Annotated in this window: 50 protein-coding genes (1 of these 50 cut by a window edge); 20 read left to right on the top strand and 30 right to left on the bottom strand. The window is 69.7% G+C overall.

Annotation, left to right across the window (positions count from 1 at the left end):
• Together HUA74_RS41830 and HUA74_RS41825 are read left to right on the top strand one after the other, a co-directional pair.
• Positions 1–808 carry the final stretch of a TonB-dependent receptor domain-containing protein gene (locus HUA74_RS41830; RefSeq protein WP_174459043.1) on the top strand. It extends 2,591 nt beyond the left edge of the window, so the window shows 808 of its 3,399 coding nt (coding positions 2,592–3,399); the start codon falls outside the window, past its left edge; its stop codon occupies positions 806–808.
• Between the two features lie 26 nt (positions 809–834).
• Positions 835–2,214, top strand: coding sequence for a hypothetical protein (locus HUA74_RS41825; RefSeq protein WP_174459042.1), 1,380 nt, complete (start codon positions 835–837; stop codon positions 2,212–2,214).
• Positions 2,215–2,364: 150 nt separating this feature from the next.
• Here the strand turns inward: HUA74_RS41825 and HUA74_RS41820 are convergent, their stop codons facing one another.
• The 3 genes from HUA74_RS41820 to HUA74_RS41810 form a co-directional block, all read right to left on the bottom strand.
• A complete protein-coding gene (locus HUA74_RS41820; RefSeq protein ID WP_174459041.1) occupies positions 2,365–2,883 on the bottom strand; it encodes a hypothetical protein in 519 nt (172 codons plus the stop codon).
• Between the two features lie 157 nt (positions 2,884–3,040).
• The gene (locus HUA74_RS41815) at positions 3,041–4,150 is read right to left on the bottom strand and encodes a metallophosphoesterase (RefSeq protein ID WP_174459040.1); all 1,110 of its coding nucleotides are present in this window, start codon (positions 4,148–4,150) and stop codon (positions 3,041–3,043) included.
• On the bottom strand, positions 4,147–5,604 hold the full coding sequence (locus tag HUA74_RS41810; RefSeq protein WP_174459039.1) for a hypothetical protein: 1,458 nt from the start codon (positions 5,602–5,604) through the stop codon (positions 4,147–4,149). Before HUA74_RS41810 ends, HUA74_RS41815 begins: the two co-directional genes overlap by 4 nt.
• Positions 5,605–6,041: 437 nt before the next feature.
• Between HUA74_RS41810 and HUA74_RS41805 the strand changes: the two genes are divergently transcribed.
• On the top strand, positions 6,042–8,927 hold the full coding sequence (locus HUA74_RS41805) for a serine/threonine-protein kinase (RefSeq protein WP_174459038.1): 2,886 nt from the start codon (positions 6,042–6,044) through the stop codon (positions 8,925–8,927).
• Positions 8,928–9,690: 763 nt separating this feature from the next.
• On the opposite strand, the gene HUA74_RS41800 is transcribed toward HUA74_RS41805, so the two are convergent.
• On the bottom strand, positions 9,691–10,320 hold the full coding sequence (locus HUA74_RS41800) for an FMN-binding negative transcriptional regulator (RefSeq protein WP_174459037.1): 630 nt from the start codon (positions 10,318–10,320) through the stop codon (positions 9,691–9,693).
• Positions 10,321–10,454: 134 nt separating this feature from the next.
• Here HUA74_RS41800 and HUA74_RS41795 point away from each other — a divergent pair, with 134 nt between their 5' ends.
• Positions 10,455–11,486: a hypothetical protein gene (locus HUA74_RS41795; protein ID WP_174459036.1), complete on the top strand. Its 1,032-nt coding sequence runs from the start codon at positions 10,455–10,457 to the stop codon at positions 11,484–11,486.
• 139 nt (positions 11,487–11,625) lie between these two features.
• Here the strand turns inward: HUA74_RS41795 and gyrB are convergent, their stop codons facing one another.
• Positions 11,626–14,079 carry a DNA topoisomerase (ATP-hydrolyzing) subunit B gene (gene gyrB, locus HUA74_RS41790; RefSeq protein WP_174459035.1) on the bottom strand — a complete coding sequence of 818 codons (2,454 nt, stop codon included), beginning with the start codon at positions 14,077–14,079 and terminating at the stop codon, positions 11,626–11,628.
• Between the two features lie 157 nt (positions 14,080–14,236).
• Positions 14,237–14,695, bottom strand: a complete 459-nt coding sequence (locus HUA74_RS41785; protein WP_141642060.1) for a hypothetical protein — start codon at positions 14,693–14,695, stop codon at positions 14,237–14,239.
• A 100-nt stretch (positions 14,696–14,795) separates the two neighbouring features.
• On the opposite strand from HUA74_RS41785, the gene HUA74_RS41780 reads away from it, so the two are divergent.
• A complete protein-coding gene (locus HUA74_RS41780; RefSeq protein WP_174459034.1) occupies positions 14,796–15,548 on the top strand; it encodes a GNAT family N-acetyltransferase in 753 nt (250 codons plus the stop codon).
• 10 nt (positions 15,549–15,558) lie between these two features.
• Here HUA74_RS41780 and HUA74_RS41775 read toward each other — a convergent pair whose 3' ends face one another.
• The 5 genes from HUA74_RS41775 to HUA74_RS46520 all read right to left on the bottom strand — a co-directional run bounded on the left by HUA74_RS41775 (position 15,559) and on the right by HUA74_RS46520 (position 21,297).
• Entirely contained in the window at positions 15,559–16,377 is an 819-nt protein-coding gene (locus HUA74_RS41775; protein WP_174459033.1) for a helix-turn-helix domain-containing protein, read from the bottom strand.
• A 5-nt stretch (positions 16,378–16,382) separates the two neighbouring features.
• Positions 16,383–18,527, bottom strand: coding sequence for a cation:proton antiporter (locus HUA74_RS41770; RefSeq protein WP_174459032.1), 2,145 nt, complete (start codon positions 18,525–18,527; stop codon positions 16,383–16,385).
• Positions 18,528–18,658: 131 nt separating this feature from the next.
• Entirely contained in the window at positions 18,659–19,027 is a 369-nt protein-coding gene (locus HUA74_RS41765) for a response regulator (RefSeq protein ID WP_141642057.1), read from the bottom strand.
• Positions 19,028–19,362: 335 nt separating this feature from the next.
• Positions 19,363–19,785 carry an imm11 family protein gene (locus HUA74_RS41760; RefSeq protein WP_371817394.1) on the bottom strand — a complete coding sequence of 141 codons (423 nt, stop codon included), beginning with the start codon at positions 19,783–19,785 and terminating at the stop codon, positions 19,363–19,365.
• A gap of 165 nt (positions 19,786–19,950) precedes the next feature.
• Positions 19,951–21,297, bottom strand: a complete 1,347-nt coding sequence (locus tag HUA74_RS46520; RefSeq protein ID WP_174459030.1) for an AHH domain-containing protein — start codon at positions 21,295–21,297, stop codon at positions 19,951–19,953.
• Positions 21,298–21,632: 335 nt separating this feature from the next.
• Between HUA74_RS46520 and HUA74_RS41750 the strand changes: the two genes are divergently transcribed.
• A complete protein-coding gene (locus tag HUA74_RS41750; protein WP_174459029.1) occupies positions 21,633–22,334 on the top strand; it encodes a ferritin-like domain-containing protein in 702 nt (233 codons plus the stop codon).
• 14 nt (positions 22,335–22,348) lie between these two features.
• Complete coding sequence (locus HUA74_RS41745) at positions 22,349–23,074, top strand: ferritin-like domain-containing protein (protein ID WP_174459028.1); 726 nt, start codon at positions 22,349–22,351, stop codon at positions 23,072–23,074.
• A 51-nt stretch (positions 23,075–23,125) separates the two neighbouring features.
• On the opposite strand, the gene HUA74_RS41740 is transcribed toward HUA74_RS41745, so the two are convergent.
• From HUA74_RS41740 to HUA74_RS41725, 4 genes are all read right to left on the bottom strand, one after another.
• Complete coding sequence (locus tag HUA74_RS41740) at positions 23,126–23,737, bottom strand: TIGR02265 family protein (protein ID WP_141642054.1); 612 nt, start codon at positions 23,735–23,737, stop codon at positions 23,126–23,128.
• Positions 23,738–24,006: 269 nt separating this feature from the next.
• Positions 24,007–25,167 (bottom strand): alanine--glyoxylate aminotransferase family protein, encoded by a 1,161-nt coding sequence (locus HUA74_RS41735; RefSeq protein WP_141642053.1) that lies wholly within the window; start codon positions 25,165–25,167, stop codon positions 24,007–24,009.
• A gap of 109 nt (positions 25,168–25,276) precedes the next feature.
• Complete coding sequence (locus HUA74_RS41730; protein WP_174459027.1) at positions 25,277–26,572, bottom strand: M20/M25/M40 family metallo-hydrolase; 1,296 nt, start codon at positions 26,570–26,572, stop codon at positions 25,277–25,279.
• A gap of 113 nt (positions 26,573–26,685) precedes the next feature.
• On the bottom strand, positions 26,686–27,597 hold the full coding sequence (locus HUA74_RS41725) for a zinc metalloprotease (RefSeq protein WP_174459026.1): 912 nt from the start codon (positions 27,595–27,597) through the stop codon (positions 26,686–26,688).
• A gap of 159 nt (positions 27,598–27,756) precedes the next feature.
• Between HUA74_RS41725 and HUA74_RS41720 the strand changes: the two genes are divergently transcribed.
• Complete coding sequence (locus HUA74_RS41720) at positions 27,757–27,921, top strand: hypothetical protein (protein ID WP_174459025.1); 165 nt, start codon at positions 27,757–27,759, stop codon at positions 27,919–27,921.
• Positions 27,922–27,973: 52 nt separating this feature from the next.
• Entirely contained in the window at positions 27,974–28,927 is a 954-nt protein-coding gene (locus HUA74_RS41715) for a RimK family alpha-L-glutamate ligase (protein WP_174459024.1), read from the top strand.
• Positions 28,928–28,999: 72 nt separating this feature from the next.
• Here the strand turns inward: HUA74_RS41715 and HUA74_RS41710 are convergent, their stop codons facing one another.
• From HUA74_RS41710 to HUA74_RS41685, 6 genes are all read right to left on the bottom strand, one after another.
• A complete protein-coding gene (locus tag HUA74_RS41710) occupies positions 29,000–29,185 on the bottom strand; it encodes a hypothetical protein (protein WP_141642049.1) in 186 nt (61 codons plus the stop codon).
• Positions 29,182–31,401 carry a peptidase domain-containing ABC transporter gene (locus HUA74_RS41705; RefSeq protein ID WP_174459023.1) on the bottom strand — a complete coding sequence of 740 codons (2,220 nt, stop codon included), beginning with the start codon at positions 31,399–31,401 and terminating at the stop codon, positions 29,182–29,184. Before HUA74_RS41705 ends, HUA74_RS41710 begins: the two co-directional genes overlap by 4 nt.
• 102 nt (positions 31,402–31,503) lie before the next feature.
• Positions 31,504–32,733: an MlaD family protein gene (locus tag HUA74_RS41700; RefSeq protein WP_174459022.1), complete on the bottom strand. Its 1,230-nt coding sequence runs from the start codon at positions 32,731–32,733 to the stop codon at positions 31,504–31,506.
• Positions 32,730–33,551, bottom strand: coding sequence for an ABC transporter ATP-binding protein (locus tag HUA74_RS41695; protein WP_141642046.1), 822 nt, complete (start codon positions 33,549–33,551; stop codon positions 32,730–32,732). Before HUA74_RS41695 ends, HUA74_RS41700 begins: the two co-directional genes overlap by 4 nt.
• Before the next feature lie 6 nt (positions 33,552–33,557).
• On the bottom strand, positions 33,558–34,370 hold the full coding sequence (locus HUA74_RS41690) for an ABC transporter permease (RefSeq protein ID WP_141642045.1): 813 nt from the start codon (positions 34,368–34,370) through the stop codon (positions 33,558–33,560).
• Complete coding sequence (locus tag HUA74_RS41685) at positions 34,367–34,867, bottom strand: hypothetical protein (RefSeq protein WP_141642044.1); 501 nt, start codon at positions 34,865–34,867, stop codon at positions 34,367–34,369. Before HUA74_RS41685 ends, HUA74_RS41690 begins: the two co-directional genes overlap by 4 nt.
• Positions 34,868–35,262: 395 nt before the next feature.
• On the opposite strand from HUA74_RS41685, the gene HUA74_RS41680 reads away from it, so the two are divergent.
• Positions 35,263–35,661: a hypothetical protein gene (locus HUA74_RS41680; protein WP_174459021.1), complete on the top strand. Its 399-nt coding sequence runs from the start codon at positions 35,263–35,265 to the stop codon at positions 35,659–35,661.
• Between the two features lies 1 nt (position 35,662).
• Here HUA74_RS41680 and HUA74_RS41675 read toward each other — a convergent pair whose 3' ends face one another.
• Together HUA74_RS41675 and HUA74_RS41670 are read right to left on the bottom strand one after the other, a co-directional pair.
• Entirely contained in the window at positions 35,663–36,805 is a 1,143-nt protein-coding gene (locus HUA74_RS41675; protein ID WP_174459020.1) for a DNA replication/repair protein RecF, read from the bottom strand.
• A gap of 61 nt (positions 36,806–36,866) precedes the next feature.
• Positions 36,867–38,810: an ATP-binding protein gene (locus tag HUA74_RS41670; RefSeq protein WP_254625490.1), complete on the bottom strand. Its 1,944-nt coding sequence runs from the start codon at positions 38,808–38,810 to the stop codon at positions 36,867–36,869.
• Positions 38,811–39,014: 204 nt separating this feature from the next.
• Here HUA74_RS41670 and HUA74_RS41665 point away from each other — a divergent pair, with 204 nt between their 5' ends.
• Positions 39,015–40,127 (top strand): DNA alkylation repair protein, encoded by a 1,113-nt coding sequence (locus tag HUA74_RS41665; RefSeq protein WP_174459019.1) that lies wholly within the window; start codon positions 39,015–39,017, stop codon positions 40,125–40,127.
• 21 nt (positions 40,128–40,148) lie between these two features.
• On the opposite strand, the gene HUA74_RS41660 is transcribed toward HUA74_RS41665, so the two are convergent.
• On the bottom strand, positions 40,149–40,439 hold the full coding sequence (locus HUA74_RS41660) for a hypothetical protein (RefSeq protein ID WP_141642040.1): 291 nt from the start codon (positions 40,437–40,439) through the stop codon (positions 40,149–40,151).
• Positions 40,440–40,505: 66 nt separating this feature from the next.
• On the opposite strand from HUA74_RS41660, the gene HUA74_RS41655 reads away from it, so the two are divergent.
• Positions 40,506–41,204, top strand: coding sequence for a DUF1990 family protein (locus tag HUA74_RS41655; protein ID WP_254625488.1), 699 nt, complete (start codon positions 40,506–40,508; stop codon positions 41,202–41,204).
• The gene (locus HUA74_RS41650; RefSeq protein WP_174459018.1) at positions 41,197–42,459 is read left to right on the top strand and encodes a DUF1990 family protein; all 1,263 of its coding nucleotides are present in this window, start codon (positions 41,197–41,199) and stop codon (positions 42,457–42,459) included. Before HUA74_RS41655 ends, HUA74_RS41650 begins: the two co-directional genes overlap by 8 nt.
• Positions 42,460–42,483: 24 nt before the next feature.
• Here the strand turns inward: HUA74_RS41650 and HUA74_RS41645 are convergent, their stop codons facing one another.
• Together HUA74_RS41645 and dnaN are read right to left on the bottom strand one after the other, a co-directional pair.
• A complete protein-coding gene (locus tag HUA74_RS41645; protein ID WP_174459017.1) occupies positions 42,484–43,701 on the bottom strand; it encodes a hypothetical protein in 1,218 nt (405 codons plus the stop codon).
• A gap of 308 nt (positions 43,702–44,009) precedes the next feature.
• Positions 44,010–45,116 carry a DNA polymerase III subunit beta gene (dnaN, locus tag HUA74_RS41640; protein ID WP_141642037.1) on the bottom strand — a complete coding sequence of 369 codons (1,107 nt, stop codon included), beginning with the start codon at positions 45,114–45,116 and terminating at the stop codon, positions 44,010–44,012.
• A gap of 267 nt (positions 45,117–45,383) precedes the next feature.
• Between dnaN and HUA74_RS41635 the strand changes: the two genes are divergently transcribed.
• Entirely contained in the window at positions 45,384–45,887 is a 504-nt protein-coding gene (locus tag HUA74_RS41635; RefSeq protein WP_141642036.1) for a DUF6748 domain-containing protein, read from the top strand.
• A 7-nt stretch (positions 45,888–45,894) separates the two neighbouring features.
• On the opposite strand, the gene HUA74_RS41630 is transcribed toward HUA74_RS41635, so the two are convergent.
• The 3 genes from HUA74_RS41630 to HUA74_RS41620 are packed head-to-tail and all read right to left on the bottom strand — an operon-like array spanning position 45,895 to position 47,807.
• A complete protein-coding gene (locus HUA74_RS41630; protein ID WP_141642035.1) occupies positions 45,895–46,509 on the bottom strand; it encodes a peptidase in 615 nt (204 codons plus the stop codon).
• Positions 46,510–46,515: 6 nt separating this feature from the next.
• Positions 46,516–47,325 carry an ActD-like protein gene (locus HUA74_RS41625; RefSeq protein WP_174459016.1) on the bottom strand — a complete coding sequence of 270 codons (810 nt, stop codon included), beginning with the start codon at positions 47,323–47,325 and terminating at the stop codon, positions 46,516–46,518.
• Positions 47,322–47,807, bottom strand: coding sequence for an RNA polymerase sigma factor (locus HUA74_RS41620; RefSeq protein WP_141642033.1), 486 nt, complete (start codon positions 47,805–47,807; stop codon positions 47,322–47,324). Before HUA74_RS41620 ends, HUA74_RS41625 begins: the two co-directional genes overlap by 4 nt.
• A gap of 291 nt (positions 47,808–48,098) precedes the next feature.
• Between HUA74_RS41620 and HUA74_RS41615 the strand changes: the two genes are divergently transcribed.
• The 4 genes from HUA74_RS41615 to HUA74_RS41600 are packed head-to-tail and all read left to right on the top strand — an operon-like array spanning position 48,099 to position 53,033.
• Positions 48,099–48,758, top strand: coding sequence for a B12-binding domain-containing protein (locus HUA74_RS41615; protein WP_371817393.1), 660 nt, complete (start codon positions 48,099–48,101; stop codon positions 48,756–48,758).
• A 9-nt stretch (positions 48,759–48,767) separates the two neighbouring features.
• Positions 48,768–49,472: a hypothetical protein gene (locus tag HUA74_RS41610; protein ID WP_141642031.1), complete on the top strand. Its 705-nt coding sequence runs from the start codon at positions 48,768–48,770 to the stop codon at positions 49,470–49,472.
• A complete protein-coding gene (locus HUA74_RS41605; RefSeq protein ID WP_174459014.1) occupies positions 49,469–51,514 on the top strand; it encodes a hybrid sensor histidine kinase/response regulator in 2,046 nt (681 codons plus the stop codon). Before HUA74_RS41610 ends, HUA74_RS41605 begins: the two co-directional genes overlap by 4 nt.
• Positions 51,507–53,033, top strand: a complete 1,527-nt coding sequence (locus HUA74_RS41600; protein WP_174459013.1) for a response regulator — start codon at positions 51,507–51,509, stop codon at positions 53,031–53,033. Before HUA74_RS41605 ends, HUA74_RS41600 begins: the two co-directional genes overlap by 8 nt.
• Before the next feature lie 48 nt (positions 53,034–53,081).
• On the opposite strand, the gene HUA74_RS41595 is transcribed toward HUA74_RS41600, so the two are convergent.
• Positions 53,082–53,447, bottom strand: coding sequence for a helix-turn-helix transcriptional regulator (locus HUA74_RS41595; RefSeq protein ID WP_141642028.1), 366 nt, complete (start codon positions 53,445–53,447; stop codon positions 53,082–53,084).
• Between the two features lie 614 nt (positions 53,448–54,061).
• On the opposite strand from HUA74_RS41595, the gene HUA74_RS41590 reads away from it, so the two are divergent.
• Together HUA74_RS41590 and HUA74_RS41585 are read left to right on the top strand one after the other, a co-directional pair.
• Positions 54,062–55,702, top strand: a complete 1,641-nt coding sequence (locus tag HUA74_RS41590) for a methyl-accepting chemotaxis protein (protein ID WP_174459012.1) — start codon at positions 54,062–54,064, stop codon at positions 55,700–55,702.
• A gap of 105 nt (positions 55,703–55,807) precedes the next feature.
• Positions 55,808–56,410 (top strand): DUF2378 family protein, encoded by a 603-nt coding sequence (locus tag HUA74_RS41585; RefSeq protein WP_174459011.1) that lies wholly within the window; start codon positions 55,808–55,810, stop codon positions 56,408–56,410.
• Positions 56,411–56,533: the final 123 nt, after the last annotated feature.

Genomic DNA, 56,533 nt, shown 5'->3' with positions numbered 1-56,533 from the left:
CTACCTGGACTGGCTGCCCACGCTCAACACCATCTACGCGCTCACCCCCACGGTGAACCTGCGCGCGGGCTACAGCTACACGCTGGCGCGGCCCACCTTCCGCGAGCTGGCGCCCTTCACCTTCTACGACTTCGTGCGCCGCCGGAACGTCTCCGGCAACCCGGCCCTGGTGCAGACGCGCATCCACAACGCGGACGCCCGCGTCGAGTGGTTCACCGGGGACAACGAGGTGCTCGCCGCGAGCGTCTTCTACAAGCGCTTCCTGAATCCCATCGAGCGCGTCGTCAACTCCGCGGGCGCCGGCGACATGAACTTCGAGAACACGCCGGCGGCGAACACCTACGGCCTGGAGCTGGAGGCGCGCACCTCGCTGGGCCGCGTCACCCCGGCGCTCCAACCGTTCAAGGTGGGCGTCAACCTCACGCTCATCCAGTCGAACATCGACCTGGGCTCGCTGCAGGGCCTGCAGACCAACGCAGAGCGTCCGATGCAGGGCCAGTCGCCCTACGTCGTCAACGTCAACCTCGGCTACGAGCGGCCCCAGAGCGGCACGGAAGTGGCGCTGCTCTACAACGTCTACGGCCGCCGCATCAACGAAGTGGGCACCGACAACCTGCCCGACGTCTACGAGCAGCCGTTCCACCGCATGGACCTGGCCGTCACCCAGAAGCTCACCGAGGCCATGCAGCTCAAGCTGACCGCGTCCAACCTCCTCAACTCCCGCATCACCTTCCAGCAGGGCGACATCGCCCTGGTCCAGTACCGCCCGGGCCTCGCGTTCTCCGCGTCGCTCGGCCTCTCCCTGTAGTTTCCCTCCCGAAAGGAAGTCTCGCCATGAAGCGCTTGTTTGCCTCCCTCTTCATCCTGTCCAGCCTTGTCATTGGCACTGGCTGCGGCGACGACGACAAGAAGGACCCGATTGACCAGCCCCCCCCGCCGCCCGATGCCGAGACGGTGGAAGTGGCGCAGGACATCACCGCGGACACGACCTGGAAGACGGGCAACACCTACGTCCTCAAGAAGTACGTCTTCGTCAACAGCGGCACGCTGAACATCGAGGCGGGCGCCATCGTCAAGGGTGAGCAGGGCAGCGCGCTCATCATCACCCGTAACGCGCGCATCAACGCGGTGGGCACCGCGGAGAAGCCCATCGTCTTCACGTCCTCCAAGGCGGCCGGTCAGCGCGAGCCGGGCAACTGGGGCGGCGTGGTGCTGCTCGGTCGCGCGAAGCTGAACGTGTCCGGCGGCGAGACGACCATCGAGGGGTTCTTCTCCACCAGCGGCAATGACCAGACGAAGTACGGCGGCACGGACGACGCGCACAGCTGCGGCACGCTGAAGTACGCGCGCATCGAGTTCGCCGGCTTCGAGCTGGCGCCCAACAACGAGCTCAACGGCCTCACCGTGGGCGGCTGCGGCACGGGGACGGACATCGACTACGTGCAGGTCCACAAGGGCCTGGACGACGGCATCGAGATGTTCGGCGGCACCGCGCCGCTCAAGCACATCGTCATCACCCAGGCGGATGATGACGCGCTGGACTACGACCTGGGCTACACCGGCAAGGTCCAGTTCCTCGTCGTGCAGCAGAGCCCCCGCGTGGGCGACCGCGCCATCGAGGCCTCCAGCCACAAGACGACGGCCACGCAGGAGCCCATTTCCATCCCCGAAATCTGGAACGCCAGCTTCATCGGCTCCAACGCGGACCCGGGTGGCAACCCCTCGCAGGAGGGCCTGGTGTTCAACACCGGCGCGGGCATCAAGCTGCGCAACGCCGTCGTCGCCTACTTCAAGGACCAGGCCGTGGACGTGGACGGCACCGCCTCCGCGGCGCTCTTCACCGAGGAGTCGGCCGACCCTCGGCTGTCCATCCGCAACACCTTCTTCTTCGACAACGCCAACCTGAACGACACCATCCCCTTCGCGCCGAACCCGAAGGTGGAGGGTGGCGTGACGGTGGACGCGGACGTCAGCCGCTTCAACGAGGCGGAGCGAATCCTGGTCGCGGCCAACGGCGTGAAGACGCAGGACCCGCAGCTCACCGACGCGACGAACCTGACGGCGCCCAACTTCGCGCCGCGCACGGGCTCGCCCCTGCTGAACCCGGACAACGCGGCCGCGCCGGGCGCGGGCTTCGACACCAGCGCGCGCTTCGTCGGCGCGGTGGGCACCACCAACTGGCTGGCGGGCTGGACGGCGTTCCCGGAGAACTGAGTCACCTCGCTTGAAACCGGTCCGCTCCGTGGCTGCCCTCGGAGCGGACCGGCACCGTGGCCCGGCCGCGGGTCTCTACCGGAGGGGGGCTCCGGGGAGGCTTCGCGTCCGGGCCTCGGCTTTTTCAGGAGGCCCCTAAAGGCAAGCGCATCACGCCGTGGGCAGCACGCCGTTGCCTTCGTGCGCGACGGCCAGCGCTTCCGCCGTGGCGCCTTCCGCGAACAGGGACGCACCCGCGGACGGACGCACCTTGGGCGGACGACCCCGGCGCTTCGGCGCGTTCTCCTCGTTGCCGTGCTGCGCGGCCACCGGCTCCACCGCGACACCCTCCACCTTCGCGCCCTTGCGCACCGGACGCGGCAGGTGGATGGAGTCCAGCTTCGTGTTCAGCTCCGGGTTCTCCTCGGAGAACACCCGCGCGTATGCCAGCGCGCGCTGGCCCTTCTGGAGCAACGCGTCCTGGCTCTCGTGCAGCGACTGCCGCGCGGCCTCCAGCGCCGCCTGCGCCTTCGCCACCGCCTCCGCCTTCACCCTCACCTGCGCCGCCGCGTCCTCCAGCACCTCCCCGCTCATGTCCGGGAAGCGCACCTCCGCCAGCTCCGTGGTGAACAGCTCCAGCAGCGCACGCAGCGCCGGGGAAATAGGGTCGTTGTCGTTCGAATCGAACATGGCGGGCCTCCTGGCTCCTCGCGATGGGGGAGACATCTGCTCACGTGTTCAGTGTCAGATCAAGAGGGTACGCTGCCGGGCCGGAAAGTCGGCCCCGTCCGCGTTTTCTCCCACACACCGCCGGCTGACGCTTCGTTCAGTGCCAGCGCTTCGGGCCTCAGTCCACGCGGACCAGGGATGCCTCGCGCAGCCCTTCGTTCGCGCCGATGTCCACCGCGAGATAGTGCCGCCCCACTCCGTCGAACGTCTCCGGAATCGCGCCGCCGCCCCCGGAGATGAACGCGGGGATGCCCGCGTTGGTGAAGGAGTAATACGAGTGGATGTGTCCGTAGAGCGTGAGGTCCACGCCCTCGCGCGCGAGCTTGCCCACCAACCCCGCCGACTCGCCCCGGTTCGCGAAGCCGCCGCCCCGCAGGCCCACCGGGTCCTGCGGCGGCACGTGCATCGCCACCACGTGCGTGCCCTGTCGTGACGACGCGAGCCACCCGTCGAGCTGCTCCTCCACGATGGGGTCCAACGTGCCGTTGCTCGAGTCCACCACGGTGAAGCGCACGCCCTGGAACACGAAGCTCTGGCTGCCGCGCCCCACGAGCGTCGTGTACTCCTCCGCGTCCTTCGAGAAGGTCTCGTGGTTGCCCAGCGTCGCGTACAGCGGAATGCGCGAGCCCGCCTCCAGGCGCTCCTGGAACTCCAGCAGTTGCTCGCGCGTGCCGTTCTCCGTCAGGTCTCCCGCGAACAGGATGAAGCGCAGCGAGTCATCCTTCACCAGCCGCGCGTAGACATCTCCCACGCGAGGCAATGCCTCCTGCACGTCCGCCAGCGCCGCGAAGCGGAAGGGCGCCGTGGAGTCCCAACCCGGAGGCGCGACTCGAAGCCTGGCCACCGCGCCCGGACGCAGTCCCACGCGCCACGCCTTCACCGTGGGAAGCGCCTGCGGCACCGGCTCCACCGCCAGCACCTCGCCGTCCTCCAATTCCGCGAGCAGCTCCGCGTCCGGCATCGCGTTGCGCACCGTGAGGACCCAGTCCGACGTCGACTCCGCGTCCAGCGTCGCCCGCGCCGTGAAGACCGGGGCATTGCCCCACAGCGTCACCTCGCCCGAGCCGACACTCCGCACCGCCGCGAGCCCGTCCGCCACCTCCAGCGACAGTCCGCCACCCTCGGCGCGGCCCACCTTGGAGTCACGCACCGCGCGGTTCTCCGCGGGCCGCAGGCACCCCGTCATCAGCAGCGCCGACAGCACGCCCATGGCACCGATGCGACTCATGACTCACCTCCCAGCGCATAGATGAGGGACAGCCGCCCCACGAGCGCGCCACCCGCTTGAAACTCCGCGGCGACACCCCACGTCTCGGTCAGGAGCGCGCGCCCCCGGAGCCCGAAGTTGCCCACCACGCCTCCGCCCAGCGTGCGCAGCCCGCCCGCGAAGCCGTCCTTGCGGTGGTCATAGAAGAGCATCGCCTCGCCCTTGAACGGCCCACCGCCGCGCCCCAGCCACACGCCGTAGCCGAAGCTGAAGAGCAGCTGCGAGTGCAGGTTCCCGTCACTCACCGGGCCCGGATAGCTGTAGCCCTGGAGCGCCATGCCGATGCTCGCCTCCGCGAAGGAGCCGGCCAGGGACGGACTCACCCGCGACATGGCGTAGCGGCCTCGGAAACCCATGTCGCCACCGACGACGGTGAAGCCCTCCGTGGGGAAGCGATGGAACAGGCCGAACAGCTCCGCGTCCAGCGACGAGCCATCCGAGCCCGCCCGCCGACGCTCCGGCTCGCCGAGCAGTCGATACGCACCGCCCAGCCGCACCTGTGTGTTGCCTTCGTCCGGGGCCAGTCGAGCGATGGCCTCCAGCTTCACCTCCTCGAAGCGGGCCACCGCGCCCAGCGACACGAAGTGGTCGTAGTCGAACGAGGTGTCGCTCACGTACTGGTAGCCCATCTCGAACTCCAGCGGCGGCAACGAGGACGCGGGCACTCCCGGGTCGAACGCCGGCGACGCCACCGAGTAGAGATTGGCGAGCGCGGAGATGCCGAACACGCTGAAGCCCGCCAGCGTCACCGCGTACAGCGGAGCGATGGTGCGCCGCGACGCCCCCGTGAGCGCGATGGGCACTCCGCCCAGCGCGATGAGCCCCAGCCCCGCGCCCTCCATCGCGAAGAGCCGCTTGGCCGTGTGCCCGTCTCCCGCCAGCGCCGGCGCGAGTCCGTGGAACAACAACCCCGGCACCACCGCCACCGCCGCGGGCACCACCTGGAACGAGCGGGACGCATCCAGCAGCGCCGTCGTCGACGCGGGCAGCGGGGACAACGGGCTGTCGGGGCGGCCTTGCGGCGTCAGCGGCGCGGGCAGTCCCATCGGCACCTCGGACACACTCGCCGCGGCTTCGGCCGAGGCGGGCGCCAGGAGCTCCGACGAGGGGCTCGGCACGGGTGACTCCACGCGCAGCAGCTCCGGCGCGGGAAGCGGTGACGGCCTCCCCAGGTCTGGCATGGGCACCATGGCGTCGGGCATCCGGGGTCGCCTCGGCGCGCCCACCGTGGCGCGACCCGGCAGGTCCCTCGGGATGTCCGTCCCACCCAGTTGGGGGCTCCGGGCAAGCAGATCAAACGCAGTCAGCGGCTCCGCCTCCGCGTCCTGGGCCAGGGCTCGGACGGGAAGGACGAGGAACGCACCCACCACCGCCACGGCAAGGGGCCACGAGCGGGGGGACAGCTCGGACACCATGGGCTTCGCCTCGTTTCTCTGGAGAGAGCCAGACCGCCCTCATCCAACGGCCTGGGCCGTGCCGGCCTACATAACCGCCCCCCGGCCTTCCGCAGCACGGACCTGCGTGAAGAAATGTGAAGCGAGCTGACAGTCGGAGCGTGAAGGCGCCTCCGTTGAATCACAACCCATTGGAATCACTGGGAGACTTCACGACATTCTCCCGGACCCCGGATTATCCATCCCCTCGACGAATCATTCTGAGAAGTGATGGCCCTCAGTCCGAGAGCGACGCGGCCGCTTCGAATGGGCGGGATTCGAGCCCTGGGGCGCGGATCACCCGGCAGATCCAACCATCCCACGGAAAACTTCGCGTGCGACGCGAGCCCGTTCCGGGACTTTCAGTAGAACAAGAGTATGCTCGATGTCTCACAACGTCCTGAACTGGCCTTGTAATCGTGGCGGAACCGACTCCCCAGCAATTCGGCAAATACGTCCTTCTTTCGAAGATTGCCGCGGGAGGCATGGCCGTGACCTACCGCGCCCGGATGACCGGAGCGGCGGGCGTCACGAAGCCCTGCGTCATCAAGCAGATCCTCCCCCACTTCGTGGACGATACGGACTTCGTCGAGATGTTCATCGGCGAGGCGCGGCTGGTGGCCAGCATGAGCCACAGCAACATCGCCCAGGTGTTCGACTTCGGCGAGGTGGACGGCCAGTACTTCATCGCCATGGAGCTGGTGCAGGGCCAGCCGCTCTCCAAGGTCCTGCGTCGAGCGGCGCGCGCGGGAATGACGTGCTTCCCCGAGGCCCTGGCGCTGCACGTGGGGAGCAAGCTGTGCGATGGCCTGGACTACGCGCACCGGCACGTGGGCGAGGACAACGTGGAGATGGGGCTGGTGCACCGGGACGTCTCCCCGGACAACGTCCTCATCTCGTACGAAGGTGAAATCAAGGTCATCGACTTCGGCATCGCCAAGGCCACCAGCGCGGTGGAGGCGAAGACGTCGCCGGGCACGCTCAAGGGCAAGTACCCATACTTCTCCCCGGAGCAGGCGCAGGGCCGGCAGGATTTGGACGCCCGCACGGACGTGTACGCGGCGGGCGTGGTCCTCTACGAGATGGTGTGCGGCAAGCGTCCCTATGAGGGCGAGTTCGTCACCGTCCTGCCGCGCATCCTCACGGGCGACTGTCTGCCTCCGTCGGCGAACAACCCGTCGGTGAGCCCGGACCTCGAGACGGTCATCTCCCACGCGATGGCCATGGAGCGCGAGTCGCGCTACCAGACGGCGAAGGAGCTGAGCGAGGCGCTGGTGGAGTTGCTCTACCGCGACAACCCGCGCTTTACGCCCGCGCTGCTGTCGCAGCTCATGGCCTACCTCTTCGCCGAGGAGCTGATCGCGGAGGGCCGCAAGGCGGAGGTGTCCACCGCCTTCAAGGAGCAGATTTCGCAGTGGCAGTTGGGCACGGTGGAGCCCTCCGCGGGCCGCGCCCGGCCGCTGTCCTCCGGCAGTGGCCAGGTCGGCAGCAGTCCGCGCGCCTCCAGTCCGGGCCTGCGCTCCAAGCCGGGCAGTGACAGCGGTGCGAAGCCCCCGAGCGACGGCGCTCGTCGGCCCGCCGGCAGCAGTCCGGGGATGCGCAAGGTGACGAGCGCGGGAAGCATCCGCCGCGCGACGAACACCGGAATGCCTCGCGTGGAGAGCACGGGCGCTGGCCGCAGGCCCGTGACGAGCGAGCGCCCCGGACCTCCCGTGCCGGAGTTGCCGGAGGAGCCGGACACGGACTCGAGTGACATCATCAAGACGATGATGCCCACCGTCGTGCCCGCCGCGCTGGCCACGTTGGCCGCGCCGCTGGACACGCCCGTGGAGACGCCCGCCGTCACCGGCCAGTCCATGACGACGCAGCCCGCGGGAGTCTCCAGCGTGGCCCGGACGTACACGGGCACGGGATACCGCACCTCGGTGGACGAAGCGCGCGAGGCGCTGGCGCGGGAAGAAGCCGAGCGCGTCGCGAAGCAGCAGAAGGCCGTGAAGCAGATGACGCTCTATGTCTTCGGCTCGGCCATCGTCATGCTGTTCATCGCGCTCTTCTACCATTTCGTCATCAAGTCGGACGCGCCCGACACCTCGGCGTCGAACAGCGCCACGCTGTGGGTCACCTCCAAGCCCGCGGGCGCCAAGGTGAAGCTCAACGGCCGCGACGTCGTCGGCAAGACACCTCTCATGGTGGAGGGTGTCCTCGTGGGCGAGGCCAACACCCTGGTGCTCACGCTGCCGGGACATCTCGCCTGGACGCGGCGCTTCACGCCGACGTCGATGATGATGGAGCCGATGAACGCGGAGCTTCAGCTCCTCGCCACGCCTCCGCCCACGGATGCGCCGCCTGTCGTGGCCGCGCCCGTGGAGCCGAAGCCCGTGGACCCGAAGCCCGTGGGCGAGGCCCAGCCCGTCGTGGCGACGGGCCCAGACGACGGCGGCATTCCGGTGAAGGTCGACCCGGCGGTGGTGGCGGCGACGGCGACGGGCACGACGACCGACGACGATGAGGATCCACAGCCGCTGGTGGACCCCAAGGAGCCAAGCGCGGCGCTGCGGGAGTTGCATGAGGTGGACTACCCCACGCGACTGCTGGTGCTGCGGCCCATGTACAACGCGGCGCCCATTCCCGAGTACGCGACGGCCACCATCGACCTGAATCCGGGCACCTCGTATTCAGTGTGGACGCAGGGCACCGCTTCATTGGCCGAGGGCCGGGGCACCGCTTCCGGGACGCTGGTCTACTTCGCCGAGGGCGACGGTCCCGTGGATGGCAGCTTCGGGCTGCTGAGCGCCTCCACGCGCACCATCAAGAACGCTCGGAAGCTGCATGTGTTCGCGGTGGACGACAACGGGCCGGAGGACAACACCGGCAGCATCCGCGTCGTCATCCGCCAGTCCGCCTACGTGCCGCCGCGCTCGCTCGCCTTCGAGGCGAAGGAGCACGCGGTGCAGCTCAAGCCCGAGCACCAGGTCGTGCTGCGCGGACTCAACCCGCGCTCCACCTACCTGTTCACCGTGCGGGACGACTTCGCGGAGCTGCGCTCGGGCGCCAATGGTCGTGTGCGACAGGTGCTGTGCATCGAGCGCGGCACGTCGCCGTCCTCCGTCCGCACCTCGCACCGGATGCTCGAGACGGGCAAGCGCTACCAGGTCACCGACACCGAGGACCTGCGCTGCTTCTTTCCTGACTCGAAGCGGAGCGACAACCAGGGCGCGCTCGAAGTGGACATCGTCGATGCGACCACGCTGTCGCGGAAGGAACGGGCCGCGGTGCTTCGCGGTTCGCGACGTTCGGAGCGCTGACGCACGGTACGGCGCGGCGCGGGCGACGCTCATCCCCCCGCGCATGAACCTCTTCGCCACGTAGAGTTGGCCTGCTACGGCGCGCACGAGTGCGTTGCAGCACATCGCGCCCCGTCCAGTGCACGCGAGATGCAGTCACTCACATGCCGCACCTCGGCTGTCCCGTACAGGTGCGCGAGCCCCAATCACCCGCATGCCGCGCCTCGACCGCTCCGCTCGGGTGCGCAAGTCCCAGTCACTCACATGCCGCGCATCCGCTGCCTAACGCAGGTGCGCAAGCGCCAGTCATTCGCATGCGGCGCATCCACCGCCCCGCGCAGGTGCGCACGCGGCCACCTCTCGCAGTGCCACGCACGGCGCCCCGCTCCGGGACGAAAGTCCCAGTGTCTCGCATGGCGCACTGTGCGTCTTTGCTCTCTAAGAGTAGACGGACAACCAGGCCTTCCGCAGTCCGCTCGTCCTCCGAGCCTACGCGGGAGCCATGCCTGGAGGGCACGACCTCGCGCGCTTCGGGGTGCCTAATTTCGAGGTGTCGACCTCTTCATCGGAGGCTTCGCGATGGCGTCAGCACAAGTCGCCAACAAGCCAGGCCCCGAGAAGCAGGGAGCCGTGCGGGAAGTCGCCGCCCGGCGAACGAGGGGGCAACGGGATGACAGCTTCCCGCCGTAAGGGCTAGCGGGGGCCGCGACGTACGCCGGCCCGGCTCGACAAGACGGGAAAGGCACGTGGGCGCGGAGCCGAGGAGGGCACCGGGCCCACGAGTCTATCCAGCGTCCTCACGCGCACGCATCAGCACCGCGAGCTCGGCATCCCCCGCGAAGGGACTGCGCTCCAGCGCCGCGATGACCGCCTTGCGGTCCGCCTCACCCTTGTTCTGGCTGAGCTTGAACTTGCCCTCCAGTCGCGTCACCCGCAGCTCGAACGCCACGATTCCACCCACCAGCCGGTTCACGTACTCCTCCGACTGCTCCAGAGTCCATGGCCGCTCGTTGCCAGACTCGTAGCGCGCCGCCGTCTCGCGGAGGATGCGCAGCACCTCGTCACCCGCGTCGATGACCTTGGGCCGTCCATACACATGCACCGTGGCGTAGTTCCACGTCGGCACCTGGGGCGTCGTCGCGTACCAGGTGGGCGACACGTAGGCGTGCGGGCCCTGGAAGATGACGAGCGCGTCCCGCTCGGCGGCGAAGGCGCGCCACTGCGGATTGGGCAACGCCATGTGCGCGAGCAGCCGAAGCGCTCCCGCCTCATCCCGTTCCGTGAGGAAGGGCAGGTGCGTGGCGAAAGGCGCTCCGTCCTCTCCCACCGTCACCAACGTGGCGAAGGAGTGTCGCGTCATCAACTCCAGGAGGCGCTGTGCGTCCCGTTCCTCGAAGTGGCGAGGGATGTACATGCCCCCTGCGTCCCTCGGGGAGACGGCGCGCGTCAACGGGTGCTTAAGAACTCCTCAAGGTTTGCCCCCTACCTTGAAGGCTGGGCGCAGGGCCGGCCACGCGCCCCGAAGTGTCTCTCGGGGAGTACACATCCATGAAGCTCAAGGCAGGTTTGCTGGCGACGGCGCTGTTTGGCGTGGGCTGTGGCGCGGAGAAGAACCCAGGCATCACCGAGCAGCAATCCCAGCTCGCCGTGGCATCGGCCGTGGGAGAGGCGCAGTCCGCGGACGTCCCCCTCGGGTCCCGCTTCCTGGAGGGACTCCCGCTGGAGGTCCGCCGCTGGGAGCACGAGGGCTATCAGTGCGACTCGGAGCCGGAGACGGCGAAGGTGGAGGTCTGCGGCCAGAGCTTCCCCTCGGAGCTGCACCTCTCCTGGACGGACTGCCAGGCTCGGACCCGGGGCCGTGGGGGCTGCGGATGGGACCGCCCCCAGCCTCCTCCCGACAGTGAAACTCCGACATCGCAGCCGCCGTCCGGAGAGGGCCCGCGCGGGGAAGGCACTGGCATCGTGTCATCCGGCTCGGTCGACGTGGTGACGGCCATCACCTCCGAGGAAGAGTGTGCGGAGAACGCGCCGCTGCGCTTCGAGCAACAGTCCACGCACGACATCACGCATACGGCGACGGACGGCCAGAGCACGAAGATGACGGGCAGCATCGCCTCCGTCTCCGTGCGAGTGCCCGGCGCGCAGACGCTCAGCCGCACCGTCACCTTCGACACGACTCGCACGAACCTGGATGCCCAGGGCACCGTGGTGGACAGCGTCCACCTCTCGGGCACGCTGGAGGAGACGTTCGACCCGGACGCCGCCGCGCCCACGAGGACCAGCCACGGCACACTCACCGCGACGCTCGCGGACGGCAGCGTTTCCACCGTCACGCAATCCGGCATCGTGCGCGTGCCGCCCTCCGTCTGCGCGTGGCCCATCGCCGGCACGCAGGAGCGCACCCTCGCCGATGGGACCACGCACACGCTGGTCTTCGGCCCTGAGTGTGGACAGGCCACGCTCGACGGCGAGACCCTCGACCTGCCCTCGCGGCCCATGGGCCCTGGCGACGGTGCCTTCGGCGGCAAGCGCCCCGGTGGCCCGCCGCCGCGCGGTGGCCCGGGTGGTGGCGGGCGCTAAGTCCCAGGCCTCGTTCTCGGCCCGCTAGCGAGCGCGCTGCCCCAGCCCCTGAAACGACACGGGGCGCGGTGCCTGAATCGGCGCCGCGCCCCGTCACTTCGTCGTCCATCAGGCCCGCGAGCCCGACGAACTCAAGGACTCAGATGTCCAGGTTCTGCACATCCAGCGCGTTGCGCTCGATGAACTCGCGGCGCGGCTCCACCGCCTCGCCCATCAGCAGCGAGAAGATTTCGTCGCTCTCCACCGCGTCCTCCACCCGCACCTGCAACAGCGTGCGCGTGAGCGGATTCATCGTCGTGTCCCAGAGCTGCTCCGGGTTCATCTCGCCCAGACCCTTGTAGCGCTGCATCCCCAGGCCCTTCTGCGCGTCCTTGCGCAGCGCCGCGTGGACCTCCTGCACGGAGAACGCCGTCACGTGGCCGGCGTCCACCTTCACCCGGTAGGGCGCGTCACCCAGCGACTTGAAGGAATCCCGCAGCGACACCAGCTCCTGGTACTCCGGAGACGACAGGAAGGTGTGGTCGAACACCGTCGACCGCATCGCGCCATTCACGTCCGTGCGGAACACCAGCCGCTTCGTCTGGTGCTCGGGGTCCGTCTCCACCTCGTACTTCACCCGGCCCAGCACGTCCGGCATGCGCCGCTCGAACTCCGAGTGGGCACCCTTCACCGCCACCGCCAGCGCCTCGTCGTCCGCCAGCATCTCCGCCGTCAGCCGCGCGCCCTGCACCACCGCGTCCACCACCCGCGCGTCGCGCCGCTTCGCCTGCTTCTCCAGCCGCTCCTCGTAGGTAATCACCTTCTCCAGGAGGGCCTTCAGGTCCGCGCCACCCACCTCGCCCGAAGGCGTCAGCACCCGCCCGTGCTCCGTGGCGATGCCCAGCAGGTACTCGTCCAGCGCGCGCTGGTCCTTGACGTACTTGTCCTTCTTGTTGCGCGTGACTTTGTAGAGCGGCGGCTGCGCGATGTAGAGGAAGCCCTTCTGGAGCAGCTCCGGCATCTGCCGGAAGAAGAACGTCAGCAGCAGCGTGCGGATGTGGCTGCCGTCCACGTCGGCGTCCGTCATCAGGATGATGCGGTGGTAGCGCGCCTTCTCCGGGTTGTAGTCCTCCGGACCAATGCCCGTGCCCAGCGCGGTGATGAGCGTGACGATTTCGGCGCTCGTCAGCATCTTCTCGAAGCGCGCCTTCTCCACGTTCAGAATCTTGCCGCGCAACGGGAGGATGGCCTGGTTGCGCCGGTCCCGCCCCTGCTTCGCGGAGCCACCTGCGGAGTCACCCTCGACGATGTACAGCTCGCTCTCGTGCGGATCCCTGCTCTGGCAGTCCGCGAGCTTGCCCGGAAGCCCACCACCGTCCAGCACGCCCTTGCGGCGCACCGTCTCGCGCGCCTTGCGAGCCGCGAGGCGCGCCCGACACGCATCGCCAATCTTCGCGACGATCTTCTTGCCGATGAGCGGCGTCTCTTCCAGGAAGGTGCCGAGCATTTCGTTCACCATCTGCTCGACCAGGCCCTTCACCTCGCTGTTGCCCAGCTTCGTCTTCGTCTGGCCCTCGAACTGGGGGTTGGACACCTTGACGGAGATGACGGCGGACAGGCCCTCGCGGGCGTCCTCGCCCGTGGGCGTCTCCTTGAGGTCCTTCCAGATGCCACTCTTCTCCGCGTAGCTGTTGAGCGTACGCGTCAGGCCCGCCTTGAAGCCGGACAGGTGGCTGCCACCATCCTGGGTGTTGATGTTGTTGGCGAAGGTGTAGACGCGCTCGTCGTAGCCGTCGTTCCACTGCATCGCCAGCTCGAGCGCCACGCCATCCTTGTCTCCCGAGAAGGAGATGGGCTTGTCGTGGAGCACCTGCTTCGACTTGTTGAGGTACTCCACGAACGAGGAGATGCCGCCTTCGAACTTGAAGTCGTGCTCCTTGTTCGTGCGCTCGTCGCGGATGACGATGTGCAGCCCCGCGTTGAGGAACGCCAGCTCGCGCAGGCGCTGGCTGAGCGTCTCGAAGTTGAAGTCCACCGTCTCCATCACGGTGGTGTCGGGCTTGAACGCCACCATCGTCCCGCGCTTGTCGGTGGTGCCGACCTCCTGCGGGTGCGAGTTGGGAACGCCTCGGGCGTAGGACTGCTCGTACACCTTGCCGGCGCGCTGGACGCGGACCTTGAACCACTCCGACAGGAAGTTCACGCAGGTGACGCCCACGCCGTGCAAGCCGCCGGAAACCTTGTAGGCCCCGTTGCCGAACTTGCTGCCGGCGTGCAGCTCCGTGAGGACCACTTCCAGCGTGTCCTTGCCCTTGAACTTGGGGTCCGGGTGAGGACCCACGGGGATGCCGCGCCCGTTGTCCTGGACGCTCAGCGAGCCGTCCACGTGGATGATGACCTCGATGTCCGTGCAGTGGCCCGCGAGCGCCTCGTCCACGGCGTTGTCGACGACCTCGTAGACGAGCTTGTGGAGCCCGTAGGTCATCGTGTCGCCGATGTACATGCCGGGGCGCTTGCGGACCGCTTCCAGGCCCTCGAGCTTGGTGATGCTATCGGTCCCATACTCCATGGGCAGGGGAGCGACCGAGGCACCGGTAGCGGGGGTCTTTTCCATGTGATGCTGTCCTTGGAAAAAGGAGCCTTGCAACAGGGCTGTGCCTACCATCTCGAGGCACACTGAACAAGAGTAACGAGCCCGCGCAAAGCTGCGTAAATATTCGTGAAAATCGCTTGGCCGCCCCTCGGGGAGGCGGCCTGCGGAAACCGGGGGGTCAGGCGTCGAATCGGGACGGCGGGAGGCGATCCTCCAGCGCCGAGATCAACTCCTCGAAAACAGCCTTGCGGGCGAAGAGATGCCGGGTGACGAGCACCCTTCCCTCCTCCTTCAAGAACAAACCGAGCACGTTCCCCCTCCTGCCGAGCCGGCGCACGGAATCAATCTGCCCCCAGTGCAGCTCCAGCTCGCGGGAGCTGAAGGGGCGGGCCACGCGGACGCCTCGCGTGTCCAATGAGATGCCCCAGCCGGCACGGGGTCGCAGACGGTGGATGGCCACGAGGAAGGCGAACATCAGGCCCGCCGTGACACCCGCGCGGGCCATCTCCTGGATGCCCCCTCCGTCCCGGGCATTGGCCAGGGCCCAGGCGGTCAGCACCGCCAGGACACAGGCGCCCAGGAAGAGGCCGATTCGAGTGGCGCGAGGGTCGAAGGCGTAGAAGCGCGGGCTGCTCATGAGTGCCAGCGCACCCTAGCCGTCCTGGAGGGCTCGCGCGCGGTTTTGAGCAGGCCGTTGTTCGCCGTCCGGCGTGCGCCACCTACGATGGACCCGCGCCATGACCGATGCCGAACTGAACGACCGACTTCTCACCAACGTCATCGCCTTCAAGCACCTCCAGCGGGAGCGCGGCCTGCTGCGCCACGGGAGCGCCCCGGGCATGGACGCCTTCGCCCTGCCCGAGTACCCCGCCGAGGCCCACTTCCAGCAGGCGTACTTCCGGACGCCCCAGGCGCTCGTCGAGGGACTCCCCGCCCTGGAGGCCTTCTACCGGGGCCTGGACATCCCCGCCTGGCGCGTGGCGGTGCTGCCCGGGGACGACGAGGGCGCCCGTGTGCTGGGCGCCGCCGGCTACCAGCCCGACTCGCGAATCCCGGCCATGGGACTGGCCCTGGCGGACACGCCGGACCTCAAGCCCTCGTTCCCCCTGGTGGAGCCCGAGACGCAGGACGAGATGGTGGAGCTCAACATCCGCGTCTGGGGGAAGTGGGACGACATCCTCACGGTGTGGAGACAGCCGCCGCGGCTCCCCGTACACACGCTGGTGGCGCGCGAGGGGGCCCGGGCCCTGGCGTGCGGCTTCGCGCTGGACGTGGAGGACACCGCCGGGGTGTACATGGTCGTCACGCTGCCCGAGGCGCGGGGACGCGGGCTGGCCGCGGAGGTGATGCGAGGGCTGCTCACGGGCGCTCGGGAACGCGGCCTTTCGGCCTCCGTGCTCCAGGCCACCGAGCAGGGCCGGAGCGTGTACCGCAAGCTGGGCTACCGCGAGCTGGGGGACTGGGTGAACTGGACGCGGCGCGCCGACTGAGGCCCTCGGGTCAGCGCAGCGCTTCCAGTTCCTCCAGCACCGCGAGCACCTGTCCGGGCTGCCGGCACTCGTCGAGCCGCTCCGCCAGCCCGCGCGCCGCCAGCCGGGCCACGTGGGCCATGCGCGTCAGCCGCACGCGGCCCCGCTCGCCGTCCACCGCCGCCACCACCAGCCGCAGCGGCCGGCCGTCCGGGGTGTCCACCTTCAACCCCTTCGCCAGCGTCACCAGCGCGGCCACGGGCGCGGCGCCCTGCAGGAAGACGTGGGGCACGGCCACCTCGCCGCCCACCGCGCACGAGGACTCGCTGTCGCGCTGGCGCAGCCCCTCCACCAGTCGCGCCGCGTCCACGCCGGGCAGCGTCGCCGCCAGTCGCCCCGCCACCACGTCCAGCACATCCTCCCAGCCACCACAGGAGAGCTGGAGCACCACCCGCTCCGGCGCCAGGAGCGGCGCCAGCGCCGGCACCGGCGCGTCCGAGTGGCCCCCTCTCACGGGGAACTCCACGTCCAGGAAGTCGCGCACCCGGGCCAACTGCGTCCCCGACAGGCGACGCCGCGCCAGCTCCAGGAAGAGCGTCCCGGCGCCCGGCACGTCCTCCAGGTAATCGGAGACGTAGGGGCTCATCCGGTTCGCCACGTCCATCAGCAACGCGGGGGGCACGTCCAGCTCACGAGCAATCGCCGTCAGTCGCTCCGCCGTGGGCGGCGCGTCCACGCCGTGCTCCACCCGGCTGAGGTACGCGCTCGACACGCCGATGCGGCGGGCCATGTCCCGCAAGGACAGGCCCGCGTCCACCCGCAGCAACCGCAGCGTCGCACCCAGGTGCATGTCGCTCAGCTCCTCGAGGCCACCGCGGAGGCGGCGGCCTGGGGCGTGGCGACGGCCTCCACCACCGGCTCCGACTCGTGCACCACCAGCAGCGAGCCCGGCGCGTCACGGACGATGCGCTCGCGCTGGAGGCCGAACACCCGGTCCTCCAGGCCCCACGGCGCGCCCACGCCCACCACCACCAGGTCATGGCCACCGTGGCGGGCCTCCTCCAGCGCGGCCTCCTCGGGCGACTCGTGCTGGACCACCTTCAGCCGCACGCCCGAGCCCTCCTCCGCCGGGAACAGTTCGTCCACCTGCGCTCGCGCGCCGTTGCTCTCGCGCGACGTCACGTGCAGCACGGTGATTTCCGCGCCGGACTGCCGCATCAACCGCCGCGCCAGCTTCAGCGCCGCGCGGTCATGCCGGCTGCCGATGAAGGGCACCAGCACGCGCTTCACGTCCGACAGGCCGCGGTCCACCAGCACCGCCACGGTGCCGGACGCGGCCTGCATCACCTCGTGCACCGTGCCGCCCAGCACCGTCTGGCTGAACAGCGGCTTGTGCCAGCCCAGCAGCACCAGGTCCGCGCGCTTCGCCTCCGCCGTGCGGCGGATGTCCTGCGCGGGCTCCGTCGACACGAAGGACAGCGGCCTCACCGCCAGCCCCAGGCTCTTCGCCCGGCCCAGCAGCGGAGCGAGCGCGCCATCTCCCTCCACGTCCTGGTCCGAGGCGCGGGGCTCGGACTCCGCGCCACGCAGCGACACGCGCTCTGGATGGACCAGATGCAGCGCGTGCAACTGCGCGCCCTCTCCACCCGCCAGGGCCTTGGCCAGACTGGCCATCCCGGGGCCCGCCTGCTGATGGGAGACACACATCAACACCGTGTAGGGCGTCGAACCGGGAGTCGCGGGCGGGGCCAGCTCCAGCCTGTCCCGGGCCAGCTCCTCCGTCGGGTAGAACAACTGCAGGAGCGGCGTGGTCATGAACGTCGTCACCAGCGCCATCAGCACCATCATCGTGAACAGCGTGGGCGAGATGACGCCCAGGTCCAGGCCCAGGTTGAGGACGATGAGCTCCATCAACCCGCGCGTGTTCATCAGGATGCCGATGGCCCCCGCCTCGCGCCACCGCATGCCCGTCAGCCGCGCCGCCACCGCGCTGCCGCCGAACTTGCCCACGCAGGCCAGCAGGATGATGGCGCCACACGTGAGCCACGCCTCGGGCGTGTTGAGCAGACCAATCTGGGTGCGCAGGCCGCTGAAGGCGAAGAAGACGGGCAACAGCAGCACCACCGCCACGTCCTCCAACTTCTCCGAGAGAGCCTCCGCCAGCCCGCCCTCCTTGGGGATGACGGCGCCGAAGAGGAAGGCCCCGAAGAGGGCGTGGATGCCGATGAGCTCCGTGGCCCACGCGGACGCCAGGAGCAAGAGCAGCGTGCCGGCGACTACGTTCTGCGTCAGGCCCTCGCGGCTGGCCACCCGGGCGCCCAGCCGCGCGAGGAAGGGCCGGACCGCCAGCAGCATGAACGCGATGTAGCCCATGGCGAACACGGTGGTGAGCCCCGCCTGCGCCAGGTCCGAGGCGCGGACGATGGACACCACGAAGGCCAGGAGGCACCACGCCGTGACGTCGTCCACCGCCGCGCACGCAATCGCGATGGCGCCGATGCGCGACTGCAACAGGCCGCGCTCGGTGAGGATGCGCGCGAGCACCGGGAAGGCGGTGATGCTCATCGCCACGCCCATGAAGAGCACGAACGACGAGAAGGGCACGCTCGGGTCCGAAAAGTCCTTGTACAGCCACAGCGCCGCCGCCACCGCGCCCAGCGCGAAGGGCACGATGATGCTGGTGTGGCTGATGGCCACCGACGCGTGGCCGCGTCCCTTCAACAGCTTGGGGTCCAGTTCCAGGCCAATCAGGAACATGAACAACACCAGGCCCACCTGGCTGAGCATCTTCAGGATGGGCAGCGAGTCGGTGGGGAACAGCGTGTTCATCAAATCCGGCGCCAGCCACCCGAGCAACGAGGGGCCCAGGACGATGCCCGCCACCACCTCCGCGATGACCAGCGGCTGGCCCAACCAGCGCGTTCCACGCCCTATCAATCTCGACACGCCGATGATGACGATGAGCTGCATCATGAGCAGCGTGAGCGCGTTGGTGTGCATCCTACCTCCGTCGAAACTTGCGTGTTAAGTGGGCACTTACCAGCACCCCTCGCGAAGCGTCAAACGGGCATTGCGCTCGGCTGCCCTGGGTGAGGCGGCATGTCGGAGAGCGAGCAGACGTCGCGGACGGCTCACGCGGCCTGGTGCTTGCGTACGGCGTCCAGCAGCGTGTCCACGTCCACGGGTTTGCGCAGGTGGCCGCACGCGCCGATTTCCTCGGCGACCTGCCGGGCGTTGGCGGACGCGGAGAAGACGAGCACGGGAATGTCGCGCCACTCGGGCACCTGTCGCATGGCTCGCGCGAAGCCGGCGCCATCCAGCACGGGCATCATCATGTCGAGCAGCACCAGGATGGGGAGTTCACGGGTGGCTCCGAGCACATCGAGTGCGTGCTTGCCGTTGCTGGCGCCCATCACCTCGTAGCCCGCGTCGCGCAGGACCTCTTCCAGCGCCTCGCGCAGGTCCGCGTCGTCATCCACCACCAGCAACGGCCCAGTCACTCACTCGCCTCCTTGTCGCGGCCCCGCCACACCCTGGCTCCGCGCGGTGCACCTCCCGCGCGATATCAAGAGCGGAGCCTAGCGCGCGCACCCGACGTGGGCGTCATTCCTCGCTCGTGAAACAGCCGCTCCGCCCCACGTCCGTGCTCAGGTGGCCATGAGGTGTTGAGCATTGGCCAATATGGGGCTCAGCGCCGGATTGCATCTCTGGATTCCAGGGAGCGCCGGGTGGATTGAGACTCGCGAGTTGTCTCGGGCTCGGAGACTTCGAGCGAAGCGACAGAGGGAGCGAGCGCTTCGTGAGGCGCCTCACGGCGCGCTTTACGAACAGGACTTCAGACCTCGATGAAGTGCGTGCCGGTGGCGCCGAGGCGCTCCAGGGCCTGTTTGATGTCCTCCGAGACAATGAGCGCGATTGACCAGCCCCACGGGCGGAAGACCTTCGCGTCACCGACTTGGGCAGGGTCGATGCGCAGACCACGCACATCCCGATACTGCCCGACCTTTTCGGGACGTCCATCCTCGGCGGTCCAACGCTCGACCCGTTCGCTCGCGACCTCGTCGATGCACGGGAGCAATCGGGCTGCGACCAGGATGCGAAAGCCATCCGCGTGGCCCGGAATCTCGACGGGAATCACCTGCACGTCGGAGCCCGCCAACTCCACGAACACGGCAGCCACCCGGGAATGGACCAAGGGCGTGCTGAACCCGATGAGGGAGAAATCGAGCGCCTTGCCCTCGCGCTCCACGGGGAGCATCAAGTGTCCTGGCGCGGTGACGGCCTGCCCCTTTCGGAACATCCAGGGGTCATCGACCTCCCGTCCCGAGATGTCCGTGGGGACGCCCAGCTCCCAGCGGCCCCGTATCCGAACATCATCTGAGAGGTCGAAGTACCGACTGGTCATGGCGGCATTCTCCCGTGTTCACGGCTCACGGGTCACCAGCTTGTTGAGGTCCGACCCAGGGGTCGCGACTTCTTGCCCCAGTCTCCGAAGCTCCACTGTCAGCACCTCACGACACTGTTGCATCGTGCGACAGTCCACGAGCGCCGCGTCCAGTCGCCGCAAGACGATGCGGTGATAGGCCTCGGGATGCGGTCCCTTGTGTCCCCGGACGCGGACGATGTTCTCCGAGTCGTCCAGCGACATGCCCGCCCGGTCGAAGAGTCGCTGGAACCGGGGAGACCACGGGCCTCCACTGCGCGTGTCCTTCCAGAACTTGTTCGACGCGATGTGATGGTCATGCCCCTCCACGCGCCCAGCTCCCGCGCCCTCGGGACCTCGCGCCAGCATCGACAGGGCCTCAGGAGCCACCACCGCCGTCACCGACGCCCCCGACACCGTCACCGTCTGAAGCTCCCCCACCGCGCCCAGCCGGATGCCCAGCTCTCCCGCCGCCTTCACTGATGCTCCGGCGGACCCCGGCAGCCCTGGCACCTTCCCCGCGAACCCCGCCGCCGTGTTCCCCACCGCCAGCGTCGCGAGCAGCGCGAAGGCCCTCGCCGCACTCCGCCCCATCACCTTCCCGTACGCCTCACCCGCCACCCTCAACTCGTCGAATGAGTGCGCCCGGTCCACCTGCTCCATCAAGCGCCGGAAGCCCACGACGAGCCCCCAGAACGTGTCCACCCCCACGTAGGCCACCAGCGTCGCCGTCATCATCGCCGCCAGCCCCTTCGACAGCGGCTCCGGCACCGTCCACAAGACCAGGTACATCGTCCCCATCCACATCACCGAGGAGAGCATCGCCTCCGGGTCCGCCATGTCCCGGAAGCCCTCCAGCATCTCCTCCAACACCGCCCCCTGGGCCAGCGCCAGGGCCAACGTGAAGCGGGCATCTCCACTCACCACCTGCCTCGCCCCGAACAGCCGCAGGCAATCCCCGGCCCGCATCGTCCGCTCACACCACAGGAGGTACTGACGCGTCAGCTCCACGTCCTCGGCCGAGAACACCTCCTCCGGCGCTCCCGCTTCCAGCGGAGTGAGCCTCCGCGTGCGCACGTCGAAGAGGTAAGTGCCACCGCGCTCCTCCATCGCCAGCAGTCGCTGCGCGGCCTCGCGAGGCACCACATCCGGCCGCTTCGTGCGAGCCAGCGTCGACAGCGCCTCGACGAACGCGTCCTCCTCCAGCACCACGGGCCCCGGGACGTCATCCGCTGGCGTGAAGACCACCGTCTCGCCCCGGCCTGTCTTCAGTCGCACCTCGCGCGAGGTGGCGCAGCCCACCATCGATGACAGCACCCACCACGTCATCCAGCTCGGCACTCGCATGGCCCCCCCAGCTCGCGAGTCACCACCCTACCCCACCGCTCCCACATGCCCCGGAGTCATGCCCGCGCACCCGTGACACGACAGTGTCCAGGTGCCACCCCGCCCCACTCCATCATCCTGGAGCTGACTCCAATCTTTTGACACGGTCTACGGACGAACGAAGCGCCGCCCCGGGGACCTAAGGGCCGCGCGCCGGGTGTCACGCAGGCGCCGCCGTCAGCAATTCCCCCGCGCGCCGGAAAATCCCCCGCCACACCTTCGGCGTACCGAGCCCGTGCCGGGCTTCAGGGGGCGCCCGGCACCCACCACTTCCGACCGCCTCCTCGGATGGACCCATGACCGAAGAACTCTCTCGCCGTGCCGCGCTCCGAAGCGCCACGGCCGCCGCGAGCCTTGGCCTCGCGACGGGCCTGCTCACCCGCGGCACACCCGCCCAGGCCCTGACGACCCAGGCCGACCTCACACCCCTCAAGGCGCTGCTCACCGCTGAACGCAACGCCATCAAGACCTACGACGCCGCGGTCAGCGTGCTCGACGCCGCCACCAGCACCGACCCGCTCTTCCCCTTCCAGGGCATCGTCAAGGCCATCGCCCTGCACTTCCGCCAGCAACACACCGAACACGCCGACAAGCTCGCCCGGTACATCGACCGGCAAGGCGGCGTCGACGACGTGGGCGAGGGCACGGCGCAAGTCCCCACCGACTTCATGCCCGGCATCAAGAACGTCATCGACCTGGCCACCAACGCGGAGAAGGCCGCCGCCATCGGCTACACGAACACCCAGAAGTCCCTCGTGCTCGCCGACAACGCGGAGCTCGCCGCCGCCATCGGCGCGGTGGAGTCCCAGCACTTCGTCGTCCTCAACCTGGCCGCGCGCGGCTTCGTCACCCCCCCCGCGTCCACCGTCAACCAGCCCGCCGACGCCCTCACCGCCGTCGCGTCCCAGTTCGTCCCCAGGGCCTTCGCCATCACCGTCGACGGCGCTCCAGGGCTCGACGACGAGACGGACCTGCCCTTCTACGACGTGACGCAGTGAGGAAGCCCACCACCATGAAGACCCAGAACCCCTCCGACTCCGTCCTCGCGCGCCGCCGACTCCTCCAGGGCCTCGCCACCGTGACAGCCGCCTCCGCGCTCACCGCCTGCGGCCTCAACGAGCACACCAACTCCCAGAATCAAATCAACCCCATCGACCGGGCCCGGGAAGCCGGCGCCCTCAACACCCTGGTCGCCGCCGAGTACATGACCGTCGACGCCTACACCCAGGGCGCGGTCATCCTCACCGCCGCGCGCGACGACACCTCGCGCCCCCAGGAGGAACGAGACCTGGCCGCGCTCGCGCTCGCGCTCGCCACCCAGTTCCAGGAGGACCACACGGCGCACGCCGCCCTGCTGTCGGAGACCGTGTCGCGCCTGGGCGCCACCCCCGTCCGCGCGGATGAAGTGTCGTTCACCCCGCCCCCCAACTTCAGGCCCTCCGTCGGCAACGTCCTCAAGCTCGCCGCCAACGAGGAGCGCCGCTCCGCGATTTCCTTCAACCGCGTCCTCAAGGGCATCCAGACACCCGACAGCCGCTTCATCCTCGCCTCCATCGAAGGCGTGGACACGCAGCACTTCATGGTGCTCAAGGCCCTCATCGAAGCCCTGGTCGACGTCACCCCGGCCCTCGATGCCGCGCAGGTGGTGCCCCAGCCCTTCGTCGCCTCCACCGTGAGCCTGGGCGGCGGCAACGGACTCGAGGAGCAGCCCGACCTCGCCGTCAACGACCAGGGCTGACGTCCTCCACACCGGGCGCGGCGGGCCTGTCCCCACCGCCGCGTCAGGCCCCTACCGCCAGGACAGCTCGTACTCGCTCTCCAGCAGCGCCACCTGCCGGCCCATCACCCTCACGTCGCGCGCGCCCACCGCCTCCAACGCTCCGCGCAACACTCCCTCGTGATACGCCGCCGGCATGAAGTCGCGCCGCATGATGAAACGCGCGCTGCGCTCTCCCGTCCACTGCGGATACCGCTCTCCGTAGCTCACCGCCATGCGGTACGCGTCACCCAGCGACTCCAGCAACAGCCGCGGACTGCCCGCCGCCTCCGCCAGCAGCTCCCGGCCGAACAGCGACGCCAGGAAGTCCACCGTCGCCTGCGAACCCATCCGGTGCAGCACCCCGTCGAAGCCATTGAGCTGCGGGCCGAGCAGCCGCGCCGCCGTGGACACCATCCGCAGGTAACGCGACACCGAGTACAGGTGGAACGGGTTGATTTCCCACACCCCCGCCACGCCCTTGCACCGCGCCACCGCGCCTTCTCCTCCCAGGTTCGCGATGACGCTCAGCGCCCCCTGGAAGAACATGCCCCGCGCCTGGTCCTCGTCCGTCGCGGCCAGACGCCGCTGCTCCAGCTCCCACGCCGCCCCACCCCCACTGCTCGCTTCGGTGCCCACGTACATGGTCGTCTCCCCGAGGGGGCTCGCACTGCCTCGACTCAGGGGACACGTCCGGCGCTTCCAATGGTTTTTCAGGATTCGCCGGCTTCCCCCCACTTCCTAGTTACCAACCATCCCATATTTTTCTACCCCTGTCGAATGGTTCCGGCACGCCCCAGGGTCCATGGAAGGGTTCACCCACCACACGAACCCCTTGGATTTCGGGCACATTTCATTCTTGAGGCCCAGGAGAACAGGCGGGGCCGGGGTGCGGGTGACCCCGCCCGAGGGCTTCAGCGGGCGGTGAGGGAGGCCTCGGCGGCGGCGAGGCCCGCACCGGGCTCACAGCGGTGGCCGGCGGCCCTCAGCGCGCGCTCCACGGCCCCCACGGTGGTCAGCAAATCCGCGGGGCCCACGCGGTTCATGTGGCCCACGCGGAAGTAGCGCGCCTTGAGGTCCGGGTGGAGTCCACCGGCCACCACCACGCCCTCGGCCTTCACGCGGCCCACCAGCGACGCGTCCACGCCCTCCGGGTAGTAGACGGCGCTCAGCGTGTTCGCCGTCACCGCCTCGGACACCGGCAGCATGCGCAGGCCCAACCCACTCCACGCGGCGCGGAAGGCGCGAGCCAGGCGCTGGTGCCGCGCGAAGCGGGCCTCCAGTCCCTCGGCGAGAATCTGTCCCAGGCTCACGTCCAGCGCGCACACCAGGTTGACGGGCGGCGTGGCGAAGTAGGCCGGCTTGCCCGCCTCGTACGCCTCCATGATGGGCAGCCACTCCGCCCAGTCGGAGTACACGCTGGCCACCGGCACGCGGCGCTTCTTCCACGCCTCCAGCGCGCGCGGCCCCACGGTGAGCAGCGCCAGCCCCGGCGGCACGCCCACGGCCTTCTGGCTCGCGGTGAGGTACACGTCCGCGCCCCACGCGTCCTGGTGGAACGACTCGCCCGCCGTGGCGCACACGCCGTCCACCACCGACAGCACGCCCAACTCGCGCGCCACCCGCGACAGGCCCTCCACGGGCGTGAGCACGCCGGTGGACGTGTCCACGTGCGTGACGGTCATCACCTTGAAGCCGCCGCGCTTCAGGTGCGTCTCCACCTCCTCCACCGTCGGCGCGTCACCAGGAGGGGCGCGCACGTGCGTCACCTTCGCGCCGTGCCGTTCCAGGATTTTCGCCATCCGGTCGCTGAAGTAACCCGTATTCACCACCAGGGCGGCGTCACCGGGCTCGACGAGGTTCGCCACCGCCAGCTCCATGGCCAGCGTGCCGGAGCCGGACACCACGAAGGGCTGCGCGCCGGGAGCGAGGCTCACGTCGCGAAGCCGCTTCAGCGCCCGGCCGAAGATGGCGATGAAGGCCGGGTCCGTGTGGCCGTAGGAGGGCGCACCCAGGGCCTGAAGCACCTCCTGCTCGAACTCCACCGGCCCCGGAATCATCAGCAGGTCTCTCACGGCGTCACCGTTCCTCGGCAGCGCTCCGGCCCGACGCGGGCTGAAGCAGGGTCCATGTCTCACTGTATATACACAGGGGCCCCCGCGAGAGCGCGCGGCCCTGCTCCACTCACAGCCGCTCGAGCAGCTCGCGCAGGATGGCGAAGCCCTGGCGGAAGTCCTGGAGGTGCGCCTGCTCGTTGGGCGCGTGGTAGTACTTCATCTCCCCGAAGCCCGTGATTTGCACGTCGCAGCCCTGACGCTGCAGGTCCCTCACCAGCGGCAGCGAGCCGGTGAGCGAGAAGGGCTCCGCGTCCACGCCCCGCACCGTCTTCATCGCGTCCTTCAACGCTTGCAGGCCGGGCGAGTCCAGCCGGCAGGCGATGCCCTCGGTGCCTCCTCCGTCGAAGCGCAGCGACACCGTGCCGCGCCGGCCATCCGCGGTGCGCGTGCGAGGGAAGCCCGGCGGCACGTCGTCGCGCTCCAGCCGCGCGTCCAGCGCCTTCACGAAGTCCTCGGTGGCCCGCCGCACGTCGGCCAGGTCGTGGAACGGCGTGAGGCGGATGTCGCCGCGCACGGTGACGTCGGCGGGAATCTTCGTCTCCTTGGTGTTGGTGGCCTCCACCACCGTGGCCTTGAGGCTGGAGGTGGCCAGGAAGCCCCAGCGCTTCTCGTCGTCCGAGGGCGGGTAGCGCGCATGGAACCAGCGGGACAGTTCCAGCGACGCGGCCATGCTCAATTCCAGCGCGTTGACGCAGTTCTGCGGCATGCCCGAGTGGCCGCCCACGCCCGTGGCCTTCAGCGCCCACAGGCTGATGCCCGCGGTGCCCAGCGTGGGGCCGAAGTTCGCGCTGTCCAGCCAGAACACCGGCTGCCCCGCCAGGTCCTTGAGCCGCCCCTGCTCCGCGACGTAGCCCAGGCCCAGGCCCGGCAGGTCCGACGACTCCTCGTTCGCGATGAGCACCACCTTCAACGTGCGGCGCGGACGCACGCCCGACTCCGCCAACTGCGCGAGCAGGTCCGTCGCCACCGCGACGTGGCCCAGGCAATCGGTGACGCCTCGCCCGTAGAGCAGCCCGTCCGGCCCCTCGTGAAGCTTGAAGGGACTGTGCTCCCAGCCCTCGGCCTGCTCGTCGGCGGGGACCACGTCGAAGTGCGCGCCCACGAAGCCCACCGCGCCCTCGCCCGTGCCCTTCACGGTGAGCACCAGGCTGGGACGGGACTCATTGCCCTTGGAGGCCAGCGACTCCGCATGGATGAAGCCACTGGCGATGTGCGGCGCGAGCACGTCCAGCACCACCTGCGCGGCAAGCCGCTCCTCGGGCACCAGCCCCGCGCTCGGATTGTTCTGCAGCTTCGGAGTCAGGGCGATGAGACGCCGGAGCACATCCAGGAAACGGTCCTCACGGAGGGCGAACGCTTGCATGGGCGCGGATTGGAGCCCGAGTCTCCGGAGGAAGTCACTGAAAACGACGACGCCGGAGCGTGATGAGCGCCCCGGCGTCGCCTTCCGCGTCAACGGCTGTCCAACACCCCGCGTCAGCGGTAGGTGAGGGCCTGCGAGTCCATGCGGGCCGACTGACCCGTGGTGAACGTGTTCATGCAGGAGTCGTCGGAGTAGTCCATGAAGTTGGTGATGGGGTCGTTGCCAGCCGTCGAGCAGGTGTTGCGGCCCGTGGGGCAGCCGTAGGCGGGAGAGGCCTCCGCCGGCGTGTCGCTGACCGAGTCACCCGAGCCGGAGCAGCCGCCCTGGAACGTGTGGTACAGGCCCAGCCAGTGGCCGACCTCGTGCGTGCCCGTGTCGCCCAGGTTGTACGGCGACGCGGTGCCGCCCGGGACGCTGGAGAACAGAATCACCACGCCGTCCATCGACGGGTTGCTGGCGTAGCTGGAGGGGAACGTCGCCCAGCCCAGCAGGCCGCCGCTCAGGTTCGCGCTGTAGATGTTGAGCGCGTTCTTGCCGCCCTTGCGCAGCGCCGTCTTCATGGCGCGCTCGGCGGACGAGCCCGAGGACAGGTTGTACCAGGTGGTGTTCGTGGTGCGGTCCGTCGCCGTCAGCGTGAACTTGAACGGCGTGTTCGCGTACGCGGCGTTCAGCACGTTCATCTGGTTGGTAATCATGGCGGCGGTGATGTCGCCGTTCGCCACGCCCGTGCCCTTGTTGATGACATGGAAGTAGGTGGGGATGGTCACCGAGCCGTTCGGCCGCGCGAAGTCAGACACCGCGCGCTCCATCGCGAAGCGGCCTTCCATCTCCGCCATCTCCTCGGCGGACGGATTCACGCCACAGCCACGGGCGTTGAGCACCTGCTGCGTGGGCTGCTCCTCCGCCGGGGGAGGCGTGGGCTCGGCCTGCCCCTCCGGGGGAGGAGTGGAACAACCGGCGAGCGCGGCGAGGGTGCCAACAAGAACCGCGAAACGGCCGCTGCGACGAACGATGATACGGGACATTCCCGACTCCTCGGAAAATGCGGGGGAACCAGAATATTCATGAATGGTTTCCCTTACGTCAAACGGGTCACCCGGGCCCCTCCTCTCCGGGCGGTGCGTGTCTGGGGTTGAAGTGGCGTCCTGCCGCGGGCGGACACACTCTTCGACGCAGGAGGTCGCATGAAGACGAATGAAACATCGCCGCGCGGGCCGAAAGCTTCACGCGGGCTGTTCGTGAAAGGGCTCGTGCCCGAGGAGAAGGCCCAGGCACCGGGGCCCCGACAGGTGACCACGATGATGGTGGGTGAGGAGACGAAGGACGGGGACCCGGGCTCGCGCGCATGACGCGGTGCACGGCGCTGGATGCGCACCCGCGCATCTGTTTCGCTGCCGGACCATGACGCAAGAAGCGACGCGGACAGGCGTGGTGGCGCTGGTGGGTTCTCGCGAGGACGTCCACATCCAGGACGTGGCGCGACGGCTGGGCGCGGAGGGCGTGGACAGCGTCATCGTGGACACGCTGACCTTCCCGGACGAGACGCGGATGTCTCTCACGGAGGGACTGGACGGAATCGTCGTGGACGGGCGCGAGGTGGGTCGCCCCGCCGCCGCGTATCTGCGCGGACTGCACTCACACCCGCTGGCCTTCATGGTGGACGCCGAGGAGGCCATGGCGGAGGACTGGCGCACCACGCTCACCGCGTTCCGCGAGAAGGGCACGCTGCTGTTGGGGCTCATCGGCCGGTGGGAGCAGCTCGGCGTGCCGCTGTACAACCCGCCCTCGGCGGACTGGCTGTTGCACAAGCCGGTGCAGCTCAGCGCCTTGAAGGCCGCGGGTCTGCCGGTGCCGCGGACGCTGTGGACGAATGACGCGGAGGCGGTGCGCCGCTTCGCCGCGAGCGGGCGCGTGGCCTACAAGCCCGTCATGGGGGGCGCCGCCACGCGGGAGCTGCTGCCGGAGGACCTCACCGACGAGCGGCTCGCCGCGCTGGCCGCCGCGCCCGTCACCTTCCAGGAGCTGCTGCCCGGCGAGGACCTCCGCGTGTACGTGCTGGATGGCGAAATCATCGCCTCCCTGCGCATCGTCACCTCCGCGTTGGACTTCCGGCAGAACGAGGAGCGGATTGAGCAGATGGTGCTGCCGGACGAGGTGGCTCGGCAGTGCGTGAAGGCGTGCGAGGTGCTCGGCCTGCGCTGGACGGGGCTGGACCTCAAGCGCGGGCTGGATGGGGAGCTGAAGTTCCTGGAGCTGAACGGCTCACCCATGTTCCTCGGCTTCGACGCGGCCGCGGGCACGGACGTGGCGGGGCACTTCGCGCGGGCCCTGGTCCGTCATGCGCGGCGCGGGTAGCAGGGACAGGGCCGGCGCTCGAAGCGTCTGGACGACACGGGCATCATCCGAGCACGGAGGGCGCCGCTCGCCTCATCGCCACAGCGAGGCGAGCACCGTGCGGGACGCGAGCCACGCCACCGCGCCGAGCACCACCACGAGCACCGCGGTGAACAGCAGGGCACGGTGGGGGCGCGGATGCATCACCGCGCGCAGCTCCTCCGTCATCGCGGGGTCCGCGTCCACGTCGTCCTCGTCAGGCCGTTGCGCGGGCTTCATCGCTGCTCCATCTGGTTCTCGACGAGGGCGCGATAGCGGCCTTGGGGCAGGGCCACCAGCTCGTCATGGGTGCCTTCCTCGACGACGCGGCCCTTGTCGAGCACGACAATCTTGTCCGCGCGGCGCACCGTGGACAGCCGGTGGGCCACGACGACGAGCGTGCGTCCGGCGGCCTCTCGCTGGAGGGCCTCGGTAATCGCGCGCTCCAGCGCCGCGTCCAGGTGACTGGTGGCCTCGTCGAGGAACAGCACCCTCGGGTCGCGATAGATGGCGCGCGCGAGCTGGAGCCGCTGCTCCTCGCCTCCGGACAGGCGCACGCCCGCCTCGCCAATCCGGGTCTTCAGCCCGTTGGGCAGCGCGAGCAGTTCGTCCAGGCACGCGGTGCGCGCGGCGTGCAGCAGTCGCTCCGGGTCCGGCGCGTCGTCGCCCAGGGCGATGTTGTCCGCCAACGTACCGTCAAAGATGTCCGTCTTTTGGAAGACGAAGGCCACCGAGCGACGCAGCGCGACGGGGTCGAATGTCTCCAGGGGCTGGCCGTCGTAGAGGACGCGTCCCTGCTCGGGGCGATACAGGCCATAGAGCACCTGGGTGAGCGTCGTCTTGCCCGCGCCCGAGCGGCCGACAATCGCCGTCATCTTTCCCGCGGGCAGGGTGAAGCTCACGCCATCCAGCACGGGCGGCTCGTTGGGAGAGCCGTAGCGGAAGGTGACGCCGTCCAGTAGGAGCTCCGGGGCCTGGGTGAGCGCGCCGGTGACGGGCCCGGAGTCATCGCGCAGCTCGGGCTGGGACTCGTAGACGATGTCCACGCGGCGCAGGGAGATGACGACGTCCTGGAGCTGGTGGATGAACATCACCAGGTTCTGCATCGGGGCCAGCGCGAGGCCGAGGATGGCGAGCGTGGCCACCATCTGCCCCAGCGTGAGCTGGCCCTCCAGCACGAGGTGGGCCTCGTAGACGAGGATGCCCACGTACATCGCTTGATTGACGAGCTGCGCGCCGGAGGTGTGGACGGTGTCGTGCAGCCAGATGCGGCGGGCGGCCTCGGCCTCACGGGCCTGGAGCTTCTCCCAGCGGGTGCGCGCCTGACGCTCGGCACCACACGCCTTGAGCGTCTGGATGCCGCTGAGCATCTGCAATTCCAGGCGACTCGCCTCGGCGGCGACCCGGAAGCGCTGGTGGTCCAGCACGGTGCGCCGGGGCATGAGCACCAGCGTCCACAGTGAGTACAGCGCGGCGCAGGCGGCGAAGATGCCGAAGACGGTGGCGTCGTAGAGGAAGAGCACCACGCCGTAGCCCACGAGCATCACCAGGTCGAGCAGCACGGACACCGAGGCACCCTGGAGGATGCGACGGATGCGCTGATGGTCCTCGATGCGCTTGAGCAGGTCGCCCCGGTGGCGCCGGGCGAAGAACGTCACGGGCAAGGACAGCAGGCGCTTCCAGAACTGCGCGAGCAGCAGGGCGGAGAAGCCTCGGGACAAGAGGAAGAGCCCTGTGCCGCGAGCAATGGCGACGGCGACCTGGGCGACGAGCAGCACGCCCAGGCCCACGCCGACGGCGGTGAGCAGGGACACATTCCTTCCGCCCACGGCCTTGTCGACGAGCCCCTGGATGAGCAGGGGCTGCGCGAGCGCCAGGGCCTGGAGGAGCACGGTGGTGACGAACACCTGGAACAGCAGCAGTCGGTAGCGCAGCAGTCCCCGGCCAAAGCGTCGCAGCGCGCCGAGTCGACGCGAGGGGGTGGGGGTGACGGGGAGCGCGACAGGACGGAAGAGGGCCTCGGTGGGCTCCAGGGAGAGGAGGATTCCGTCCCAGTGCTCAGCGAGCTTCGCGCGAGGGATGCGCCGGAGGCCCTGCGCGGGGTCTCCGATGACGGCCTCCTTGGAGGTGACGGCGTAGAGGACGACGAAGTGGTTGTCCTCCCAGTGGGCGATGCCGGGGAGGAGCGCCTGGCCTTCTTCGTCCTCCAGTTCGGAGGGGTCCTCGACATGGAAGGCGCGGACCTTGAAGCCCACCTTCTCGGCGGCACTGGCGAGGTCTGGCAGGGAGGTGCCCACGACCTGGACGTGCGCGAGTTCCTTCAGCGCGCCCAGCGAGTGCGCGGCGCCGTGATACGCCGAAACCATCTCCAGACACGCGGGGCCACAGTCAGCCTCCTCGAGCTGGTGGCGCAGGGGATACGGTTCCAGGGCAACGGCGAGCCGGGAGCGTGGCACGGACAAATCGCTATCACGGAGTCGAGGTGGCAACCAGCCACCGCCCGGCACGACGCAGGCAGACCTGCCAGGGACTCGGGGCCCGGCTCAGCGGACCCGACCTCACTCCGCCGCGGGCACGGAGGCAGGAGCCGCATCCGCGGGCGGAGGCGCCGCCACGGGCTGCGCGGGCTCGGCCGGCTTCGGCGCCTCGGCCTTGGGCTCCACGCGCTGCACCTTGCCCATCTGCTCCAGGTCCTTCCTGTTATCCAACGAGAAGCGCACCAGCGCCCGCAGGATGCGATTGCGCTTCACGTTGCCCAGCACCTCGCGCAGGTCCTCGTAGACCGTGGGGTCGCTGATGAGCCCACCCAACGTGCCCTCGCCCTTCGCGACCGTCGCCGTGATTTTCTTCAGGTCCTCCGCCGCGCTGCCCAGGTCCGCGAACATCCCGCTCGCATCGCCATACACCAGCTGATGCACCGCCCCGTTCGGGCTCTTCTTCGCGTCCTCAATCAGCCCCGCCAACTGCCCCGCCGCCTCACCCAGCTCCCGCAGCGCAATCGCGCCCTCGTCCCCGTAGATGAGCGCGTGCGCCGTGCCGTCACCCGTGCGCACCTCGCGCAACAGCGCCTCCACGTGCCCCACCGCTCCATCCACCCGCTGCGCCGCGCTCGACGCGCTCGCCATCAGCCTGCGCACCTCGCGCCCCCCATCCTTGTCGTAGATGAGCGCATGCAGCATCCCGTCCCCGTTCTGCACCTGCTCCAGCACCCCCCGCAGGGACGCCATGCTCCGCTGCACGTCCCTGGCGAGCTGGGGATCTCCATACGCATCCACCGTCTTGAGCAACGACTTGCTGATGGCCACCGAGTTGTCCATCACCTCGCTGGCGCTCTTGAGCAGGTTGGTCAGGTCTCCACTCGTGGACGACGAGAGCACCCCACCCGGCTCCACCGGCGGCGACGTGGGACTGCCCAGCGAGATGTCCACCGCCTTGTCCCCCAGCACGCCCATGCTCGTCAGCTGCGCCAGCGAGTCCTGCTTCACGCGGTCCCCGTACTTCGACGCCACCTGCAGCCGGACCTCCAGCTTGGGGTCGTTCGGGTTTTCGGAGAAGTAGATGCCCGTCACCTTCCCCACCTCCAGGCCCCCCAGCCACACCGGGGACTGGTCACTCAACCCCTGCACGTTGGTGAAGTACGTCCGGTAGGTGTGCTGCCGCTGGAACAGCCGCGACTCCTGGCCGATGAAGAACACCACCACGCCCGCCACCGCCAGGCCGATGGCCACGAACAACCCCGCGCGCAACGCCAGCCGTTTCTCGCCCGCCGCGGACGTGAACAGGCTCATGACACGCCTCCGGGCTCCAGCTCGACACGACGCGCGTCCAGGAACGCCCGCACCTCCGGCACCGTGGAGCGCCGGAACTCGTCTCGCGTCCCCACCTGGACGATGCGCCGGTTGGCCAGCATCGCCATCCGGTCACCCACCGCGAACGCACTCACCAGGTCATGCGTGACGACGATGGACGTGCTGCCGAGCTTGGTCTTCATCGAGTTGATCATCGAGTTGATGGACTGCGTGGTGACGGGGTCCAGCCCCGTCGTGGGCTCGTCCCAGAGGATGACCTCCGGGTCCGTGGCGATGGCTCGCGCCAACCCCACGCGCTTCTTCATGCCGCCCGACAGGTCCGACGGCATCAGCCGCTCCGTCCCCGGCAGGTTCACCAACGCCAGCTTCTCAGCCACCCGCTGCCGCACCTCGTCCAGCGGCATCTCCGGGAAGTGCTCCCGCAGCGGATACGCCACGTTCTCCCCCACGCTCAGCGAGTCGAAGAGGGCCGCGCCCTGGAACACCATCGCGACGTGCCGCCGCACCGGGATGAACTCCTCTTCCGAGAAGCCCGTCACCTCGCGCCCCTGGAAGAGGATGCGCCCCGCGTCCGGCCGCTGCAGCCCGATGAGGCACTTGAGCAGCACGCTCTTGCCCGTCCCCGAGCCCCCCAGCACCACCAGCGTCTCCCCCGCCCGCACGTCCAGCTCCAGGTCGTCGTAGACGCGCTTGGCGCCGAACGACTTCTGGAGGTGCTCGAAGTGGATGAGCTGCTCACCCGGCGTGGGCCGGTGGAACTCGAACGTGGGCGCTTCCTTGCGGTGGGCGAAGGGCATGTCGCGTCACAGGTACAACGTCACCTTGGTGATGAAGAAGTCCGCCAGACACACCGCCACGGAAGTTATCGCCACCGTCTGCGTCGTCGCGCGCCCCACGCCCTCCGTGCCGCCCTCCACCGTCAGGCCCTTGAAGCACCCCACCAGCCCGATGATGAAGCCGAACACCGCGCCTTTGAACACGCCGGACAGGAAGTCCATCATGAACACCGCGTCCAGCGCGCCCTGGAAGAACAGGTCCAACGAGATGGCGTACTGCGCGTTCACCACCAGCGCGCCCGCCACCAGGCCCACCACGTCCGCGAACACCGTGAGCACCGGCATCACCAGCAGGCACGCGAGCACACGCGGCACCACCAGCTTGCGCAGCGGGTCCGCCCCCAGCGCGCGGATGGCGTCCACCTGCTCCGTCACCGTCATCGCCCCCAGCTCCGCCGCCATGCCGCTGCCCAGGCGCGCGCCCACCGTGAGCGCCGTCAACACCGGCGCCAGTTCGCGGAACAACGTGAGGACGACCACGCGCCCCACCGTGTACTGCACCCCGAAGCGCGCCAGGAAGTAACCAAACTGCAACGAGATGACGAGCCCGGCGAACGTCGCCGTGAGCAGCGCGATGGGCAGCGAGCGCACCCCCAGCGTCTCCACCTGGAAGATGAACGAGGCGCCGTCGAAGGGCGGCCGCACCGCGCGGCTGAGCACCTGCCCCGTCATCTGGGTCATCGCGCCCAGCGACTCCAGCCGCTGCTTCGTGCGCTCCACCACCCCGGGGCGCTCCGGCACCGGCGCCGCCGGCACCTCCGCTTCCGCCGAGGGGCTCATCCGAAGTGCTCCGACTTGAAGCCCGCCAGGAGCGCGTCGAAGTCCGCCATCCGCTCCGCGGCCAGCCCGGGCGGCGCGACGTAGGAGAAGTCGAAGACGCAGTTGTCCTTCTTCAACACCACCAGCTCCAGCTCCACCGGAACCCCATCCATCTTCGCCAGGAAGCGGCTGCGCAGCGCCTCCCGCCCATCCATGGCGATGAGGTGCTGGGACACCTCCTGGCGCTCGGTGAAGCCCATCAACAAATGCCGCGTGAGGACCGGGAGCGGCGGGTCATCATGCCCCTTGCACGTCGCGTTGACGGAGAGCGCGCGGCCCGTGCCCGTCTCCGCGAAGGCCAGGTCATTGTCCTCCAACCAGACACGGCGCCAGTGCTTGGGCAGCTCGCCCACGCGGTAGCGCACCTCTGGCTTGGACAGCACGGAGTCCTCGAAGCTCACGCGGCGGCAGCCCCCGAGGGATGCGAGCAACACGAGCAGCAGCGTCATCCTCGGCATGGCACCGTTCTTCGCGGTCAGCACTTCCGGCCCTGCGGGCGAGTCATGCGACACCGGGGGCGGCGCCGCAAGAAATTCCGCACGATAAAACGTCCACTACCCAGCCCTACCTCCACCCCTGGACGGTGGATGCTGGACACTGAACCTTCCAGGTCCCATGGTCGATACACCCCGCCTCGCGCGTCCGGCGCCGCATTCCCGGCATCGAAAGGGGCAGGCCGTCCGCCCCGCCCACAATCAATCTCACCCGGCGCGCGCACGCGGGGAGTCCCCGTGCGCCCCCTCGGTTCGCATGTTCCTTCCAGCACCCCACCGGGACACGGAAGCCCCGCGAGGCATCCGCCCGTCCCCCTCCTCCCTCTTCAGGGAGAGGACACGGCGCGAGGAGGAGACACATGGACGGCGGACTCGCGGTGTTCGGCTTCGGTCTCTTCCTGCTGTCGATTGCGAGCCTGTACGCACGCACGGCCTACGGCGTGGCCGTGGCCCTCCTGGTGATGTCGCTCGTGTCCATGGGCATGGCCTTCAGCGAGTCGAAGAAGCTGAGGGAAATCTCCCTGGGCCTGAGCCTTGGACTCCTGGCGGTGGCCACCATCGCCCTGGCCACGGGCACCGTGTGGTGGCTCACCCTGGGGACCTTCCTGTTCGCGGTGGCCTTCGCGGTGCTCTGGGCCGAGTACCGCTTCGCCTTCTTCGAGCACGTCCGCCAGGAGGACCTGCCGCCACGGCATCAACACCACGCCCGGCGGATGAACGTGCACTGGCCCTGGCACCGGCGTCGCCCGGTGCCGTGAGTCAGCTGGCGGCGGGGGGCGTCTCCGCGTCCCGCGTCGTCACCTGTCCCGCGTGCACGGAGAGCCACAGCGTGTCCGCCGCCGCCGCGCCGCGCACCAGTGAGCCGTCCGTGGTGGAGAGGAACACCTGCGCGCCGCTCCTCGCCAGGTAGTCCATCAGGTAGGCGTTGCGCTCCGGGTCCAGCTCGCTCGACACGTCGTCCAGCATGAGCAGCGGCAGGAACCCCATGCTCGTTTCCAGGTTCTCGATTTCGGCGATCTTCCAGCCGAGCACCAGCGCCCGCTGCTGTCCCTGGCTCGCGTAGGCCCGCGCGCTGCGCCCTCCCAGCGTCACCGTCACGTCGTCCGAGTGGGGCCCCACCGACGTGAAGCCCCGGTCCAAATCGCGGCGCAGGCGCTCGCCCAGGGCCTCCCGCAGCGCCAGGGCCAGCGCGGCCTCATCCGCCGTGGCGAAGTCTCCGCCCAGGTGCGCCGGGTGATAGCCATACGAGGCCGGCTCCGCCGTGCGGCCAATCGAGGCGAAGGTCGCCTGCGCGCGGGGCGACAGCTCCGCCATCAGCGCCCGTCGCCGCGCGTAGATGCGGGCCCCCGCCTTCGCCAGCGTCTCGTCGTAGGCGTCCAGGTAGGCCGGGTCCACCGCGCCGCCCTCGCGCAGGAGCCGGTTGCGGTTCTTCAGCGCGCGCGCGTACTCGCGGCTCTCCCGCAGGTAGGCGGGGAAGCGGTTGAACACCGCCCGGTCCAGGAAGCCACGCCGTGAGTCCGGCCCGCCCTTCACCACCTCCAGGTCATCCGGGGTGAAGGCCACGACGGAGACGCCGCCGAAGTACTCCTCCAGGCTGGCCGCCTTCTTTCCGTCCACGAAGGCCTGCCGGGTGCCGCCGCCCACCTCCACGGCGATTTCACGCTCGGCCCCCTTGAGGAGGAAGCGGCCGGACACGCGCGCGGTCTGCGTGCCCCAGCGCACCAGCTCCGACAGTCGCCCGGCGCGCAGCGGCTTGAGCGTGGCGAGGAAGTAGAGCCCCTCCAACAGGTTCGTCTTGCCCTGCCCGTTCTGCCCCACGGCGATGGTGGCATGGGCGCTGGGCGTGAGCGTCACCTGCGCGAGATTGCGGAAGTCTTGGACGTGGAGTGCGAGGAGGCGCACGGCCCCCACCGTATACCCGCGTCCGTGGCGTCGCGGGGAGGTTATCTAGAGCGGGAGTCCGTCAGGACGCCAGGCTCTTGGCGGCGACGGCGACGGCGGGCTCGGAGGGACGCAGCGGCAGCTCCATGGTGAAGGTGGCCCCTTCGCCCGGCTGGCTGTCCACGCGGATGACGCCCTCCATCGCCTCCACGAGCGTGCGCGCGACATACAGGCCCAGCCCCAGGCCACCGTAGTTGCGCTCGGACACGGCGCGCTCGAACTTGTGGAAGATGCGCGCCTGGGCCTCCGCGCTGATGCCGATGCCCTCGTCGCGCACCACCAGCCGGGCCCGCGCCTCGTCCCGCTCCACGAGCACCCGCACGGGCCTGCCCGCGCCGTACTTGAGCGCGTTGGACACCAGGTTGGTGACCACCTGCTCCAACCGCATCCGGTCCCACAGCCCCGGCGCGGACTCCACGCCGGAGACCTCCACCTCGCACTCCGCCCGCTCCGCTTCCGGCTGGAAGCGCGCCACCACCTCCTGCACGAGCGCGAGCAGGTCCACCTGCTCGTACTCCAACCGCAGCCGCCCCGTGCCGATGCGCGACACGTCCAGCAGCCCGTTCACCAGGTCCGCCAGCCGCATCACCTGCCGCAACATGCCCTGCACCTCGCGGCCGTGGCGCAGCGCCCACGCGGAGCCCGGGTCCGCCAGCGCCGCGCGCGCGAAGGCCTGCAGCCTCAGGCCCAGCACCGTCAGCGGCGTCTTCAGCTCATGGCTCGCCACCGACAGGAACTCGTCGCGCACGCGGATGGCGTCCTGGAGCCGCTGCTCCACCGTCTTCAGGCGGGTGATGTCCAGGAAGGGCAGCACCGTCACCGCCGGGTGCCCGTGCATCGCGGGCAACATCTCCGAGGAGATGCTGAGCACGAACTCCCCGCCGTGCGTGTGCCAGACGACCTCCAGGCCCTCCAGCTTCTCGCCCCGCGCCGCGCGAGCGGAGGGGAGTTCCTCCGCCCGCAGCCGCTGGCCCGCCAGGTCCGTGATGTGGAACAGCTCGCCGTAGTCGGAGGCCGGCACCCGCGTGGGGATGCTCACACCATGCAGCCGGTCCGCCGCCGCGTTGGAGAAGGTGAGGTCTCCGGTGCCGGGGTCCGCCATCACCACCGGCATGGGCATCAAGTCCAGCACCGCCTCCAGCCACCGGTGCTGGCTCTCCACCGCCTGACGCGCGAGCACCTGCTCCGTCACCTCGAAGGCGAACGTCACCAGCCCATCCACGCGGCCCCGCTCGTCGCGCAGCGGCTCGTAGAGGAGGTTCCAGTACCGCGTCTCCACCTGGCCCCGCCCCGCGTAGTCGAGCACCATCGGATACTCGTGGGCCACCACCCGCTCCCCCGTCTCCAGCACGCCCCGGTACAGGCTCACCAGCTCCGGAGCGATGTCCGGAATCGCCTCCAGCAACGTGCGCCCCACCAGCTCGCGCCCACCCATCAACGTCTGGAGCAGCGGGTTGGCGAACTCGAAGCGCAAATCCGGGCCGCGCAAGAGGTTGATGGCCACAGGCGCCTGCGTGAGCAGTTGATAGAGCCGCCGTCGCTCCAACTGCTCCGCCTCGCGCGCGGCCAGCTCCGCCGTCACGTCCTTGTAGGCCAGGGCGATGTGGCTCACCTCGCCCCCGGAGGACGCGAGCGGGAAGCAGGTGCAGGCGATGGCGATGCGGTGCGCCTCTTTCACGTCGACGTGCCGCAGCTCCTTCACGTCGTACCAGATGACCGGCGTCTGGACCGTCTCGCCCGCGAAGGCCCGGCGCAGCAGCACGTCGAGCCCCAGCTTCGCGACCAGCTCGTCGCGAAAGAGGCTGTACTCGGGCGGCGGCACCGAGCCGAACATCGCCGCATAGGCCGGGTTGTGCAGCCGGCAGTGGCCTTGCGCGTCGAAGATGGCGTACGGCACCGGCGAGTGGAGGAACAACCCCTCCAGCAACACCAACGGGTCCGTCACCGAGGCCAGCTGCTCGCGCAACGCGAGCGCTTCCGGCGACGCGCGCACGCTCCGAGCCGCGCCGGAACCCTGGCTTCCTTTCGCGCTTGGTTTCCCGCCCCGAGGGCCCTGGCCCTTGCGTGTCGCCACAACCCGCACGACTAGCAGAAGACAGGCATTACTGGCAGCGCGGAAAGGTAGGACATGCCTTGTGGGCCCCCTCGCGACAGGCTTTGGTCCGGCCCCATGGCGGAGCCCCTCAAGACCTTCTTCGATGCCCGGCTGGTGGAGCGACTGGGCACCACGCTGCACCGCGCGCACCCGACCTTCCCGCTCGACACCTTCCTGCGCGAGGCCCGCCTGGGTCTGGACGGACACGAGCTCATTGGCCGCGCGCGGCACATCTCCCAGGCCATGCACCGCGCGCTCCCCCGCGACTACGCGAAGGCGGTGGAGGTGGTGGTGCGCTCGCTCGGCCCGCTCCGGGAGACGGACCGGGTGGGGGGCATGGAGGTCTTCTTCTACCTCCCCCACACGATGTTCGTGTCCGAGCACGGCCTGGAACACTTCGAGGAGTCCATGCGGGCGCAGCACGCGCTCACCCAGCGCTTCACGGCGGAGTTCTCCATCCGCCCCTTCCTGGAGCGGCATCCGGAGAAGACGCTGAAGCGGCTGCGCGAGTGGACGAAGGACGAGAGCGTCCATGTGCGAAGGCTCGTCTCGGAGGGCACGCGTCCGCGCCTGCCGTGGGCCTCCCGCCTGCGCGCCTTCCAGCAGGACCCGCGTCCGGTGCTGGAGCTGTTGGAGCTGCTCAAGGACGACGTGGACCTGTACGTGCGCCGCTCGGTGGCCAACAACCTCAACGACATCGGCAAGGACCACCCCGACGTTCTGGTGAAGGTGGCGAAGGCGTGGCTGAAGGACGCCTCACCGGAGCGGGAGTGGCTGGTGCGTCACGCGCTGCGCTCCGCCGTCAAACGGGGAGAGCCCGCCGCCCTGGAGGTGCTGGGCGCGGGCAAGCCCACCGGAATTGAAGCCCGCGCCACGGAGCTGCCCCGCCGCGCGAAGCTGGGCGGCGCGGTGGACGTGCGCTTCGTGGTGGCCAATCGCTCCAAGCGCACGCAGTCGCTCGTGGTGGACCTGGCGGTGCACTTCTTCAAGGCGCGCGGCGAGGCGCCCAAGCCCAAGGTCTTCAAGGTGCGCGCGCTGACGCTTTCGCCCGGACAGGAGGAGACGCTGGGCAAGCGCGTGTCCCTGGCGCAGCTCACCACGCGCCGCCACTACCCGGGCCCGCACCGCTTCGAGGCGCGGGTGAATGGCGTGGACCTGCCGCTGGGCGAGGTGGAAGTGGTGGAGTGACTCAAGGGGCGCGGCCTTCCTTCAGCGAGGCCCGAGCAGCTTCACCAGCTTGTTGTAGACGCCCATCACCAGGAGCGGCGACACCCACGAGCCGATGAAGCGGGCGGGCTGGGTGCGGCCCATCAGCTCCAGGCTCAGCGACACGCCCATCGAGCACAGGCTGGCGAAGAGGAACATGTGAGAGGGAATCTTGGCCGCCTGCTGCTCCAGCAAGCGGGTGAACGAGCTGTCCGCGTGTTCCGCCCGTAACACGGGGGGCAGCTCATACTCGCGCTTCGACTCGGCGCTCGCGGGGTTGACGTCCAGGCTCATCGCGCTTGCTCCCCGAGCGGCCGGACAGGTCGGCCGGACGCCCTCCCGCACTCACGGGAAAGCCCCATGCCTCCCGGCGTCGCGGTCCCCATCATGGTGGGACCGGACCACGCGAAGGGCGAGAGGGTGAACCACCACACGACACCGGACACGGCGGGCGGCGAAGCGGGAGGACTCCAGCTCCCCGAGGCGGGTGCGGGCCCCCTGTTGCAACGCGATTACTGGGCCCTCATCCGGCACTGTCGCCACCGGCCCGCCGCCCTCCTGGACTGGGTGGCGCGGAGGTTCTCCGAGTTCGCGCCGGAGGAGCTGTGTGTATTCGAGCGCGAGTCCCCGTCCCGCGAGGACCAGCCACTGGCGATGGGCGAGCTGCTCACGGTGCGCATCCACGGCGCGGGGACCTTCGGCGTGCGCGTCATCCACAAGGACCGTCAGAGCCTGACGCTCGCCACGCTGCCGGGCCACCCGGAGGCGGGGCGCATCACCTTCGGCGCGTACCGCAACGAGTACGGGGACGTGCTCTTCCACATCCGCAGCCGCGCGCGCTCCGGCTCGCACATGCACCACTGGGGCTTCGTCACCGCGGGCGAGGCGATGCAGACCAACACCTGGACGGAGTTCGTCCTGCGCGTGGCCCTCTCCGCGGGCGAGGGCGTGGTGGGTGGCATCCACGCGGACACCCGGGAGCTGGGCGAGGAGCCGGAGGGTGGCGATGTGATGTCGGGACCCACGTTCCTCGCGCGAGGAGACGACGCCGATGATTGAGTGGCGCTGGTTCTCCGGCTGGACGGACGACGAGCTGGCCCCCCTTCTGGCGCAGGCGCGAGCGCTGGCGCGCAACTTCACCGCCGCGTCGGGGGAGATGACCCTGGAGGCGGGCTGGAACCAGGTGCACTCGGTGTCCACGCTGGGCCGCGAGCAGCCGGGCCCGCCGTCTCCCACGGGGCTGTTCGAGCGCGCCCGGGGTGTGCTGGAGACCTTCGACTTCTCCGACCCTCGCATCGTCCGCTGGCACTTCTCCTCGGACACTCCGCTGCATGGGCGCACGGTGCTGCTGGAGCTGAAGTCCCTGGCCGAGCGGCTGCGCTTCCTGTGCGCGGTGCGCGTGGGCGACACGCGGCTGGAGATTGGCGAGACGTGCAGCGTGTATGGCTTCAGCTTCGAGACGCTGGAGGGCCACATCGAGGAGGGGCGCGAGTGGTTCCTCTTGCGCAAGCACCACGACACCGGCGAGGTGCGCTTCGAAATCGAGGCGAGCTGGCGGCCCGGGAAGTTCCCCAACGCGTGGAGCCGCCTGGGCTTCGCGCTCGTGGGCAAACGTTATCAACGCGCCTGGCATCGGCTGACACATGCGCGCCTGCGCGAGCTGACGTGGAACCACCCGGAGTTCGCGGGCCTGCCGGAGCACCAGGGCACGATGGCCCATTCGGGACATGCGCTGGAAGAGCTGGGCCCGGTGCGCATCTTCGCGCAGCGCGCGCCAGGACGACTGAAGTCACACGTGGAAGAGGAGGTGGAAGCCGTGGAACGAGGACATTGGTTGACCCCCGTGGGGCTGGGAGTGCTCGCGGGCATGCGAAGTCTGAGTGCGCCCACGCTGGTGAGTCGCCGGCTGGCCCAGTCTCCAGACGCGAGGACGGACCCGCTGTCCGTCGCCCTGTCGAAGCCGTGGGTGCCCCGGGTGCTGGAGGTGCTCGCGCTGGGCGAGCTGGTGGCGGACAAGCTGCCGAAGACGCCCGCGCGCGTGAAGTGGGTGCCCATGACGGGCCGCATCTTCATGGGCACCGTGGCGGCGGCCTCGTCGGTGTCGGGACAGACGCGGCGGCGCGTCGTGCTCGCGGCGACGCTGGGCGGCCTCGCGGCCATGGCCTCCACCTGGGCCTTCTACTCACTGAGGAAGCTGGCCACGGGGAAGCTCCACGTCCCCGCCCTGGCGGCGGCCTTCGCGGAGGATGCCCTGCTGGCGGCGCTCGCCTCGCGGTTGATGCCGCTCGTGGACGACACGCCCGCGACAGGCTGAAGCGGGACGGCCCTTACCTCCCGCTCAACCCGGGCGGGAGGCCGCGTTCCTCGCGGCCTGCACCAGCGCGGGCAGGTCCTTGACGTGCGTCATGTCCGGCCCCCCGTCCTCGGACGCACGCGGCTGGGCGCGCGAGGGAGAGAACAGCCGGGCCGGCGTCTGCGCCTTGCCGTGCAGGATGATGAACAGGCGCAGGGCATCGCGCAGGCGCTCCACGTCGGTGCCGCCCTCGTCGCGGGCCCGCTGCGCGGCGCTCCACAACCGGGCCCACGCGGACTCCTCGCTCCAGGCCCCGGTGGGACGCTCGCGCGACAGGGAGGCCAGCTCCGCGGCCAGCTCGAACAGGCCCGCGCGTCCTTCATCGAAGACCTCGCCCGCGGCGAGCCTCGCCTCACCCCGTCCGCTCGTCGCGGCCCCTTCTCGCGCGGCCAGCCACGGCAACAGCTCCGGGACCTCCTGCTCGAGCGGAATGACGGGGGCCAGCCGGTCGTCCAGCAGCGCGCGCAACCGCGCCCGCGCCACGCCGTGCCAGAAGGCCGCGTGCAGCACCAGCTCCGGTCCACTTCGAGGCACGTGCAGCGGCACGCGAGAAGCCCGGCGCGCCAGGAAGTCCTTCACCCGCCCGCTGGTGTCGAAGTGCTCCATGCGCTGCCACAGCGCGGCCAGCGCCGAATCGGCGAGCGGCAGGGCGCGGCGCAGCTCATCGGCCTCCGCCTCGTTGAAGGGCAGCACCCCCTGGGGCGTGGGGCGCTTGAAGACGCGCTCACACACCTCGGCGGCGGCGCACGCGGCGCGCAGCTCCGGGAGGTTGCGGGGCAACAGCTCCACGGCGCGGGCCCAGGTGCGCCTGCCCAGCAGCGGCCCCGCCTCCAGCACGACCTCCTCCAGCCGCAGCAGCGCCTCGCCCAACGGCACCGAGCGCTCCGCCTCCGGCAGCCTGCGCAGGGCCGCGTGCTGGACGGCCGCCCGCAGGCGCTCCACCTCCGCCATCAGCTTCATGGGCGCGGCGTCGAGGGGCCACGCCTCGGCGGCGGCGCGACGCTTCAGCGCGGCGAGCGTGGCATCCACCTCCGGCTGCACCTGCGCCACCTCGCGCAACAGCTCGAAGTGGGCGCGGACGCGGTCCTTCCAGAAGAAGGCCTCCAGCATCCCTCGCAGGGCCTGGTAGCGCAGGCGCGTGGCCTCCAGGAGGTCCGCGCGGTCCTCGAGTCGTGCGCGCAGGTTGTCCGGGTGCGTGGCCACGGCCTCACTATAAAAGCGGCCCCGGCTTCCGGCAGGCCCCCGAGCCCACGCCCCCTCGCGAGAGTGAACGATGGGTCGCCCATGACTGTTCCACCCGACAGGCGCCCCGCTCCGACGTCACCCTTCCCGTCCAGAAGGCGGCATCCCGCTGGCGCCAGCCCGTCTCCCGCGATCTCACGGCACGCGCACTCGACGGCGCCTGTGCCGCACGGCAACAAAAAGCCCATGCGACCCGGCCAGGACTCGGCGCGGACTCGCATGGGCGCGGGACGACTTGGGGAGCGCGGGGCTCCCGGCCGTGAAGTGACTCAGACGCGCATGGGCATGACGACCGCGGTGAACGTGCGGTCACCGGGCGCGTGCAGCACGCCGGGGCTGTGCTCGTCACCCAGCTCGAAGCTCACCTCGTCCGTGTCCGTGACGGCGAGCACGTCCGTGAGGTAGCGCGCGTTGAAGCCCACGGTGATGTCATTGCCCCGGTACGCCAGCTCCACCACGTCGCGCGCTTCACCCAGGTCCGGGTTGCTCGCGGTGATGACCAGCTTGTTCTCCTCCAGGCCGATGCGCACCGCGTTGCTCTTGTCCGCGGACAACAGCGCGATGCGCTTGAGCCCCTCCAGGAAGCGAACCTTGGGGACGAGGACGACCTTCTCGCCCTCCTTGGGGATGACGCGCTGGTACTCGGGGAACTGCCCGTCGATGAGCCGCATCACCATGGTGAGGCCGGGCTTCTTGAACAGGGCGGAGTTCTCCGCGAAGCCCAGGTGGCACTCCGCATCCGGAGCCTCGTCCAACAGGCGCTTGAGCTCCATCAGGCCCTTGCGCGGGATGATGACGCCGCTCTTGAGCTTGAAGTCACCCGTCAGCTCGCGCTCGATGAGCGACAGCCGGTGGCCGTCCGTGGCCACCATGCGGACCTTGCCGGAGGGCTGCGGCTCGAAGAAGACGCCGTTCAGGATGTAGCGCGTCTCGTCGCTGGAGATGGCGAACTGGGTCTTCTTGATCATCTCCAGCAGGGTGTTGCCACCCACCTGCACCAGCGGAGCGCTCTCCTCCTTGGGCAGCTTCGGGTACTCCTCGGCGGCCATGCCGACAATCTTGAAGTGGGCCGAGCCACTGGAGATGTCCACGTAGTTGTTGGCCAGCTTCTTCAGCGTCACCTGCGCGTCGGGCAGGTTCTGGACGATGTCGAAGACGTACTTGGCGCTGAGCGTGACGGCGCCCGGCTTGATGACCTCGGCGGGGTGCTCGGAGACGATGCCGATGTCCAGGTCGAAGGCGGTGACGGTGATGCCCCCCTTCGTCGCGTTGACGAGCACGTTCGCGAGGATGGGCATCGTCGTCTTGCGCTCCACGATGCCCTGAGCGCGGTAGAGGGCCTTCTTCAGCTCGTCGGCGGCGATGCGGAATTCCATCGGAGGGCGTCCTTAAAGGTCTCGGCCCCGAGGGGCCGATCAGGGGGCCGATGTAGCCCGTGGCATAGGGAGCGTCAACGACGCGCGAGCCCCCCGTCTTCGCTCCGACAGGACTCCAACCCTCCTCCATAAGACTCCCAGTCGCGCTGCACGGGCATTCAGTCACCCCCAGTTCAACTGACTGGTGGTCAGCTGGCCAGACAGGGGACTGGCCCTTGCCGCGTGGGCGATGGACACTCCCTGTCTACTCGCCTTCCGGAGCTTCCCATGAACGTCCGCCCGCTGTTGCTCGCCGCCCTCGCGCTGGGCTTCGCCGCCGGCTGTAGCAAGCCGTCCGCCTCCTCTTCGACGCCCTCGAACGAGCCCGGCACGCCCAGCGGCGACTCCCGGCAGCCCTCCGCGGAGACGGCCGCCGCCCCCAGTGGAGACCAGAGCGGCACCCCCGTCGCGCCTCCGCCCACCCCGGGCAATGGCGGCGAGGCCAAGGCGGGTGAGAGCGCCGTCTACATCGTCAAGGACAGCGGCGTGCGCTGCTTCGCCCCGCCCTGCCCCACCTACAACGCCGTGCTGGCGGACAAGCCGGACATGGACGCGATTCCCATCCACGAGCTGGACCTGTCGGCGGTGACGGGGGGCAACGAGCAGCAGATGGAGTCGCTGATGCAGCGCACGACGGCGGGCGGCCTCAAGCTCCGCGGCTCGCTGGAGACGCGTCCCAAGGCGGGCCCCGCGGGCGACGCCACCGTGCTGCGCGCCAGCAAGCTGGAGTAGGCGCCGCTCAGAAGTGCAGGCCGAGCTGGAGTCCGGGCCAGTGCTGGAGGCGCTGGTCCGCCTTCGGCTGGCTCTGACTCACGGACATGCGCGTCACCGACGCGAAGTCCGGCTGTCCCCACACGAACCACAGGTTGTAGGTGGGGCCGACGAACACGGCCAGGCGAGGCAGCACCTGGACCCCCAGCATCACCCGGGCCTGGCCCAGCACGTTGCCGCCGTCGCCCTCCAGCGGCTTCTGCACCGGCTGCACCGCGCCGCCCGTCACGTCCAGGTCCAGCCAGAAGCGGTGCGACATCACCACGTGGCCGCCCACACCCAGGCCGAAGCTGAAGCGGGCCTCGTTGCGGCTGCCCGGCTCGATGCCGGCGAGCAGCGTCAGGTAGACAGGCCCTCCGCCCACCTTCACCGCGAGGTTGGCGAGCTGGATGTCGCTGGCCCACAGCTCCATGTGGACGTTGCCCTTGCGCAGCCCCCGGCGGCCCGGCGTCAGCCCCGGCTCCGGCGCGCTCTGCGCGAACACACCTTCACCCTCCACCAGCGCGAGGGGGCGTGCCGCGCCGACTTCCGCGGCCGCCGCCCCCGCCCACAGCCACAGTGCGAGAAGGGCGCAGGGTTTCATCACCCCTTACTTTTGAAGCGTGAAGGACACCTGCGTCAAGCCCTCGGGCAATAAGAGGGACGCGGTGTGCGCGTCGGCAGACGCCGCCAGCGTCCGGGCCGCCTCCAGCACCGGCGCCACGTCGAAGGGCTGGCCTGACGTCACCAGGAAGAAGCGTTCGAAGCGCGGTGCGTCATCCAGCTCGTAGGCCCCGGCGAGCCGCTGGGTGCCGGAGGGCGCGAGCGTCGCGGCCTGGGCCCCGTGCTCCGGCGCGTGCAGCGTCACCGAGCCGCGTCCGTCCACGGAGAGGATGACGCCGTGGGTCTGTCCCGCCGCCACGTACGCCAGCTGCACCACGTCACCCGCGACGGCCACGGCGCCCTCGGTGAGCAGTTCGTCCGCCTGGGCTCGCTGGCGGTGGACCTCCAGCCGGGGCGTCAGTCCCTTGGAGCGCGTGGGCTCCGGCTCCAGGCCCGCGAGCGCCCCCGTCGTCGGCTCCTGCGTCGGTGAGCCGGACTCGGGCTGCACGACGACGAAGAGCGCGAGCGCCGCGAGCACCGGCACCAGGCCCATGGCCGACGTCAGCCACGGGGAACGAGCCGGAGCTTCGCGCGCGGGAGCGCCGCGGCGAAAGCGGGTGTTCACCTCGCGGGCCACGCGCTCGGGTGACAGCCGCTCCAGGGTGACGCGCGAGTCGGCCTCCAGCGCGGCGAGCCGCTCCGGGCCCCCGGGCTCCTGCGCGAGCCGGGCGCGCGCGGCGGCGAGCTCCTCGGGCGGCAGCTCGCCCAGCGCGATTCGCTCCAGCAGCCAGTCCGGAATGCGTGAGGGGGAATTCATGCGGCCTCCAGCTCCAGCTCGTGCAGCGCCGACGTCAGCGCGCGCAGGCGCTTGCGCACGCCCGACACGGACAGGCCCACCTCGGCGGCCGTCTCCTCCAGTGTCATCCCATCCACCAGGTGCAGCACGGCGATGTCCCGGCTGGACGCCGGCACGCGGCCGAAGAGTTTGTCCAACATCCCTCGGGCACTGGCGCGCGACTCGGTGTCGTCCGCCGAGGCGATCTGCAACACCAGCTCATCCTCCCGGTCCTCGGGCCTGCGCTTCGCCCCTCGCAGCCGGTTGAGGCACACGGTGGTGGAGATGCGGTGCAGCAGGCTGGACGGAGCGGCGTCCTTCAACGCCCCCTGGTAGCGCAGCAGCTGCACGAACACATCGTGCATGGCGTCCACGGCCTTCTCCTCGTCACGCAGGAGGAAGCGGCAGCGCCGGAGCACCTGGGGGCCGTAGCGGCGGTAATAGGCCTCCACATCGATTGACACCGGAGTCGCGCCTCCCTCGTTTCGGTGAAGGGAACACCGGTGCCTCGCGAAACTGTCACCGGCCTCCTCGCGAATTCGTCCCTACCCCGATTCACCCAGGAGGCAAAACCCATCCGCCGGCGCCGTCTGCAAAATCTACAGGGCCGCCGGGGCGGCAGCCGCACGGCCGCGCCCCCTTCGAGTGTCGGGTTGTCGATGAAAACACCCAGGCTCCGCTGTACTCGACTGTAACGAAACGCGACCCCGTCACTACTTTCCGGTACTCGACCTCCCTCCGAGCTCGTGACATCCGTGATTGAGACCGAAGACACCCTTTCCCACCTTCGGGCGCGGTATTTGACCGCCCAGCTCGCTGGCAACCGGAGGGAAGCCCTGCGCCTGCTCGTGGATGAGGGGCTGCTCGTGGGCGTCCCGCTCCAGGTGCTGCACCTGGACGTCATCCAGCAGGCCCAGTACGAGATTGGCCGGCTGTGGCAGGAGAACGTCATCTCCGTCGCGCAGGAGCACCTGGCCACCGCCATCTCCCAGCTCGCGCTCGCGCACCTCTACCGCCACCTCCCCAGGGACCCGCCCAACGGCAAGCTCGTCATGATGTCCTGCGTGGAGGGCGAGCTGCACGAGATGGGCGCGCGCATGGCCAGCGACTTCCTGGAGATGGCGGGCTTCGAGGTGCGCTTCCTGGGGGCCAACGTGCCGCCCGAGCACCTGGCGCGCATGCTGCGCGAGGTGAGGCCCGACCTGCTCGCGCTCTCCGTGACGATGTCCTACCACCTGCCAGCCCTGCGCCGAGCGGTGGAGCACGCGCGCGAAGCCCTGCCCGACGTGCCCATCGCCGTGGGCGGGCACGCGTTCCGCTGGGCGCCAGGGCTGGAGAAGGAACTGGACGTGAGCTTTCACGGCAAGGACGCGCGTGAGCTGGTCTCCGCCGCCTGCCGCACCCTGGGAGTTTGAGGAACCCACATGGAGACACCGAGCCGCCTGGTCGAAGCGCGCGCCGATGCCCTCGCACACGCCTCCGTCGAGGCGATGTATCAGGACCCCTTCTGGGAGGCGCGCTACGGCGCCGAGCGGGCCCGCCGCTTCGGCGACGAGGATGCCCGCTTCCATGTGCGCTACCTTGTGCAATCCCTCGACGAGCACCGACCCTCCGTCATGGAGGGCTATGCACGGTGGCTTCGCACCTTGCTGGTGTCGAGAGGAATGGCCACCCTCCACCTCGACCTGAATTTCGCCGGGCTGGCCACCGCGTTGGAGGCCGAGGGTTGGGGCCCCGGCACCGAGCCGTACGAGCATGTACGCGCCGCCCGGGAAGCCCTGCGCTATCCGGAAGGGCCCTCGCGTGCGCTGCAAGATGACGCCTCGGAGCTGTCCCGAGCCGCCACTGCACGCCTGGCCCTCTACCTCACGCCGGAGGACCGGCCTCGTTTGGAGGATGAACTGCGACTCCAGTTGTCATACCTCGCGGACGCACTCGACGCCGGCAAGCCCGCGCTGATGGCGGACCACGTGCGCTGGTACCTGGGCTTCTGGCCTCGGCGTGGCTTCGGCCTGCTGGCGTTTCCCTCCGTGCTCGGGATGCTGAAGCTGGTCCTCGGGGGCCGGCATCCCCAGGCCCGGGTGCTGCTCGCCACCGCCGGTGTCTCCTGGGACGAGACGCGCTCATGAGCGGCGCCACGCCCGAGGACCGCCCCGCCTTCGACGACCTGAGCCGCGAGGTCGCCCTGGTGTGTGACGCGCAAGGGACGCTCACCTGGGTGGATGCCCGCGCGCGGGACGTGCTCGACGCGAAGCCCGGCAAGGCGCTGCGGGCGCTCGCCGCCCAGGGCACCGAGGACAAGGTCGACAAGCTGCTGGTGCAGGCCCGCGACGAGCGCGTAGACGGCTGGGAGCTCATCCTCTGTCGCGACGACGTGCCTTGCACGTTCGCCTTCCGCGCGCGCCCACACGACGGCGGGGTGCTGCTGGTGGGCAGCCTGGTGCCGGAGGACTACGGCCACGCGCTGGAGCAGATCAGCTCCTCGATGAGCGAGCTGTCCGCGCTGCACCGCGAGACGGAGGGGCAGCGCCGCGAACTCAAGCGCCGCGCGGACGAACTGGCGCGGCTCAACCAGGAGCTGAGCGAATCCAACCGGGGCATGCGCAGCCTGCACGCCGCGCTGGACGAGAAGGCGGAGGGGCTGCACCGCGCGGCCGAAATCAAGAACCGCGTCGTCGCCAACGTCAGCCACGAGTTCCGCACGCCGCTGCACTCCATCCTCGGCCTGTCCAAGGTGCTGCTCAATCCCATCAACGGCCCGCTGTCCTCCGAGCAGGAGAAGCAGGTCACCTTCATCCGCAACTCCGCCGAGTCGCTCTTCGAGCTGGTCAACGACCTGTTGGATTTGTCCAAGGTGGAGGCGGGCAAGGCCACGCTGCGCCACAGCCACTTCGTGGTGCGCGACCTGCTCGGCGCGCTGCGCGGAATGATGCGTCCGCTGGTGCCCGCCGACGCCCCCGTGGAGCTGCGGCTGGTGGAGCCGGCCGAGCCGCTGGAGCTGGAGACGGACGAGACGCGGCTGAGCCAGGTGCTGCGCAACCTGGTGTCCAACGCGGTGAAGTTCACCGAGTCCGGCCACGTCACCGTGTCCGCGGCCCCGGGTCCACGAGACACGGTCATCTTCACCGTGCGCGACACGGGCATCGGCATCGCTCCGGAGAACCACGAGCGCGTCTTCGAGGAGTTCACGCAGATAGACAGCCACATCCAGCGCAAGGTGAAGGGCACGGGCCTGGGCCTGCCGCTGGCGCGCCGGCTGGTGGAGCTGTTGGGCGGAACGCTCACCCTCCAGAGCCAGCCGGGCGCGGGCTCCACGTTCACCGTCACCATTCCCCGCGTCCACATGGAGGTCTCGGAGATGGCGGGGCTGGCCGAGCGCAGCCAGCACCTGGAGCCGGGCCGCGCGCCGGTGCTGGTGCTGGAGGACGACCGGCAGACGCTGTTCCTCTACGAGAAGTACCTGGCGCGCTCGGGCTTCCAGGTGCTGCCGGTGCGCAGCACGGACGAGGCGCGCCGGGTGCTTCAGCGCGTGCGTCCCGCCGCCATGGTGCTGGACGTCATGTTGGAGGGCGAGACGAGCTGGAACTTCCTCGCGGAGATGAAGAACGGCGAGGCCACGCGGGACATCCCCATCCTCGTCGTCACCGTGACGGACCGCGAGCAGAAGGCGCGCGCGCTGGGCGCCGACGAGTTCTGGCTCAAGCCGGTGGACGAGGGCCGCCTGCAGCGAAAGCTCCAGGAGCTGGCGCGCAGCGGGCCGGTGGAGCGCATCCTCATCATCGATGACGACGACGTGCACCGCTACCTGCTCAAGCAGCTGCTCAAGGACATGCCCTACGCGCTGCTGGAGGCCGCGGGCGGCGTCGACGGTGTCCGGCTGGCGCGCGAGCAGGTGCCGCAGCTCATCTTCCTGGACTTCATCCTGCCGGACATCACCGCCTTCGACGTGCTGGACGCGCTGAAGGCGGATCCACGCACGCGCGAGATTCCCATCATCCTCCACACCTCGCACGAGCTGCGCGAGGACGAGCGCGCCCGACTGGCGAACGAAACGTCCGCCATCCTCTCCAAGCACACGCTCAGTCGCGAGGTGGCCATCAGCCGCATCCGCGATGCCCTGGCCAAGGCGGGCCTCGGCTCCCACACGCCACAGGAGGGAAGACGTGGTTGAACCTCGACTGGCCACCGTGCTCAACGTCAACGACGACGACGCCAACCGCTACCTGGTCAACCGCATCCTGGAGATGGCGGGCTACACCGTGCTGGAGGCCGCCACCGGCATGGCCGCGCTGCTCATGGCCGAGCAGCACCGGCCGGACGTCATCGTCCTCGACGTGAAGCTGCCGGACATCAGTGGCTACGAGGTCTGCGCGAGGCTGCGCGCCAACCCGGACACCGCGTCCATCGCGGTGATGCACACGTCCGCCACCTTCGTCACCTCCGACAAGAAGGCGCGGGGCCTGGACGCCGGCGCGGACGCATACCTCACCCAGCCCTTCGACGCCTCGGAGCTGGTCGCCACGGTGCGCTCGCTCCAGCGGCTGCGTCACGCGGAGCAGGCGGCCCGCAGGCGCGCCAACGAGCTGGCGGAGATGGACCGGCGCAAGGACGAGTTCCTCGCCATGCTGGCGCACGAGCTGCGCAATCCCCTGGCCGCCATCATGACGTCCATCGGCATCCTGGAGCGCAACCCGACCGACAACCTCAAGGAAGCGCGGATGCGCGGCATCATCCACCGTCAGACGCACCACCTGGCGCGCCTGGTGGATGACCTGCTGGACGTGAGCCGGATTACGCGCGGCAAGGTGGAGCTGCGCACGGGCCGGTTGGATTTGCGCGCGGTGCTGCTCCAGGTCATCCAGGTCATCCGCCCCGGCACCGAGGCACGCGGCCTGGGGCTGGAGGTGTCGCTGCCGGACAGCCCCCTGTGGCTGACGGGCGACGCCACGCGGCTGGAGCAGATCTTCACCAACCTCCTGGACAACGCCGCCAAGTACACCGACACCGGCCACATCACCCTGCGCGTGGAGCAAGAGGGCGTGAATGGGAGCGCGCAGGTGGTGGTGCGCGTGCGCGACACGGGCATCGGCATCCCCCAGGACGTGCTGCCCCGCATCTTCGACCTGTTCGCCCAGGCGGACACATCCCTGGAGCGCACGCGCGGGGGCCTGGGCATTGGCCTGACGCTGGTGCGCCAGTTGGTGCAGTTGCACGGGGGTCAGGTCACCGCGCGCAGCCACGGCACCGGCAAGGGCTCCGAGTTCGAGGTGAGGCTGCCGCTCCTGCACTTCATGGAGGAGACAGCGCCCGCGCCGCTCCCCCGGCGCACGCGCGCGGGGCGGCACATCCTGCTGGTGGAGGACAACCCGGACGCGCGTCAGGCCATGCGGGAGCTGTTGGAGCTGTGGGGCCACCAGGTGGAAGAGGCACCGGACGGCTTGCGGGGCGTGGAGCTGGCGGTGCAACGGCGGCCGGAGCTGGCGCTGGTGGACATTGGCCTGCCAGGGCTGGACGGCTACCGGGTGGCTCAGGAGCTGCGCTCGCGCGTGGGCCGCGACATCCGCCTCGTCGCGATTACGGGCTACGGCGGGCCAGAGGGACACGACCGGGCGCTCAAGGCGGGCTTCGACCTGCACATCGTCAAGCCCGTGAAGCCGGACGAGTTGGATCGCCTGTTGTCGAGTCTGTGAGTGAGGCGGGAGGTGGGCGCGGGCCGGCGCCCTGAAATGGGCGGCGCGCTAGCGCCGGCCCAGGGCGTTGGCCACCAGCCCCAGCAGCTTCACGTGGGGGGCTTCGAGCTGACGCACGGTGCGAAGCAAGCGACGGACTTCCGGTCGCTCGGGAGGTGCTGACGACGGCTCGCTGGTGCGCGCGGACGCGGTGCCGTGCGAGACGAGCCCCAGCAGCTCGTCCGCGGAGACATGAAGCTCGTGACACAGCTTCAGCAGCGTCTGCACGCTGGGAAGCATGCCGCCGCGCTCCAGACGCCCATAAACCTCGGTGGCCACGTCGATGCGTTCGGCCACGTCAGCTTGTGTGAGCTCCAGCCGGTTCCGCGCGACTCGCGCAGCCGCTCCGATGGTGGTTGCCAGTTTCTTGTCCATGCCTTACCGACCCGAAACGTTTGGCCGCTGGCATAGGACGTATAGAGGCAGACAGACAGAACTTGTCGGGTCAGCCTCAGGTTGTTCACCCAGCGGGTTACCGTCCCAGAGGGAGACTTTCGGGGTTCGGAGTGCCTCCATACCCGCCCCTTTTCCTCGACGGAAGACCGGTCTTCCAGGGGCACCCCGGCCCCCTGAATACAGAGGGAGAGGCCCCCTTTTCGGACGACCTGTGACGTCGGGCGGCAATTTTCCTACGGTGCCGGAGAGTCCTGCCGCGAGGGCCTCCCCCCAAGGTTGTATCCCCAGTCTGGCGCATCGCCACGTCATGAGTCCGCGAGGGTGCGCCCGCCACGTCGAGCGTGGCATATCGGGCTCGCGCGTCGGCGACGTGGGAGTGGCTTCGCGGGCGCATGTCGGGTCCGTTCGATGAGTGCCCGAGGCCGTCCGCGAGCGGGCATGGAGGACGACGGACCGCGCGCCTCTTGAGCTCGCCCTGCCGCACGCGGGGTACGCAGCGGGAGGCAGGACCTGCGACAACCGGTGGCATTCGAGCGGAGGACGACCTTGGGAGTCGCGCGCGCCGGGGGCGGGGGGACTAGGCTGCGGCGGCGATGGCGCTCGGACGGCGCAACCTGCTGGTGAAGCTCTGCGTGGCGATGGGCGTGGTGGCCCTGCCGCTGCTCGTCGCCATCCTTGGCTATGTGCTGCCGCAGCTTCGCGCGCAGCTCCACGCGGACCGGGTTCGTGGGCTGCGGCAGGCGGTGGAGACGGCCTACGGAGTCCTGCGGGAGTACGAGGCACGCGAGCGCTCCGGAGCGCTGACGCGCGAAGCGGCGCAACAGCAGGCCTCCGCCCTGCTCCAGTCCCTGCGCTACTCGAGCGTGGAGTACTTCTGGGTGAACGACCTGGAGACGCGGCTGATCATGCATCCGCACCTGCCGACGATGGTGGGCAAGGACATGAAGGGCTACCGCGACGTGCGCGGGCGGCCGGTGTTCGTCGACATCGTCACCCTGGTGCGCGCGCACGGGGAGGGCTCGCTGGGCTACGAGGCGACGCGGCCGGGCTCGCCGGAGCCCATCCCCAAGGAGAGCTACGTGAAGCTCTTCGAGCCGTGGGGCTGGGTGCTGGGCACGGGCGTGTACGTGGAGGACATCGACCGGGAGGTCGCGGCGGTGCGACAACGCATCCTCGTCGCGGTGGGCGGCGCGCTGGTGCTGGCGGTGCTGGCGGGCGCCTATGTGTCGCGGCGGGTGGTGCGGCCGGTGCGCGCGCTCGCGGCGGCGGCACGCCAGGTGGCAAAGGGTGACTTGTCCGTGCGGGTGGAGGTGCGCACCGCGGACGAGGTGGGCGAACTCACCCTGGCCTTCAACGGCATGGTGACGGGCCTGCGCGAAGTGGTGGCCGCGCTGGTGGAGGCGGCGGGCGCCACGGCGGCGGACGCCGAGCGCATCCGCGTCTCCACGGATGGCCTGTCGCGCACGACGCGCGAGCAGTCGGAGTCGCTCCAGCGCGCGGCCGAGTCGGTGCAGGACATGAGCCTGCATGTCTCGCGGGGCGCGGCGGCGGCGCGAGACGCGGCGGAAGCGGCGGCGGGCCACGGGCAGGTGGCGCGCGCGGGCGGCGTGGCGGTGGACCAGGCGTCGCGGAAGATGGTGGAAATCGTCGACGTGGTGGAGCGCTCGTCACGCACGGTGGAGCAGCTCCAGGCGTCTGGCCGGGCCACGGAGCGGATGCTCCAGCTCATCCAGGCGGTGGCGGACGAGACGCGGATGCTGGCGGTGAACACGGCGATAGAAGCCGTGCGCGCGGGGCAGCACGGCAAGGGCTTCTCCGTGGTGGCGGGCGAGGTGCGCAAGCTGGCGGAGCGCACCCACGAGGCCGCCAGCCAGGTGCGCGTGCTGCTGACGAAGAACGAAGCGGACACGGCGGCGGCCGCGGAGTTGATGCGCAAGGGCACGTCGAAGGTGAACGAGGGCATGGGCCTGTCCTCGGCCGCGGGCGAGGCGCTGGCGCGGCTGTTGTCCGGGGTGAAGGAGCTGGGCGAGCGCGTGGAGACGATGGCGGAGCAGAACGCGCGCCAGTCCGCGTCGGGTGAGTCCATCGCGGGGCGCATCCAGGCGCTCTCGGTGCGCTCGGCGGAGTCCGTGTCGGGCGTGGAGCAGATCGCCCGCTCGGTGGAGGACCTGCGGGCCAGGGCCTCGCGGCTGCAGGAGCTCGCCGCGCGTTTCACCACGCCCGGGCCTCGTTAACCTTTCTTCACACCCGCGCAACGCCCAGGACAGCGGCGGGGGGCAGTCTCCACCTCCTCACGGGGACGCGGCTTCTCGCCGTCCCCTCATTCGGAGGTAGGACACATGGCGCTGGCATTGACGCGGGCCCCCGGGCGCGAGCCCGTGGTGTTCGGATACGCGCTGGAGACGCTGCTGTCGACGGCGGCGCCCCTGACACCGCTCACCTTGAAGGCGCTGGAGCGACAGGGCCTCTTCGCGCACCGCCCCCTGCACACCGCCTACCCGTGCGCGGTATGGCCCAAGGCCATCCAACTGCTGGCGGCGGCGAGCAGCCCGCCCCACACGGACCGAGAGACGGCGGAGTACGCGCTGGGCCTGCGCTTCGCTGAGCGGTTCATCCAGGCGCGCATGGGCACGGCGCTCGTGGACTTCGCCCAGGTGGTGGGCCCGGAGAAGATGTTGCTGCGCATGGCGCGCAACCTGCGCTCCATCAACAACTTCCTCGACGTCTCGGTGACGCCTCGGGGCGATGACGGCGGCTGGGAGATGAGCCTGTATCCGGTGCGGGAGTTCCTGGATCATCCCCGCCGGCAGGCGGACCCGCCGCACTTCATGCGCGGGCTGCTCACCTTCGCGTTCCAGCACAGCGGCGCGCCCACGGCCCGGGTGACCCTCTTGAAACACGACGAGACCCAGGCAGTGACGACGTTTCACGTCGGCCTCTAACCCTCTTCAGGAAAGTCCGGTAAGGCGCAGACCCGCGTGAAGGAAGAAGGCGGCGAGAACATCGTGGCGGTGGCCCAGGCGCACGAATGAAGCGCGTGCCTGGGCGCGCAGCTCGGCGACAGA

The organism is Myxococcus sp. CA051A (assembly GCF_013336705.1).
GTDB classification, from domain to species: Bacteria; Myxococcota; Myxococcia; order Myxococcales; family Myxococcaceae; genus Myxococcus; species Myxococcus llanfairpwllgwyngyllgogerychwyrndrobwllllantysiliogogogochensis.
This window is presented reverse-complemented; position numbering and strand designations above follow the sequence as displayed.

Excerpts from the sequence above, each read along its gene's own strand:
- HUA74_RS41825 (WP_174459042.1), top strand. The coding sequence starts at position 835 with ATGAAGCGCTTGTTTGCCTCCCTCTTCATCCTGTCCAGCCTTGTCATT.
- HUA74_RS41820 (WP_174459041.1), bottom strand. The coding sequence starts at position 2,883 with ATGTTCGATTCGAACGACAACGACCCTATTTCCCCGGCGCTGCGTGCG.
- HUA74_RS41815 (WP_174459040.1), bottom strand. The coding sequence starts at position 4,150 with ATGAGTCGCATCGGTGCCATGGGCGTGCTGTCGGCGCTGCTGATGACG.
- HUA74_RS41810 (WP_174459039.1), bottom strand. The coding sequence starts at position 5,604 with ATGGTGTCCGAGCTGTCCCCCCGCTCGTGGCCCCTTGCCGTGGCGGTG.
- HUA74_RS41800 (WP_174459037.1), bottom strand. The coding sequence starts at position 10,320 with ATGTACATCCCTCGCCACTTCGAGGAACGGGACGCACAGCGCCTCCTG.
- HUA74_RS41795 (WP_174459036.1), top strand. The coding sequence starts at position 10,455 with ATGAAGCTCAAGGCAGGTTTGCTGGCGACGGCGCTGTTTGGCGTGGGC.
- gyrB (WP_174459035.1), bottom strand. The coding sequence starts at position 14,079 with ATGGAAAAGACCCCCGCTACCGGTGCCTCGGTCGCTCCCCTGCCCATG.
- HUA74_RS41785 (WP_141642060.1), bottom strand. The coding sequence starts at position 14,695 with ATGAGCAGCCCGCGCTTCTACGCCTTCGACCCTCGCGCCACTCGAATC.
- HUA74_RS41780 (WP_174459034.1), top strand. The coding sequence starts at position 14,796 with ATGACCGATGCCGAACTGAACGACCGACTTCTCACCAACGTCATCGCC.
- HUA74_RS41775 (WP_174459033.1), bottom strand. The coding sequence starts at position 16,377 with ATGCACCTGGGTGCGACGCTGCGGTTGCTGCGGGTGGACGCGGGCCTG.
- HUA74_RS41770 (WP_174459032.1), bottom strand. The coding sequence starts at position 18,527 with ATGCACACCAACGCGCTCACGCTGCTCATGATGCAGCTCATCGTCATC.
- HUA74_RS41760 (WP_371817394.1), bottom strand. The coding sequence starts at position 19,785 with ATGCTCCCCGTGGAGCGCGAGGGCAAGGCGCTCGATTTCTCCCTCATC.
- HUA74_RS46520 (WP_174459030.1), bottom strand. The coding sequence starts at position 21,297 with ATGCGAGTGCCGAGCTGGATGACGTGGTGGGTGCTGTCATCGATGGTG.
- HUA74_RS41750 (WP_174459029.1), top strand. The coding sequence starts at position 21,633 with ATGACCGAAGAACTCTCTCGCCGTGCCGCGCTCCGAAGCGCCACGGCC.
- HUA74_RS41745 (WP_174459028.1), top strand. The coding sequence starts at position 22,349 with ATGAAGACCCAGAACCCCTCCGACTCCGTCCTCGCGCGCCGCCGACTC.
- HUA74_RS41740 (WP_141642054.1), bottom strand. The coding sequence starts at position 23,737 with ATGTACGTGGGCACCGAAGCGAGCAGTGGGGGTGGGGCGGCGTGGGAG.
- HUA74_RS41730 (WP_174459027.1), bottom strand. The coding sequence starts at position 26,572 with ATGCAAGCGTTCGCCCTCCGTGAGGACCGTTTCCTGGATGTGCTCCGG.
- HUA74_RS41725 (WP_174459026.1), bottom strand. The coding sequence starts at position 27,597 with ATGTCCCGTATCATCGTTCGTCGCAGCGGCCGTTTCGCGGTTCTTGTT.
- HUA74_RS41720 (WP_174459025.1), top strand. The coding sequence starts at position 27,757 with ATGAAGACGAATGAAACATCGCCGCGCGGGCCGAAAGCTTCACGCGGG.
- HUA74_RS41715 (WP_174459024.1), top strand. The coding sequence starts at position 27,974 with ATGACGCAAGAAGCGACGCGGACAGGCGTGGTGGCGCTGGTGGGTTCT.
- HUA74_RS41710 (WP_141642049.1), bottom strand. The coding sequence starts at position 29,185 with ATGAAGCCCGCGCAACGGCCTGACGAGGACGACGTGGACGCGGACCCC.
- HUA74_RS41700 (WP_174459022.1), bottom strand. The coding sequence starts at position 32,733 with ATGAGCCTGTTCACGTCCGCGGCGGGCGAGAAACGGCTGGCGTTGCGC.
- HUA74_RS41695 (WP_141642046.1), bottom strand. The coding sequence starts at position 33,551 with ATGCCCTTCGCCCACCGCAAGGAAGCGCCCACGTTCGAGTTCCACCGG.
- HUA74_RS41690 (WP_141642045.1), bottom strand. The coding sequence starts at position 34,370 with ATGAGCCCCTCGGCGGAAGCGGAGGTGCCGGCGGCGCCGGTGCCGGAG.
- HUA74_RS41685 (WP_141642044.1), bottom strand. The coding sequence starts at position 34,867 with ATGCCGAGGATGACGCTGCTGCTCGTGTTGCTCGCATCCCTCGGGGGC.
- HUA74_RS41680 (WP_174459021.1), top strand. The coding sequence starts at position 35,263 with ATGGACGGCGGACTCGCGGTGTTCGGCTTCGGTCTCTTCCTGCTGTCG.
- HUA74_RS41665 (WP_174459019.1), top strand. The coding sequence starts at position 39,015 with ATGGCGGAGCCCCTCAAGACCTTCTTCGATGCCCGGCTGGTGGAGCGA.
- HUA74_RS41660 (WP_141642040.1), bottom strand. The coding sequence starts at position 40,439 with ATGAGCCTGGACGTCAACCCCGCGAGCGCCGAGTCGAAGCGCGAGTAT.
- HUA74_RS41655 (WP_254625488.1), top strand. The coding sequence starts at position 40,506 with ATGCCTCCCGGCGTCGCGGTCCCCATCATGGTGGGACCGGACCACGCG.
- HUA74_RS41650 (WP_174459018.1), top strand. The coding sequence starts at position 41,197 with ATGATTGAGTGGCGCTGGTTCTCCGGCTGGACGGACGACGAGCTGGCC.
- dnaN (WP_141642037.1), bottom strand. The coding sequence starts at position 45,116 with ATGGAATTCCGCATCGCCGCCGACGAGCTGAAGAAGGCCCTCTACCGC.
- HUA74_RS41635 (WP_141642036.1), top strand. The coding sequence starts at position 45,384 with ATGAACGTCCGCCCGCTGTTGCTCGCCGCCCTCGCGCTGGGCTTCGCC.
- HUA74_RS41630 (WP_141642035.1), bottom strand. The coding sequence starts at position 46,509 with ATGAAACCCTGCGCCCTTCTCGCACTGTGGCTGTGGGCGGGGGCGGCG.
- HUA74_RS41625 (WP_174459016.1), bottom strand. The coding sequence starts at position 47,325 with ATGAATTCCCCCTCACGCATTCCGGACTGGCTGCTGGAGCGAATCGCG.
- HUA74_RS41610 (WP_141642031.1), top strand. The coding sequence starts at position 48,768 with ATGGAGACACCGAGCCGCCTGGTCGAAGCGCGCGCCGATGCCCTCGCA.
- HUA74_RS41605 (WP_174459014.1), top strand. The coding sequence starts at position 49,469 with ATGAGCGGCGCCACGCCCGAGGACCGCCCCGCCTTCGACGACCTGAGC.
- HUA74_RS41595 (WP_141642028.1), bottom strand. The coding sequence starts at position 53,447 with ATGGACAAGAAACTGGCAACCACCATCGGAGCGGCTGCGCGAGTCGCG.
- HUA74_RS41590 (WP_174459012.1), top strand. The coding sequence starts at position 54,062 with ATGGCGCTCGGACGGCGCAACCTGCTGGTGAAGCTCTGCGTGGCGATG.
- HUA74_RS41585 (WP_174459011.1), top strand. The coding sequence starts at position 55,808 with ATGGCGCTGGCATTGACGCGGGCCCCCGGGCGCGAGCCCGTGGTGTTC.